This window comes from Citrobacter sp. Ca225 (assembly GCF_030337175.1).
GTDB lineage: Bacteria > Pseudomonadota > Gammaproteobacteria > Enterobacterales > Enterobacteriaceae > Citrobacter_A > Citrobacter_A amalonaticus.
In genome coordinates, this window is the sequence record NZ_JAOWCD010000068.1 from 57,672 (window position 1) to 115,061 (window position 57,390).

The 57,390-nt window shown below is 54.3% G+C and carries 54 protein-coding genes, 1 other RNA gene and 1 other annotated feature (2 of these 56 running past the window's edge); of the genes, 29 read left to right on the plus strand and 26 right to left on the minus strand.

Features of this window, described 5'->3' with window-relative positions:
• The 3 genes from OGW13_RS10225 to ybbA form a co-directional block, all read right to left on the minus strand.
• A protein-coding gene (locus OGW13_RS10225; protein WP_043001523.1) for a porin crosses the window boundary here: on the minus strand, window positions 1–605 show its 5' portion. It extends 529 nt beyond the left edge of the window; 605 of the gene's 1,134 nt are visible here — the first part of the coding sequence; the start codon lies at window positions 603–605; its stop codon lies beyond the left edge, outside the window.
• A 177-nt stretch (window positions 606–782) separates the two neighbouring features.
• Window positions 783–3,197, minus strand: a complete 2,415-nt coding sequence (gene ybbP / locus OGW13_RS10230) for a putative ABC transporter permease subunit YbbP (RefSeq protein WP_044258907.1) — start codon at window positions 3,195–3,197, stop codon at window positions 783–785.
• Window positions 3,194–3,880, minus strand: a complete 687-nt coding sequence (ybbA, locus tag OGW13_RS10235) for a putative ABC transporter ATP-binding protein YbbA (RefSeq protein ID WP_044259018.1) — start codon at window positions 3,878–3,880, stop codon at window positions 3,194–3,196. The genes ybbP and ybbA overlap by 4 nt, the downstream gene beginning before the upstream one ends.
• On the opposite strand from ybbA, the gene tesA reads away from it, so the two are divergent.
• The 3 genes from tesA to OGW13_RS10250 are packed head-to-tail and all read left to right on the plus strand — an operon-like array spanning window position 3,851 to window position 6,187.
• Entirely contained in the window at window positions 3,851–4,474 is a 624-nt protein-coding gene (tesA, locus tag OGW13_RS10240; protein ID WP_042324847.1) for a multifunctional acyl-CoA thioesterase I/protease I/lysophospholipase L1, read from the plus strand. The two genes, ybbA and tesA, sit on opposite strands and share 30 nt — an antisense overlap.
• Window positions 4,475–4,502: 28 nt before the next feature.
• Complete coding sequence (ybbO, locus tag OGW13_RS10245; protein WP_043001525.1) at window positions 4,503–5,273, plus strand: NADP(+)-dependent aldehyde reductase; 771 nt, start codon at window positions 4,503–4,505, stop codon at window positions 5,271–5,273.
• 59 nt (window positions 5,274–5,332) lie between these two features.
• A complete protein-coding gene (locus OGW13_RS10250; RefSeq protein ID WP_043001526.1) occupies window positions 5,333–6,187 on the plus strand; it encodes a co-chaperone YbbN in 855 nt (284 codons plus the stop codon).
• A gap of 50 nt (window positions 6,188–6,237) precedes the next feature.
• Here the strand turns inward: OGW13_RS10250 and fetB are convergent, their stop codons facing one another.
• Entirely contained in the window at window positions 6,238–7,017 is a 780-nt protein-coding gene (gene fetB / locus OGW13_RS10255) for an iron efflux ABC transporter permease subunit FetB (RefSeq protein ID WP_043001527.1), read from the minus strand.
• A complete protein-coding gene (gene fetA, locus OGW13_RS10260; protein WP_192502827.1) occupies window positions 7,010–7,681 on the minus strand; it encodes an iron efflux ABC transporter ATP-binding subunit FetA in 672 nt (223 codons plus the stop codon). Before fetA ends, fetB begins: the two co-directional genes overlap by 8 nt.
• Before the next feature lie 145 nt (window positions 7,682–7,826).
• Between fetA and OGW13_RS10265 the strand changes: the two genes are divergently transcribed.
• From OGW13_RS10265 to OGW13_RS10280, 4 genes are read left to right on the plus strand one after another with little or no spacing between them, the layout of a single operon-like run.
• Window positions 7,827–8,741: an SPFH domain-containing protein gene (locus OGW13_RS10265; RefSeq protein ID WP_043001529.1), complete on the plus strand. Its 915-nt coding sequence runs from the start codon at window positions 7,827–7,829 to the stop codon at window positions 8,739–8,741.
• Window positions 8,741–9,199, plus strand: a complete 459-nt coding sequence (locus tag OGW13_RS10270; protein ID WP_104446110.1) for an NfeD family protein — start codon at window positions 8,741–8,743, stop codon at window positions 9,197–9,199. The genes OGW13_RS10265 and OGW13_RS10270 overlap by 1 nt, the downstream gene beginning before the upstream one ends.
• Window positions 9,200–9,221: 22 nt before the next feature.
• Window positions 9,222–11,369, plus strand: a complete 2,148-nt coding sequence (locus OGW13_RS10275; RefSeq protein WP_104446109.1) for a PA5441 family protein — start codon at window positions 9,222–9,224, stop codon at window positions 11,367–11,369.
• Window positions 11,339–12,055 carry a DUF3142 domain-containing protein gene (locus tag OGW13_RS10280; RefSeq protein WP_044265281.1) on the plus strand — a complete coding sequence of 239 codons (717 nt, stop codon included), beginning with the start codon at window positions 11,339–11,341 and terminating at the stop codon, window positions 12,053–12,055. The genes OGW13_RS10275 and OGW13_RS10280 overlap by 31 nt, the downstream gene beginning before the upstream one ends.
• On the opposite strand, the gene cueR is transcribed toward OGW13_RS10280, so the two are convergent.
• Window positions 12,052–12,462 carry a Cu(I)-responsive transcriptional regulator gene (cueR, locus tag OGW13_RS10285; protein ID WP_287116051.1) on the minus strand — a complete coding sequence of 137 codons (411 nt, stop codon included), beginning with the start codon at window positions 12,460–12,462 and terminating at the stop codon, window positions 12,052–12,054. The two genes, OGW13_RS10280 and cueR, sit on opposite strands and share 4 nt — an antisense overlap.
• Window positions 12,463–12,836: 374 nt before the next feature.
• On the opposite strand from cueR, the gene OGW13_RS10290 reads away from it, so the two are divergent.
• From OGW13_RS10290 to ybaK, 7 genes are all read left to right on the plus strand, one after another.
• Complete coding sequence (locus tag OGW13_RS10290) at window positions 12,837–14,231, plus strand: MFS transporter (protein ID WP_054176090.1); 1,395 nt, start codon at window positions 12,837–12,839, stop codon at window positions 14,229–14,231.
• A gap of 104 nt (window positions 14,232–14,335) precedes the next feature.
• Window positions 14,336–15,367, plus strand: a complete 1,032-nt coding sequence (locus tag OGW13_RS10295; protein ID WP_043001534.1) for a LacI family DNA-binding transcriptional regulator — start codon at window positions 14,336–14,338, stop codon at window positions 15,365–15,367.
• A 10-nt stretch (window positions 15,368–15,377) separates the two neighbouring features.
• On the plus strand, window positions 15,378–16,361 hold the full coding sequence (locus OGW13_RS10300) for a nucleoside hydrolase (protein WP_044265276.1): 984 nt from the start codon (window positions 15,378–15,380) through the stop codon (window positions 16,359–16,361).
• Window positions 16,362–16,422: 61 nt separating this feature from the next.
• Window positions 16,423–17,136: an MgtC/SapB family protein gene (locus OGW13_RS10305; protein ID WP_046401497.1), complete on the plus strand. Its 714-nt coding sequence runs from the start codon at window positions 16,423–16,425 to the stop codon at window positions 17,134–17,136.
• Window positions 17,137–17,232: 96 nt separating this feature from the next.
• Window positions 17,233–19,734 (plus strand): copper-exporting P-type ATPase CopA, encoded by a 2,502-nt coding sequence (copA, locus tag OGW13_RS10310; protein ID WP_043001538.1) that lies wholly within the window; start codon window positions 17,233–17,235, stop codon window positions 19,732–19,734.
• A 98-nt stretch (window positions 19,735–19,832) separates the two neighbouring features.
• Window positions 19,833–20,627: a TraB/GumN family protein gene (locus OGW13_RS10315; RefSeq protein WP_043001539.1), complete on the plus strand. Its 795-nt coding sequence runs from the start codon at window positions 19,833–19,835 to the stop codon at window positions 20,625–20,627.
• A 202-nt stretch (window positions 20,628–20,829) separates the two neighbouring features.
• Entirely contained in the window at window positions 20,830–21,309 is a 480-nt protein-coding gene (gene ybaK, locus OGW13_RS10320; RefSeq protein WP_287116053.1) for a Cys-tRNA(Pro)/Cys-tRNA(Cys) deacylase YbaK, read from the plus strand.
• A gap of 108 nt (window positions 21,310–21,417) precedes the next feature.
• Here ybaK and ushA read toward each other — a convergent pair whose 3' ends face one another.
• On the minus strand, window positions 21,418–23,070 hold the full coding sequence (ushA, locus tag OGW13_RS10325; protein WP_200119685.1) for a bifunctional UDP-sugar hydrolase/5'-nucleotidase UshA: 1,653 nt from the start codon (window positions 23,068–23,070) through the stop codon (window positions 21,418–21,420).
• 225 nt (window positions 23,071–23,295) lie between these two features.
• On the opposite strand from ushA, the gene fsr reads away from it, so the two are divergent.
• Window positions 23,296–24,516: a fosmidomycin MFS transporter gene (fsr, locus tag OGW13_RS10330; RefSeq protein WP_043001542.1), complete on the plus strand. Its 1,221-nt coding sequence runs from the start codon at window positions 23,296–23,298 to the stop codon at window positions 24,514–24,516.
• Between the two features lie 213 nt (window positions 24,517–24,729).
• Entirely contained in the window at window positions 24,730–26,406 is a 1,677-nt protein-coding gene (ybaL, locus tag OGW13_RS10335; RefSeq protein ID WP_043001543.1) for a YbaL family putative K(+) efflux transporter, read from the plus strand.
• 119 nt (window positions 26,407–26,525) lie between these two features.
• Here ybaL and gsk read toward each other — a convergent pair whose 3' ends face one another.
• Window positions 26,526–27,830: an inosine/guanosine kinase gene (gene gsk / locus OGW13_RS10340; protein WP_044259024.1), complete on the minus strand. Its 1,305-nt coding sequence runs from the start codon at window positions 27,828–27,830 to the stop codon at window positions 26,526–26,528.
• A 141-nt stretch (window positions 27,831–27,971) separates the two neighbouring features.
• Here gsk and aes point away from each other — a divergent pair, with 141 nt between their 5' ends.
• Window positions 27,972–28,943: an acetyl esterase gene (aes, locus tag OGW13_RS10345; RefSeq protein ID WP_054176087.1), complete on the plus strand. Its 972-nt coding sequence runs from the start codon at window positions 27,972–27,974 to the stop codon at window positions 28,941–28,943.
• Here aes and hemH read toward each other — a convergent pair.
• From hemH to OGW13_RS10385, 8 genes are all read right to left on the minus strand, one after another.
• Window positions 28,940–29,902 (minus strand): ferrochelatase, encoded by a 963-nt coding sequence (gene hemH, locus OGW13_RS10350; protein WP_043001546.1) that lies wholly within the window; start codon window positions 29,900–29,902, stop codon window positions 28,940–28,942. The genes aes and hemH overlap by 4 nt on opposite strands.
• Before the next feature lie 163 nt (window positions 29,903–30,065).
• Window positions 30,066–30,710, minus strand: coding sequence for an adenylate kinase (gene adk / locus OGW13_RS10355; RefSeq protein ID WP_043001547.1), 645 nt, complete (start codon window positions 30,708–30,710; stop codon window positions 30,066–30,068).
• Window positions 30,711–30,895: 185 nt separating this feature from the next.
• Window positions 30,896–32,770, minus strand: coding sequence for a molecular chaperone HtpG (gene htpG, locus OGW13_RS10360; RefSeq protein WP_044258926.1), 1,875 nt, complete (start codon window positions 32,768–32,770; stop codon window positions 30,896–30,898).
• A gap of 110 nt (window positions 32,771–32,880) precedes the next feature.
• Window positions 32,881–33,486: a recombination mediator RecR gene (recR, locus tag OGW13_RS10365; RefSeq protein ID WP_043001549.1), complete on the minus strand. Its 606-nt coding sequence runs from the start codon at window positions 33,484–33,486 to the stop codon at window positions 32,881–32,883.
• Window positions 33,486–33,815 (minus strand): YbaB/EbfC family nucleoid-associated protein, encoded by a 330-nt coding sequence (locus tag OGW13_RS10370; protein ID WP_001515903.1) that lies wholly within the window; start codon window positions 33,813–33,815, stop codon window positions 33,486–33,488. Before OGW13_RS10370 ends, recR begins: the two co-directional genes overlap by 1 nt.
• Window positions 33,816–33,868: 53 nt before the next feature.
• A complete protein-coding gene (dnaX, locus tag OGW13_RS10375) occupies window positions 33,869–35,797 on the minus strand; it encodes a DNA polymerase III subunit gamma/tau (protein WP_044258928.1) in 1,929 nt (642 codons plus the stop codon).
• Window positions 34,472–34,536 (minus strand) — a sequence feature (DnaX frameshifting element). It overlaps the preceding gene by 65 nt.
• A 112-nt stretch (window positions 35,798–35,909) precedes the next feature.
• A complete protein-coding gene (gene apt, locus OGW13_RS10380; RefSeq protein ID WP_043001551.1) occupies window positions 35,910–36,461 on the minus strand; it encodes an adenine phosphoribosyltransferase in 552 nt (183 codons plus the stop codon).
• 164 nt (window positions 36,462–36,625) lie between these two features.
• The gene (locus tag OGW13_RS10385; protein WP_043001552.1) at window positions 36,626–37,003 is read right to left on the minus strand and encodes a DUF454 family protein; all 378 of its coding nucleotides are present in this window, start codon (window positions 37,001–37,003) and stop codon (window positions 36,626–36,628) included.
• A 69-nt stretch (window positions 37,004–37,072) separates the two neighbouring features.
• Here OGW13_RS10385 and priC point away from each other — a divergent pair, with 69 nt between their 5' ends.
• On the plus strand, window positions 37,073–37,600 hold the full coding sequence (gene priC / locus OGW13_RS10390) for a primosomal replication protein N'' (protein ID WP_043001553.1): 528 nt from the start codon (window positions 37,073–37,075) through the stop codon (window positions 37,598–37,600).
• A gap of 14 nt (window positions 37,601–37,614) precedes the next feature.
• Window positions 37,615–37,776 carry a pleiotropic regulatory protein RsmS gene (rsmS, locus tag OGW13_RS10395; protein WP_043001554.1) on the plus strand — a complete coding sequence of 54 codons (162 nt, stop codon included), beginning with the start codon at window positions 37,615–37,617 and terminating at the stop codon, window positions 37,774–37,776.
• Between the two features lie 119 nt (window positions 37,777–37,895).
• On the opposite strand, the gene mscK is transcribed toward rsmS, so the two are convergent.
• Both mscK and acrR read right to left on the minus strand, forming a co-directional pair.
• Complete coding sequence (gene mscK / locus OGW13_RS10400) at window positions 37,896–41,255, minus strand: mechanosensitive channel MscK (protein WP_044258930.1); 3,360 nt, start codon at window positions 41,253–41,255, stop codon at window positions 37,896–37,898.
• A gap of 119 nt (window positions 41,256–41,374) precedes the next feature.
• The gene (acrR, locus tag OGW13_RS10405; protein WP_044258933.1) at window positions 41,375–42,028 is read right to left on the minus strand and encodes a multidrug efflux transporter transcriptional repressor AcrR; all 654 of its coding nucleotides are present in this window, start codon (window positions 42,026–42,028) and stop codon (window positions 41,375–41,377) included.
• A gap of 141 nt (window positions 42,029–42,169) precedes the next feature.
• On the opposite strand from acrR, the gene acrA reads away from it, so the two are divergent.
• The 6 genes from acrA to OGW13_RS10435 all read left to right on the plus strand — a co-directional run bounded on the left by acrA (window position 42,170) and on the right by OGW13_RS10435 (window position 48,979).
• Window positions 42,170–43,363: a multidrug efflux RND transporter periplasmic adaptor subunit AcrA gene (gene acrA, locus OGW13_RS10410; RefSeq protein WP_043001556.1), complete on the plus strand. Its 1,194-nt coding sequence runs from the start codon at window positions 42,170–42,172 to the stop codon at window positions 43,361–43,363.
• Window positions 43,364–43,385: 22 nt separating this feature from the next.
• Window positions 43,386–46,535 (plus strand): efflux RND transporter permease AcrB, encoded by a 3,150-nt coding sequence (gene acrB, locus OGW13_RS10415; protein WP_043001557.1) that lies wholly within the window; start codon window positions 43,386–43,388, stop codon window positions 46,533–46,535.
• A gap of 511 nt (window positions 46,536–47,046) precedes the next feature.
• On the plus strand, window positions 47,047–47,421 hold the full coding sequence (tomB, locus tag OGW13_RS10420) for an Hha toxicity modulator TomB (protein WP_042324455.1): 375 nt from the start codon (window positions 47,047–47,049) through the stop codon (window positions 47,419–47,421).
• Between the two features lie 27 nt (window positions 47,422–47,448).
• Complete coding sequence (hha, locus tag OGW13_RS10425; protein WP_001280991.1) at window positions 47,449–47,667, plus strand: hemolysin expression-modulating protein Hha; 219 nt, start codon at window positions 47,449–47,451, stop codon at window positions 47,665–47,667.
• A 176-nt stretch (window positions 47,668–47,843) separates the two neighbouring features.
• A complete protein-coding gene (maa, locus tag OGW13_RS10430) occupies window positions 47,844–48,395 on the plus strand; it encodes a maltose O-acetyltransferase (protein ID WP_044327283.1) in 552 nt (183 codons plus the stop codon).
• A 113-nt stretch (window positions 48,396–48,508) separates the two neighbouring features.
• Window positions 48,509–48,979 (plus strand): YlaC family protein, encoded by a 471-nt coding sequence (locus tag OGW13_RS10435; protein ID WP_043001559.1) that lies wholly within the window; start codon window positions 48,509–48,511, stop codon window positions 48,977–48,979.
• A gap of 49 nt (window positions 48,980–49,028) precedes the next feature.
• Here the strand turns inward: OGW13_RS10435 and ykgO are convergent, their stop codons facing one another.
• The gene (gene ykgO / locus OGW13_RS10440) at window positions 49,029–49,169 is read right to left on the minus strand and encodes a type B 50S ribosomal protein L36 (RefSeq protein WP_003859006.1); all 141 of its coding nucleotides are present in this window, start codon (window positions 49,167–49,169) and stop codon (window positions 49,029–49,031) included.
• Between the two features lie 222 nt (window positions 49,170–49,391).
• Between ykgO and pdeB the strand changes: the two genes are divergently transcribed.
• The gene (pdeB, locus tag OGW13_RS10445) at window positions 49,392–50,942 is read left to right on the plus strand and encodes a cyclic di-3',5'-guanosine monophosphate phosphodiesterase PdeB (protein ID WP_181825318.1); all 1,551 of its coding nucleotides are present in this window, start codon (window positions 49,392–49,394) and stop codon (window positions 50,940–50,942) included.
• 39 nt (window positions 50,943–50,981) lie between these two features.
• Here the strand turns inward: pdeB and OGW13_RS10450 are convergent, their stop codons facing one another.
• Window positions 50,982–51,335 (minus strand): DUF1428 domain-containing protein, encoded by a 354-nt coding sequence (locus OGW13_RS10450; RefSeq protein WP_043001561.1) that lies wholly within the window; start codon window positions 51,333–51,335, stop codon window positions 50,982–50,984.
• Window positions 51,336–51,417: 82 nt separating this feature from the next.
• On the minus strand, window positions 51,418–52,014 hold the full coding sequence (yczE, locus tag OGW13_RS10455) for a membrane protein YczE (protein WP_104446100.1): 597 nt from the start codon (window positions 52,012–52,014) through the stop codon (window positions 51,418–51,420).
• An 84-nt stretch (window positions 52,015–52,098) separates the two neighbouring features.
• Between yczE and yczR the strand changes: the two genes are divergently transcribed.
• Window positions 52,099–53,526, plus strand: coding sequence for a MocR-like transcription factor YczR (gene yczR, locus OGW13_RS10460; RefSeq protein ID WP_104446099.1), 1,428 nt, complete (start codon window positions 52,099–52,101; stop codon window positions 53,524–53,526).
• Here yczR and OGW13_RS10465 read toward each other — a convergent pair.
• The 3 genes from OGW13_RS10465 to ffs form a co-directional block, all read right to left on the minus strand.
• Window positions 53,523–53,741, minus strand: a complete 219-nt coding sequence (locus tag OGW13_RS10465; protein ID WP_043001564.1) for a hypothetical protein — start codon at window positions 53,739–53,741, stop codon at window positions 53,523–53,525. The two genes, yczR and OGW13_RS10465, sit on opposite strands and share 4 nt — an antisense overlap.
• A complete protein-coding gene (locus OGW13_RS10470; protein ID WP_287116057.1) occupies window positions 53,738–53,989 on the minus strand; it encodes a hypothetical protein in 252 nt (83 codons plus the stop codon). Before OGW13_RS10470 ends, OGW13_RS10465 begins: the two co-directional genes overlap by 4 nt.
• Window positions 53,990–54,188: 199 nt before the next feature.
• An RNA gene (gene ffs, locus OGW13_RS10475) (signal recognition particle sRNA small type) lies at window positions 54,189–54,285 on the minus strand.
• Window positions 54,286–54,447: 162 nt separating this feature from the next.
• On the opposite strand from ffs, the gene OGW13_RS10480 reads away from it, so the two are divergent.
• On the plus strand, window positions 54,448–54,759 hold the full coding sequence (locus OGW13_RS10480) for an MGMT family protein (RefSeq protein ID WP_044327287.1): 312 nt from the start codon (window positions 54,448–54,450) through the stop codon (window positions 54,757–54,759).
• 31 nt (window positions 54,760–54,790) lie between these two features.
• Here the strand turns inward: OGW13_RS10480 and OGW13_RS10485 are convergent, their stop codons facing one another.
• Window positions 54,791–55,360, minus strand: a complete 570-nt coding sequence (locus tag OGW13_RS10485) for a YbaY family lipoprotein (protein WP_044267638.1) — start codon at window positions 55,358–55,360, stop codon at window positions 54,791–54,793.
• Between the two features lie 212 nt (window positions 55,361–55,572).
• Between OGW13_RS10485 and tesB the strand changes: the two genes are divergently transcribed.
• Window positions 55,573–56,436, plus strand: a complete 864-nt coding sequence (gene tesB / locus OGW13_RS10490) for an acyl-CoA thioesterase II (protein WP_043001567.1) — start codon at window positions 55,573–55,575, stop codon at window positions 56,434–56,436.
• A 73-nt stretch (window positions 56,437–56,509) separates the two neighbouring features.
• Here tesB and amtB read toward each other — a convergent pair whose 3' ends face one another.
• Window positions 56,510–57,390 carry the 3' portion of an ammonium transporter AmtB gene (amtB, locus tag OGW13_RS10495; RefSeq protein ID WP_156594811.1) on the minus strand. 406 nt of this gene lie beyond the right edge of the window, so only the last 881 of its 1,287 coding nucleotides appear in the window; the start codon falls outside the window, past its right edge — the gene reads right to left on this strand; its stop codon occupies window positions 56,510–56,512.

The window sequence follows — 57,390 nt, forward strand, 5'->3', positions numbered from 1 at the left end:
TCGCTGAACAGATAAGATGCGTAGAGATCAACATCACCAACCGTTTTCTTATATTTCAGCATTTTGCGGGAACGGTAAGAACCATCATAGTCGCCGTTAATCCCGTTACCCGGTGCCTGACCAATCATGTCGTAGTCCCAGATATCGGTTTTCGCACCGACCACATCGTAGTAGATGCTGTTCTGTTGACCGAAGGTCAGCGTACCCCAGGTATCGCTCTTCAGACCGGTGTAAAGCATACGACGCGTGGTGTCATGCGCGCCGTCAGCATAGTGATTGTCCCAGTTGAACTGCGCCGGAATGTTAACGCCCAGCTCGTAGAAGCTGATCCAACTGATGTCATCAAACAGATAGTAATCTGCCGCGAAGCGGAAACGGGTACCGCCGTCGAAGCCATTACGTTTATAGCCATTTGCGCCGTCATCGCCCGTCATGTTCTGGAACTGAGGACGAATACTCCCGCCAACGGTAAAGTTGAGACGGCTCAGCGGATTGCCCGCCTGCGGATCTTGTTTCAGAACGGTGATTTCCGCCTGAGAGGCGAAAGACGTTAATGCCACTGCTGCGCCGATCGATGCCGCCAGCGCTGTTGTTTTTATAGTCATTATTTTTCCTTGATAGATTTCCTGCTAATTATTCAGCGCTTGAATATTAACTGGTATTAACACTGACGTGTTGGCGGGTTTTTAATGATTTGTGCCGTTAAATAGCGAGGGGTTATCAATTTATGCTACTAAGAAAGTACGCGCCAGCATAAAAACCGGCGCGTCATTATCACGGGATTAAACAGTAAACTGACGGAACAACGCTTTCCCTTTCAGCAGACGGACACCGAGCCAGCCCCCGCAAAGAGAAAGTAAAAGCGCGCCGCAAAGAGGCAGGACAATCCACAAGCGCCAGTCAGGTTCCCACGGGAAGTCAAACACCTGCGTTTGCAGCACCGCCAGCGCGGTTTCCGCGCCGATGGACGCCACCAGCCCGGAGACCAGCCCCAGCATGGCAAATTCACACCACAGCGTGGTGCGCAGGAGTTTTTTGCCCGCGCCTAACGTACGCCAGACTACCAGTTCCTGATGGCGCTGGCGCATGCCGACCTGCACCTGCGCCAGTAGCAACAGCATGCCGCAGGCGGTTACCAGCACAACCATGACCTCCAGCGCCCGGCTAACCTGCTCCAGCACCTGCCCTACCTGCTTAAGGATCGCGCCGATGTCTAACAGGCTAATCGTCGGGAACTCACGATTAAGTTGCGTCAGCATGCCGTTGCCGTTTTCCCAGCGGAAGCTGGTCAGCCAGCTTTGCGGCTGACCATCCAGCGCGCCGGACGGAAAGATAAAGAAAAAGTTAGGGCGCAGGCTTTCCCAGTCGACCCGGCGCAAACTGGTCACCTTCGCACTGAACGCCTGAGTGTCACCCATAAAAGTGACGCTGTCGCCGAGTGAAACGTTCAACCGTTTTGCCAGCCCCTCTTCCATCGATACCTCGCCTTTTCCTGGCGGCCAGTTACCGGCGGTGATGGGGTTGTGATCCGGACGGGTATCCTGCCAGGTCAGATTCAGCTCACGATTCAGAGACTCATCTTGTCCCCCTTCTGTCGGCGTGTTGTTTATCGCCGTCAACCGCGCCCGCACGATCGGGTAGAACGCTTCCGGGATCACCTGATGCTCGGAGAGAAATGCCTTCACCTGCGGCACCTGCTCCGGGGCAATGTTGATCAGAAAATAATTGGGACTTTCCGGCGGAAGCTGCTGCTGCCAGCGATCCAGCAGATCACCGCGTAAAACCAGCAGCAGTGCCAGTAGCATAAACGACAGCGAAAACGCTGACAGCTGGCTCAGCGTCGACCACGGCTGACGTAACAGACGACTGACCGCGAGGCGCAGCGGCAACGACGACAGCGTCATCCCACGCAGAACGTTCAGCAGCATCCAGCCCAACACGCCGCACAGCAGCGCCAGCACGACCGCCCCCGCCAGCACCGCCCACAGCAACGGACTGCCGCCCATTAACCCGGCCAGTAACACCACCACCACCACGGTCACGATCGGCAAATAGAATTTCAGCGGCCAGACGTTGGCCACCACGTCACGACGCAAGACGCGCAGCGGCTGGGTAGCTAATAACAAGCGATAGGGACGCAAACCGACCAGCAGCGAGATCACCGTCATGGTGCCCAACGCCCAGATCCACGGCCAGAAACTGGCAGGCGGCAGCGCGGCGGGCAGCACCGGTTTAAGCAGTACCATTAGCATCTTTTCGAATAACAGGCCGATCGCCCCGCCCGTCACGGCGGAAAGCGCCAGTACCATCAGCCACTGCCCGACAATCAGTTTTCGCAGTTGTGCCCTGCCCGCACCGAGCGTTTTCAGAATCGCCACCAGATCATAACGACTGCGACAGTAGTGATTCATCGCCACCGCCACGGCAGCGACGGCCAGTAGCAGTGTTAACAGTGCCGAAAGAAGAAGAAATTGTTGCGAACGCTCCAGGGATTTGCCCAGCGCGCCGTCGTCTTGTTCAAGTCCGTACCAGCGATGTTCCGGCTTCAGCTGCGGTAGTAGCCACTTTTCATAGCCGTCAAGCTGTTGCGGCGTGCCACCAAATTTATAGCGCCACGTGACGCGACTGCCGGGCTGCACGGCACCGGTTTTCGCAACATCCGCTGTATTCATTAACAGACGCGGCGCCATCTGGAAGGGGTTAAAGCCGGAGTCTGGCTCCTGCACCACTTCCCCAGCAATGCGCAGCGTGGCGTCGCCGACATCAATAGTGTCGCCGATTTTCAGGTTCAGCAACGCCATCAGTCGCGGCGCCAACAGTACCGTTCCCTGCTGTGGCTTGAGCCCCGGCGGATTGGTTTCCAGCTCGCCGTACATCGGATAGATGTCATCGACCGCTTTGACGTTCGCCAGCTGTGGCGTATCGCCAGCAAAGGTCATGGTGGCAAAGGTCAGTTGTTCTCCGACCTTCAGACCGCGCTGACGCGCATCGTCAATCCACGCCTGCGGCACCTCGCGTGAGCTGCGCAGTGCCCGGTCCCCCGCCATGAACTCGCGGCTTTGCTGACTTAACCCTTTTTCCATCCGGTCGCTGATGTTGCCCAGCGCCAACACGCAGGCCACCGCCAGACTCAGCGCCAGCCAGACAATCAACAGCGACGGCGAGCGCCATTCGCGCCAGAACCAGCGTGCGATCATGCCTCCTCCTGCAACTGTCCATTCACCAGGCGCAGTCGTCGGTTGCAGCGCGCCGCCAGTTGCGGATCGTGAGTCACCAGAATCAGCGTGGTGCCGTGTTCGCGGTTAAGCGAAAAGAGCAGATCGGCAATTTTTTCACCGGTCTGCCGGTCGAGGTTCCCCGTTGGTTCATCGGCAAACAGGACGTCCGGGCGACCATTAAAAGCGCGCGCCAACGCCACGCGCTGCTGCTCACCACCGGAAAGCTGCGCCGGAAGATGGTCCAGACGCTTGCCCAGACCCAGTTGTTCCAGCAGGGCTTTCGCTCCCGCTTTACTTTGTCCGCTGTTTTCGCCGCGCAGTAGTGCGGGAAGTTCGACGTTTTCCAGTGCATTCAGCGTGGGAATCAACATAAATGACTGAAAGACAAAACCGACATGCTGTGCACGCAGTTGAGCCCGGGCCTCTTCATCCATCTGATGCAACGGTTTCCCCACCAAATTGACGGCGCCGTCGGTGCCATCGTCCAGTCCGGCGAGGATCGCCAGTAGCGTAGATTTCCCTGAACCCGACTCGCCAATCAGCGCAATGGTCTCGGCGCGTTTGACAACCAGGTCAACTCCGGTAAGGATGGAAAGCTCGTGCTCCCCCTGACCGACGGACTTCTTAAGATGATGAACTTCAACAATGTTTTCCGCTGGCATTTGCCTTTCCTGTTCCTGATCCTGTTTACCTGTCGGGCCGCTGCGGCTGACACGTTGTTAATCCTCGGCGACAGCCTGAGCGCCGGGTACCGAATGTCCGCCAGTGCCGCCTGGCCTGCACTGCTCAACGACAAATGGCAGAGCAAAACCACCGTGGTGAACGCCAGCATCAGCGGCGACACCTCCCAGCAAGCGCTGGCGCGCCTGCCTGCGCTACTCAAACAGCATCAACCGCGCTGGGTGCTGGTTGAGCTGGGCGGCAACGACGGGCTACGCGGCTTTGCGCCGCAACAGACCGAACAAACGCTGCGTACCATCGTGCAGGACGTGAAGGCGGCGAACGCCGAGCCGTTGCTGATGCAAATTCGCCTGCCCGCAAACTATGGCCGTCGGTATAATGAAACCTTTAGCGCGCTCTATCCAAAGCTCGCCAAAGAATTTGATATTCCTCTGTTACCCTTTTTTATGGAAGAGGTCTATCTAAAACCGCAGTGGATGCAGGATGATGGTATTCACCCTAACCGCGATGCCCAGCCGTTTATCGCTGACTGGATGGCGAAGCAGCTGAGTCCTTTAGTAAAACACGAGTCTTAATTCAACGGAGATCCTGACAGGTAAAGTTATGCAAAAATCGGTCTTAATAACAGGATGTTCCAGCGGTATCGGCCTGGAAAGCGCGCTTGAGCTGAAGCGTCAGGGTTTTCAGGTTCTCGCCGGCTGCCGCAAACCCGACGATGTCACGCGCATGAATAATATGGGATTCACCGGCGTATTGATCGACCTCGACTCGCCTGAGAGCGTGGATCGCGCCGCTGACGAGGTGATCGCCCTGACCGATAACTGCTTATACGGGATCTTTAACAATGCCGGGTACGGCGTCTACGGTCCGCTGCCCACCATCAGCCGCGCGCAGATGGAGCAGCAATTCTCCGCCAATTTCTTTGGCGCTCATCAGCTCACGATGCGTCTGTTACCGGCCATGCTGCCGCATGGCGAAGGTCGGATCGTGATGACCTCCTCGGTGATGGGGCTTATCTCCACACCCGGACGCGGCGCCTACGCGGCCAGTAAATACGCGCTGGAAGCCTGGTCAGATGCGTTACGCATGGAGCTACGTCACAGCGGAATTAAGGTCAGCCTGATTGAACCCGGCCCTATTCGCACGCGCTTTACGGAAAACGTTAACCAGACCCAGAACGACAAACCGGTGGAAAACCCCGGTATTGCCGCACGTTTTACGCTCGATCCTGAAGCCGTCGTCGCCAAAGTGCGCCATGCTTTTATCAGCGATAAACCCAAACTCCGCTATCCCGTCACGCTGGTAACCTGGGCCGTCATGCTGCTCAAACGTCTGCTGCCGGGACGCCTGATGGACAAAATTTTGCACGGATGAGTTGAAGCGCACGCGTCAGCCCCCATGTAAAAAAGAAATCGACACAAGAGAGTGACTCCATGTCCACACAGAATATTGTCAACATTAACGAAGCGAACCTGCAGCAGACCTTAGAACTGTCGATGACCACGCCGGTCCTGTTCTACTTCTGGTCTGAACGCAGCCAGCACTGCCTGCAACTGACGCCGGTGCTGGAAAGCCTTGCCGCACAGTACAACGGTCAGTTCATTCTGGCGAAGCTCGACTGCGATGCCGAGCAGATGATTGCCTCTCAGTTCGGTCTGCGCGCTATTCCAACCGTCTATTTGTTCCAGAACGGTCAGCCGGTTGACGGCTTCCAGGGACCGCAGCCTGAAGAGGTGATTCGCGCCCTGCTCGACAAAGTGCTGCCGCGTGAAGAAGAGCTAAAAGCGCAACAGGCCATGCAGCTGATGCAGGAAGACAACTACATTGAAGCGCTGCCGCTGTTGAAAGACGCCTGGCAGCTATCTAACCAGAGCAGTGAAATCGGCCTGCTACTGGCGGAAACGCAGATTGCCCTCAACCGCTCTGAAGATGCAGAAGCCGTGCTGAAAACCATTCCGCTTCAGGATCAGGACACCCGTTATCAGGGGCTGGTCGCGCAAATTGAACTGTTGAAACAGGCGGCGGATACGCCAGAGATTCAGCTACTGCAACAACAGGTGGCGGAAAATCCGCAGGACGCCGGACTGGCCGCACAGCTGGCGCTGCAACTGCATCAGGTGGGACGCAACGAAGAAGCACTGGAACTGCTGTTCAGTCATCTGAAAAAAGATCTTGCCGCCGCAGACGGTCAGGCACGTAAAACGTTCCAGGAAATTCTTGCCGCGCTGGGTACTGGCGACGCGCTGGCGTCGAAATATCGTCGTCAGCTCTACGCGCTGTTGTACTGATTTACGTTGCCCGATGGCGCTACGCTTATCGGGCCTACGCAAGTCGCTGGTTACGATTTCTTCAAACGCGTCACCACCAGTTGGTGGCGCGAGTTGTAAAACTTCCGATAGGTTAAATAGCAAGCAATGATGGTCGACAGGCTCGCCGTTGAGAGCAACATAAAGGTCACCATAATCTGATATTTAATCGCTTTGACCGGATCGATACCGGCAAAGATCAGCCCTGACATCATCCCCGGCAAACTCACCAGTCCGACCGTTTTCGCGGAGTCGATCGTTGGGATCAGCGAGGCGCGAATACTGTCGCGGATCAAGCCCGCAGACGCCATTTTCGGCGTGGCGCCGAGACTGAGTTTTTCCTGAATCTGCTGTTGTTCGCTGCTGAAACGCTGACCGAGATTGTTGTAGCACAATCCGACGGCCACCATCGCATTACCAGCGATCATCCCGGAAATGGGGATCACCTGCATCGGGATAAATTCAATCGACCCCGACAGCACCAGCACCGCCAGCGTTAACCCTGCCCCCGTCGTGATGGCAATAAACGAGGAAACAAACGCTTTATCAATATATTTACTGCGCTTCTGCGCGTTATACGCGGCGTTAAAACAGATGAATAACACCATCACTAACGTCAGGACAGCATGATTGACCGCGAAGATATATTTCAGGACATAGCCGACGATAATAAGTTGAACCACGGCGCGAGCGACGCTCCAGAGAATATCTTTCTCCAGCGCCAGTTTCTCTTTATGGCTTATCAGCATCGCCACCACCACCAGCATCATCGCTAATGCCAGTGACTCGTTAGTAATATTATGTTCATTCATTACGCGCTTCCTGCATTTCTCCGGCATGCGGCATCAGAGTGATTATTTCATCCGCATGATTAATTTCGTCTTTATCGTGAGTCACCCACAACACCCCTATCTGCTTATCGCGAGCATAGTGATGAATAATCTCATTCACATTGCGCTTATTGCTTTCATCCAGTGCGCTGGTGATTTCATCAAGCAGTAAAACCTGCGGCAAAAACTGTAAATTGCGGATCAGGGAAATGCGCTGTTTCTCTCCGCCGGAGAGCGCATTGATATTTTTCGCCAGAATCGACTCCGGCAGTTGAAAGCGGGCCAGGTCCGCCAGAAAAGCCCCAGGATCTGGACGCTGGTTACGGATTTGCCAGGGGAAGATCAGATTATCGTAGACCGTATCACCAAACAGCGCGGGCGTCTGGGCGCAATACGAAACCTGTTGACGATAATGCTCCGGGTTGAGAGTGGCAATATCCTCCCCGCCAAAGCGGATCTCACCGCTATTCGGACTGAGCAACGACGCAATAATCTTCAGTAAGGTACTTTTTCCACAGCCAGAAGGGCCGGTGATTAATTTAAATTCACCAGGATGTAAGTCAAAACTGATGTTATTCAGAATTTTGGTGGTCCCGACCTGGTAACCCACATTGTTTATCTGCAACAACCTGCTATTTTCACGCATTATCTATCCTGTTTTCGCGTTTTATCACAAAATAGTGTATCCCTCTAATTAACAGGAGGGGAACTCTCTTTAATGAATCAGGTATAATTTCAAGAGTAACATCGCCAATCTCGACATCATGGACAGTTCAACAGGAGGTTTTTCAATGCTTATTGTTATTCCTATTCTCATTTTTGTCGCGCTGGTCATCGTCGGCGCCGGCGTGAAAATTGTTCCCCAGGGGTATCAGTGGACGGTAGAGCGATTTGGCCGCTATACCAAAACGCTGCAACCGGGCTTAAGCATCGTTGTGCCGTTCATGGACCGGATTGGACGCAAAATCAATATGATGGAGCAGGTGCTGGATATTCCCTCGCAGGAAGTGATCTCGAAAGATAACGCCAACGTCACCATTGATGCCGTCTGCTTTATTCAGGTGATTGACGCGCCGCGTGCGGCCTATGAGGTCAGCAATCTGGAACTGGCGATCATCAACCTCACCATGACCAACATCCGTACCGTTCTGGGGTCGATGGAGCTTGATGAAATGCTCTCCCAGCGTGACAGCATCAATACCCGACTGCTGCATATCGTCGATGAGGCCACCAATCCCTGGGGCATTAAAGTCACGCGTATCGAGATTCGCGATGTCCGCCCACCGGCTGAACTGATCTCCTCCATGAACGCCCAGATGAAAGCGGAACGTACTAAACGTGCGTATATTCTGGAAGCCGAAGGGGTGCGCCAGGCAGAAATCCTTAAGGCCGAAGGGGAAAAACAGTCGCAGATCCTGAAAGCTGAAGGGGAACGTCAATCCGCCTTCTTACAGGCAGAAGCCCGCGAACGTTCCGCTGAAGCGGAAGCCCGCGCGACCAAAATGGTGTCTGAAGCGATCGCCTCCGGTGATATTCAGGCGGTGAATTACTTTGTGGCGCAGAAATATACCGAAGCGCTACAGCAAATCGGCTCGTCCAGTAACAGTAAAGTGGTGATGATGCCACTGGATGCCAGCAGCCTGATGGGTTCCATTGCCGGGATCACTGAACTGATCAAGGACAGCGCCAGCGAACGGAATAAATAATGATCGAGATGATTGTGGGGCATCCCCATATTTTCTGGCTCAGCCTTGGCGGTCTGCTTCTGGCCGCTGAGATGTTGGGCGGCAACGGTTATCTGTTGTGGAGCGGCGTCGCGGCGGTCATTACCGGCATTCTGGTCTGGCTGTTGCCCGTCGACTGGGAATGGCAGGGTGTTATCTTTGCCGTCTTAACGCTGCTTGCCGCCTGGTTCTGGTGGAAGTGGATGGCGAAACGCGTTCGTGAACAAAAACCGGCAGACAGTCAGCTCAACCAGCGCGGCCAGCAACTGGTCGGCCGTCGGTTTGTCCTGGAGTCGTCTCTGGTCAATGGTCGTGGACACATGCGTGTTGGCGACAGTTCATGGCCGGTCAACGCCAGCGAAGATCTGCCCGCCGGCACGCACGTTGAAGTGATTGCCGTTGAAGGCATCACGCTCTATATCAGACCCCTTACCCGATAAAACCGATGACAGGAATCGCATGATGGTCAGGAAGACGCCTCTGGCATTTAGCTTTTGTGCATTACTGGCGAGCGCCGCCCCTCAGGCATTCGCCTCGTTTGATATCGCAGACTGCACCTGGAGCGACGCGCGCTGTCTGCTAAAAGGCGCCCCTATTCTGACGCCCGATAATGATTCACGCGATAACCTGTTGCGTCTGCTGAGTGAGGCAAAGTCGTTTGCTGTGCCCGTTCAGTCGATGCCTGCGGATATCACCCGCTCACGCGATTTCTATTTTGCTTATCACCCGCAGTGGGATGACGATGATGTCCGCACGGACTCGCCTGCACAAACGCAGAATGCACCCAATACACTCGCCCAGCAGATGGCAACGCTGCAGGTAGCGGCGGTTGAATTCAACCACGACGGTGAGCAGGAAAACCGTTTTGTCTCCAATAATGCCGACAGCGTCAGTCAGTTTTTTGCCGCGCTACTGAGCGATGCTACGCTGACAGCAGAACAAAAGCAGGCGCTGGCGCAGGCACGTCTGGGACTCTATTCCGGGGCCAGCGCAGAGCAAATCACGGCCTCTCTCACTACGCTCCCGGCGGACTCACCTGCCCTGGCGTATAAAACCTATCTGATCGCCGCAGCCCATTTTTACGCGGGTGAATACGAAAGCGCGGCGCAGGCCTTCACGTCGCTGCTTAAGAGCGATCGCCCGTGGCTGGCGGAAACCGCGCAATATATGCTGATGCGCACAGCGCTGAACAAAAGCAGCCAGAACAGCGTCGGCGAATATGGCGATTTTGATATCGCGCGAATAAACCGTGAAGACGCCTTACTCGCGCAAAAAGAGGCGCAAACCTATCTCCAGCGCTGGCCTGAAGGCCGCTATGCCGATTCCGCACACGGCATGCTGCGTCGTATCCACTGGTATTTGCAGGACTGGGCGTCGCTTGCAGGATTGTATGAGCAGGCATTCCGGCAGGCCGCCGATGCGCAGACGCTGCGAAACCGGGTGATTGAATACGATAATGTCTATGGCAGGCAGTTTTACGATAAATCGGTACAGGAGGCGTTCGCCGACGCCCCTCTCGTCAGCTATACCGAGATGCTACGCGCCCTTCGTCTGAACAGCGACCAGAAGCCAACCCTGACGCAGGCTAACCTGGATGCCAGCAAACCGGTTTTTGAAAAAAGCGGAAAACTGCCGCTGTGGCGCGATCTGCAACTCAACCTGTGGCTGGCGACAGAAAACAATGCTGCGATTCTTCAGGCGGTTACCCCGGCGAAACAACTTCCGGCTCACGATATCCTCGCTTTCAGCGAACAGGTTCTCTACGGTAACGCGCTGATGGGTCAAAAGCAGTGGTCAGAAGCGCGTGATTTCTGGTCGACATTGCTGAAGCTGAGCCAGGATAACGAACAGCAGCAGTATGTGCAGGCAAAACTGGCGGCCACGCTGGTGTACAGTGGCGATACGGAGGCGGTTTTTGCCCCGGACAGCGCGGTCACCAACCTGCGTTATCGTTCCCGGGTACTGAAAACCGTGGCGACGCCTGAACAGTTGCGTCAGCAGGTCAGCCAGGGACCGAATAACGAAGAACGCACTATCGCGCTGCATACGCTGCTGGTGCGCGATCTCACAGAAAACCGCTTTAGCGACTGGCTGCAGGACCGCAAACTCGCCAGCGCCATCACACAGCCGGTGATCGGCGAAGCATTCGACGACGTCAATCTGAGCACGTTTGACTGGAACGGTGACGCCGCTGAAGTCGGTTACGTGTGCCGCAGCCTCAATGAGACCGTCGGCACGCTGAGCAAAAATCCCGATGATGCCCATGCGCTGAACTGTCTGGGTGAGTTCTTCCGCACGTCACAAACCCATGTCGATTTGTGGAAAGACAGCGCAGGGAATGGCGTGCTGGAGACCGCTATCGACCGCAAGCGTCCGGTTGGGCAGTATGATCGCCAGAGTTACTACCAGCAGGTCATCACCTCGCCAAAAGCCGAGCACGAAGACAGAAGTTACGCACTGTATCGCGCCATCATGTGTTACGCCCCGTCCGGCACGAATGAGTGTGGCGGAGAAGAGGTGGACAAACAGCAGCGCAAAGGCTGGTTCACGCAGTTGAAAACCCAGTATCCGGGCAGTCCGTGGGCGCAAAAACTCAAATACTACTGGTAATCGCGCTACTGGCGGGACAGGCGCAGGCGGATGAGACGGTTATCGCCCGCGAACATCCCGCCTTCTGGCTCTGGTCAGGGGTGAAAGCCAGCGATGAACTGAGAGGCGCCCAAACGGTCTATCTGCATCAGGGGGAAGTATTGATGCGGGCAAAGGGCGCGGAGTTTCAGCGTCTGGGGCTTCCCGTCAGCCGCCTGACGTTTCCGTCCATCTGGCTTACCGTGCGCTTTACCACGCTCGACGTTCCGGACGCGATTCCGGCACGCATCGTGCGGCTGATGCAGCGCTGGCAGGGGGCGGGAAATCAGGTGGTAGGGCTACAGGTCGATTTTGACGCCGCGACGCATCAACTCGCCGACTACGCCCGCTTTCTGCGGGTATTGCGCCAACAACTGCCACCCGATTTTGCTCTTGGGGTAACCGGATTGCTGGACTGGGCGAAAACCGGTGACATTGCAACGCTGAACGCGCTGCCAATCGATGAACTGGTAGTGCAGAGCTATCAGGGACGGCACACGGTGACGAATTATCAGGACTACCTGCCCGCCCTCTCCCGCTTGCGAATTCCCTTTAAGCTTGGTCTGGTACAGCACGGTAAGCGGGACAGCCAGGCGGAAGCGCAGTTACGCACATCCCCGTGGTATCGCGGCACGGTGGTCTTTATGCTTAATCCCGACGCGCGTTAAGCCTGCGCCTTGTGGTGGCAACAGCCAGAAAGGTTATCAATAATAGGGCATTCCGCGCTGTCATCGCCCGGACACGACTTCGCCAGCGCCAGCAACTGTACGCGCATTGACTGTAATTCGCTGATATGGCGCTCAATTTCAGCCACTTTCTCCAGCGTCCGCTTTTTGACATCCGCGCTGTGACGCCCCGGATCGTTGAACAGATTCACCAGTTCACCGCACTCTTCAAGGTTGAATCCGACCTGGCGCGCCTGGCGCAGCAGCGTCAGTTCATTGAGATGCTGTTGCCCGTAGGTGCGATAACCGTTTTCACCACGCAGCGGCGGCGTGACCAGCCCTTTTTCTTCATAAAAGCGGATCGCTTTACTGGTTAAACCGGTTTTTTTTGCTACATCGCTGATATTCACACGTCCTCCGCACCTTAAGCTGTGGCATGGTGTCATTATAACGTACTTGTGGCTGACACCACACACCCATCCAATAGATGCCAGTAACCTCCTGTCACTTCACAGGTCGCGGGCGTTACCACTGCCACTTTCACATTTCCGGAACCGTCGAACGTTCGTACTTCATAAACAGTGAAGAACATCGAAGCAGGCGTACCTTTTTCTGTAACAATTGCCTGTTATAAGTGATCGCTTTCGCAATTTTAACTCTTTTACTTGATCATTCTACGCGGGTAGATTTATTAATCTCCGGTAAAAATATAATATCTACGCGAGTAGAACGTGAAGAGCACAAGCCTGCGACGTATGTCGACAGATAACTTCAAGGAGTTCTTATGAACACGCATTCATCCTCTGTTCCCCTGACGGATAACCAACAAGCCGCTCAGGAGCGGCTGGAAACCCCCGAAGGACGCCGCGAATTTTGGCGAGCGACATTTTCCTGCTGGTTAGGCACCACGATGGAGTATGCCGATTTTGCCCTGTACGGTCTTGCCGCAGGCATTATCTTTGGCGATGTCTTTTTTCCGGAAGCGACACCTGTCATGGCGTTACTTTCCAGCTTTGCCGCCTATTCCGTTGGGTTTATTGCTCGCCCCATCGGTGCGCTTCTGTTTGGCTGGATAGGCGATAAACATGGTCGGAAGATTGTCATGGTTATCACGATTGGATTGATGGGCATGTCGACCATGTTAATAGGTTTGATCCCCAGCTACGCCCAGATTGGCGTCTGGGCGCCGGTATGCCTGGTTATCCTTCGATTTTCTCAGGGCCTGGGGGCCGGAGCGGAACTTTCAGGGGGTACCGTGATGCTCGGTGAATATGCTCCCGTTAAACGCCGTGGGCTGGTTTCCTCGATTATCGCGCTGGGCTCAAACAGCGGAACATTACTGGCTTCGTTGGTTTGGCTCATCGTCCTGCAAATGGACAAAGATGACTTATTAAGCTGGGGATGGCGTATTCCTTTTCTTTGCAGCATTCTTATCGCCGCTGCTGCGCTATTCATTCGTCGCCATATGCGTGAAACGCCCGTTTTTGAACGTCAAAAGGCCCTCCTGCAGGCCGAGCGAGAAAAAGTTCTTCGCGAGGGAAAAGCGCAGCAACAGCATGATACACGTAGCTTCTGGAAACGGACCCGTGCGTTCTGGACCATGGTCGGCTTACGCATTGGCGAGAATGGCCCCTCCTACCTGGCACAGGGATTTATCATTGGCTATGTCGCTAAAGTGCTGATGGTGGATAAATCAGTGCCGACCGTGGCGGTGTTTATCGCATCGGTTCTGGGATTTGCCATTATTCCTCTGGCGGGCTGGCTTTCCGATCGATTCGGCAGACGGATCGTCTATCGTTGGTTCTGCTTGTTACTGATCCTGTATGCTTTTCCGGCATTCATGCTGCTGGATTCTCGTGAGCCATGGATTGTCATCCCAACGATCATTACCGGGATGGGAATCGCGTCACTGGGTATTTTTGGTGTTCAGGCTGCATGGGGCGTTGAGCTTTTCGGTGTCAAGAATCGTTATACCAAAATGGCATTTGCAAAAGAGCTCGGTTCGATTATGTCTGGCGGGACAGCGCCACTTATCGCCTCGGCATTGCTCTCGTTTTATGGGCACTGGTGGCCAATCGCTCTCTATTTCGCTCTGATGGCCACAATTGGACTGGTAACCACGTTCTTTGCACCAGAAACCCGTGGACGGGATCTTAACTTACCCGAGGATGCAATTTGAGGCCAGAGAACGTGAGATGCGCGTTCTTTACCAAAGATTTTTGGGTCATAACGCCTTATGCTGTCTGGAAAAAATCACTCTGAACGCAATCAGGTAGGTGCCTCGTGACTCAATCACATTCGCAACGCGTAACACGTTCTGACGTGGCAAAAGAAGCGGGAACGTCCGTCGCTGTCGTTAGTTACGTTATTAATAATGGTCCACGTCCCGTTGCCGAAGCGACCCGGCAACGTGTACTACAGGCCATTAAGAAAACCGGCTATCGACCCAATGGCATCGCGCGTGCGCTGGCTTCAGGGAGTACACAAACTTATGGGCTTGTCGCACCGGATATCTCGAACCCGTTTATCGCCTCTATGGCTCATGCTCTGCAACACGAAGCATTTGCTGATGGCAAAGTACTCCTGCTGGGTGATGCGGGCGACAGCAGCTGCCGTGAACGTGAACTGATTAATAATATGTTGCACCGCCAGGTTGACGGGCTGATCTACACCAGTGTGGATCGCCATCCTTATATCAATTTGATTCAGGAGAGCGGTACGCCCTGCGTTATGCTCGATCGCGTGGATCCTGGACTTAACGTCAGCGTTATCCAGGTTGATGAACAACAGGCGGCGATGCAGGTAACCCAACATCTGATTGATCACGGATATCGCGACATCGGCATCATCTGTGGCCCGCGTGAAATGCTGAATACTCAGGATCGTATCCGGGGCTGGCAGCAGGCGCTGGAAGCCTCATCGCTAATGGTCAATCCTTCATGGATTTTTTCGACCAACTATACCCGCGCCGGAGGTTACGAGGCGACAAAACGTATGCTGCAACGCCAGCCACCGCGCGCGTTGTTCGCGACGAATGAACAGCAGGCACTGGGTTGCTTACGCGCCCTGGCGGAACATGGGCTGCGCGTCCCTGAAGATGTTGCACTGGTCTGTTTTAACGCAACACATGAATCGGCTTACAACGTCCCTTCTTTGACCGCCGTTCTGCAACCGGTCGATAAGATGGCCCGTGCGGCAATTGACATGCTGAAAAATTGGGATGGAGAGGTTCGCCGCGTTGAATTTGAGTTTTATTTACGAACAGGAGAATCGTGTGGCTGCCAGGGACATGAAGTACAACCCGAGACAACGTGAAAATACATCGATGCGTATCATAATTGACTGCGATCCAGGCAATGGCATTCCCGGCGCGAATATTGATGACGGCCTGGCGCTAGCGCTGGCGATTGCCGCTCCGCAAATCACTCTGGAGATGATCACTACTGTCGCAGGAAATACGCCAGCAGATGTGGGATATGCCGTCGCTAAAGATCTCATTGCGCAATTGGCTATTCCCGTTTCTGTTTACCGTGGAGCCTCGCGTGCGCTCCGGGAAGATCCGCTTCCCTGGCGTGAAAAACTGGATCAGGGTGTCGATCAGTTTGGCTTACGGCAACTCTGGTCGGAAGTTCCTGCCCCGGCATTGTGCCAGCAGGTGCCCCCCCATGCACCCGAGGCGATAGGTGAACTCATCTGTAATAACCCTGGTGAAATCACGTTGGTTGCTACCGGTCCACTCACCAATGTGGCCATTGCCCTGCAGCTTTACCCGCAGATTGTTCACGCGGTCAAAAATATCGTTGTTATGGGCGGCGTATTCAATGTGCCGGGCTACCTGAAAGATACCAATTTTGGTCTGGATCCTGAGGCGGCTCATGCGGTGCTTACCAGCGGCGCGCCCGTCACGCTGGTCCCGATGGATGTGACAACGAAAACTCAAATGCTTCACGCCGATTTGGATCGTCTGGCAAAAACAGAAAACGGGCTTAGCCGTTATCTGGCGCAAACCATTCGTCCGTGGATCACCTACTCTATGCAAACCCGCCATCTGCCCGGATGTTGGATCCATGATGCGTTAACCGTTGCCTGGTTACTGGATCCCTCTCTGGCAACAATGGAGGAAGATTACCTGGATGTCTCACTGGAAGGCATCACGCGCGGTATGACCTGTCGCTATGGACGTGACACGTTGCGTCTCAATGTAGGGATCCCTGAACCAAAAGGTGCGCGGGTAAAAATTCTGCAGAGCATCGATAACCGGCGTCTTCTTTCGCTGATTGAGCACTATATCCATACCTACCGCGCCTAGCGTTACGGGTCAGAAAAGGAGACCTTTTTACGCTGTTTGAGGTGAGTTTTCCGGAGGAAATATGAATACGTTATCCTTCCTCTTATTCGGTGAAGGAGAATCTCTGTTAATTACGCTGGGCAAAATTTGCGTCGCTTTTATCCTCGGCGGGATCATCGGTCTTGAAAGAGAATCGAAAGGAAAGCCTGTAGGATTTAAAACGTGCGTCATTATTTCCGTCGCCAGCTGCGTTCTGACCATCGTCTCTATTCAGTCAGCAGAGTATTACGCGGAAATCTCGATGAATATACGTAGCGATCCGATGCGCCTGGCCGCACAAATTATCAGCGGCGTAGGTTTTCTCGGTGCAGGTGTTATCCTTCATCGCCATGACGACGCCATCTCCGGGCTGACAACCGCAGCCATTGTATGGGCTTCTGCGGGAGTGGGAATTACCAGTGGCGCCGGTTTTTATATGCATGCGCTTCTTGCCACAGGCTTGTTCCTGCTGGCCATAAAGCTCAGCTATTTTGTCATCTTTTTACAAACTAAAAATCAATTGCCCGGTAAAGTTAAGATTCGCATTATTCTTGACGAAAAATCAGGACTACAAACGCTGGTGGAAAGTATTAATCAGCAAAAAAACATTATTGAAGCTATCACCATCCGCGATATCAAAAAGGGGAAAATAGAGGTTAATCTAAAAGTCGTGATTAGAAAAAAAATGACCTTACCGGAACTTTACAACAACCTTTCCACCCTCGAACATGTCTGCGCCATCGCACTGGAACATTAAAAAAACAGGGTGAAAACAAATCCCTTGACCTTCCCCTTGCTGGAAGGTTTAACCTTTATCACAGTCAATTAATCCCTGTAATAAAGGAGTGAAGTGATGTCTCACACTATCAACCTGACCCTGGACGGCCTGTCCTGCGGTCACTGCGTCAAACGCGTAAAAGAGAGTCTTGAACAACGCCCGGATGTTGAACAGGCTGAGGTTACCGTGACTGAAGCGCACGTCACCGGTACCGCCAGCGCCGAAGCGCTTATCGACACCATCAAACAAGCCGGTTACGGCGCAGAGTTAAGCCACCCAAAGGCTAAACCGCTGGCGGAGTCATCAATCCCGTCGGAAGCACTGGCAGCGGTCCCTCCTGAGCTTCCGGCAGCGACGGCTGAAGATGAGAGCCAACAGCTGCTGTTAAGCGGCATGAGCTGCGCCAGCTGTGTTTCCCGGGTACAAAATGCGCTGCAAAGCGTTCCCGGGGTCACGCAGGCACGGGTAAACCTCGCGGAACGTACTGCGCTGGTGATGGGCAGTGCGTCCGCCGCCGATTTAGTCCAGGCGGTGGAAAAAGCCGGCTATGGCGCGGAGGCGATTGAAGACGATCTCAAACGCCGTGAGCGCCAGCAGGAAACCGCCGTCGCGACAATGAAACGCTTCCGTTGGCAGGCGATTGTCGCCCTGCTGGTGGGTGTGCCGGTGATGGTCTGGGGGATGATGGGCGATAACATGATGGTGACCGCCGACAACCGCAGCCTGTGGCTGGCGATAGGTCTGGCGACGCTCGCCGTGATGGTTTTTGCAGGCGGCCATTTTTATCGCAGCGCGTGGAAGAGCCTGATGAACGGCACCGCCACGATGGACACCCTGGTGGCGCTGGGCACCGGCGTAGCCTGGTTGTACTCGATGAGCGTCAACCTGTGGCCGCAGTGGTTCCCGATGGAAGCGCGTCATCTTTATTATGAAGCCAGCGCGATGATCATTGGTCTGATTAACCTCGGACACATGCTGGAAGCCCGCGCGCGTCAGCGCTCGTCTAAGGCGCTGGAAAAATTACTCGATCTCACGCCGCCAACGGCGCGAGTGGTGACAGAAGACGGTGAAAAGAGCGTACCGCTAGCAGAGGTTCAACCGGGAATGCTGTTGCGTCTGACCACCGGCGACCGCGTACCGGTTGACGGTGAAATCACCCAGGGCGAAGCCTGGCTGGATGAGGCGATGCTTACCGGCGAACCTATCCCACAGCAAAAAGGGGAAGGCGACAGTGTGCATGCCGGTACCGTTGTGCAGGATGGCAGCGTGTTGTTCCGCGCCAGCGCAGTCGGCAGCCATACTACGCTGTCGCGCATTATCCGTATGGTGCGCCAGGCCCAGAGCAGTAAGCCGGAAATCGGTCAGATGGCCGATAAGATTTCCGCCGTGTTTGTTCCGGTTGTGGTCGTGATTGCGCTGGTCAGCGCGGGTATCTGGTACTTCTTTGGCCCGGCGCCGCAAATTGTCTACACCCTGGTGATTGCAACCACAGTACTGATTATTGCCTGTCCGTGTGCGCTGGGTCTGGCAACGCCAATGTCTATTATTTCCGGCGTGGGTCGTGCGGCTGAGTTTGGCGTACTGGTGCGTGATGCCGATGCGCTGCAGCGCGCCAGCACTCTGGATACCGTGGTCTTCGACAAAACCGGGACACTGACAGAAGGCAAACCCCAGGTGGTGGCGATTAAAACTGTAGGCGAGACTGATGAGGCGCAGGTGCTGCGTCTGGCGGCGGCGCTTGAGCAAGGCTCCAGCCACCCGCTGGCACGAGCGATTCTCGACAAAGCCGGTGATGGTGCACTGCCGCAGGTCAACGGTTTCCGCACCCTGCGTGGATTAGGCGTTAGCGGTGAAGCCGAAGGGCATACGCTGTTGTTGGGCAACCAGGCCCTGCTGAACGAGCAGCAGGTTGACACTCGCGAACTGGAAACCGAGATATCGGCCCAGGCTTCTCAGGGTGCTACGCCGGTGCTGCTGGCGATTGATGGTAAAGCGGCAGCGCTGCTGGCCGTGCGCGATCCGTTGCGTAGCGACAGCGTGGCCGCCCTTCAGCGACTGCACCGCGCCGGCTATCGTCTGGTGATGTTAACCGGCGATAACCCGACGACGGCTAACGCCATCGCCAAAGAGGCGGGAATTGATGAGGTGATTGCCGGCGTTCTGCCGGACGGTAAAGCCGATGCCATTAAACGTCTGCAAAGCCAGGGGCGTCAGGTGGCGATGGTCGGTGACGGCATCAATGATGCACCGGCGCTGGCGCAAGCCGATGTCGGGATCGCAATGGGCGGCGGCAGCGATGTGGCTATCGAAACCGCTGCAATTACCCTGATGCGTCATAGCCTGATGGGCGTGGCAGATGCACTGTCTATCTCCCGCGCAACGCTTCGAAACATGAAGCAAAACCTGCTTGGCGCATTCATCTACAACAGCATCGGTATTCCTGTTGCAGCCGGTATTCTGTGGCCGTTTACCGGTACGTTGCTGAACCCGGTGGTTGCCGGTGCGGCGATGGCGCTCTCGTCCATTACCGTGGTGAGCAACGCGAACCGACTGCTGCGCTTTAAACCGAAAGAGTAAGCGATGCCGGATGGCGTTTTAGCGCCGCCATCCGGCAATTCACACATTGCACACCCCTGGGCCACGCGTTAGCATGGGCTTCTGATTAGGGAGGTCGCATGGATCTGTTTTACCGGGTAAAAACATTCTTCGCTACGCTATCCGGCAATCGCTATACCTGGCCCGCCATTGATGTTTCGTTGCCCGGCAACCGCCATTTCCACCTGATTGGCAGTATTCATATGGGCAGTCGCGATATGTCCCCTCTCCCTGCCAGACTGCTCAAAAAGCTTAACAGCGCCGATGCACTAATTGTTGAGGCCGACGTCTCCGGCAATGACAGCCCTTTTGCCGATCTACCCGAATTTGCCGCACTGGAAGAGCGCATCAGCGAGGAGCAGTTGCGCAATCTGCATCGCGCGACCGATGAATTGGGGATCTCTCCGACGCTGTTTTCCACACAACCGCTGTGGCAAATCGCGATGGTGTTGCAGGCCACCCAGGCGCAACAGTTGGGATTACGCCCGGAATACGGTATTGATTATCAGCTGTTGCAGGCCGCGAAAAAGGCAGAAAAACCGGTGATTGAACTGGAAGGTGCCGCCAGCCAGATTGCACTGTTGTGTGAACTGCCAGACAACGGCCTGGCGCTGCTGGAGGACACACTAACGCACTGGCACACCAACGCCCGGCTACTGCAACAGATGATGAGCTGGTGGCTTGACTCCCCGCCGCAGGACAATCACCTGACGCTTCCCAACACCTTCAGTCAGTCGCTGTACTATGTGCTGATGCATCAACGCAATATCGCCTGGCGGGATCGTCTGGCGGCACTGCCTGCGGGTCGCTATGTGGTGGCCGTCGGCGCGCTGCACCTTTATGGAGAGGGAAATCTGCCGGAGCTGATGCGATAAAAAAAGTGGCCAATATTTCTATTGGCCCGTCAAAGAGGAATTTCATCATTATTATTATGCCGCCGCTTAATGCGACGGTGTATGTCGATTGTCGCTCAAACTCTGCATCCTGCCAACATAATTGCGCAAGATGGTACTATATTTCGAACATTCGTTAGAGATATGCTTGACTCGTCATTTGGTTTAGCCAGGAAAAATAGCTATGACACCCGCCGTTAAATTACTCGAAAAAAACAAAATTACGTTCAGGATCCATACCTACGACCACGATCCCGCCGTGACCAACTTCGGCGATGAGGTGGTGCGCAAGTTAGGGCTGAATGCCGATCAGGTGTACAAAACGCTGCTGGTGGCGGTGAATGGCGATATGAAACATCTGGCGGTTGCAGTCACGCCCGTGGCCGGACAACTGGATCTGAAAAAAGTCGCCAAAGCGCTCGGCGCGAAAAAAGTCGATATGGCCGATCCGCTGGTTGCGCAACGCACGACCGGGTATCTGGTCGGCGGCATTAGCCCACTGGGACAAAAAAAACGTCTACCGACGCTGATTGATGCGCCAGCCCGGACGTTTGACACCATTTTTGTCTCTGGCGGCAAACGCGGGCTGGATATTGAACTGGCGGCGGTTGATTTAGCCGCGATTCTGGAGGCTGAATTCGCCGATATCGCCCGCCGGGATTAAGTGATTATAGAATGATGGCCTGATAGCGCGACGCTTATCAGGCCAGGAAACCGCACTAACCTGTAGGCCGGATAAGGTGCCCGCACCGCCATCCGGCACTCCGCCCTGTTACTGCCAGCTAACTTCCCCCTTCGGCTCATACGCACTGGCATCCAGCGGTGAGTTTTTCTGAATGTATTCCTTCAGCACTTCCGCATCAATAAACCCGGTGTTGACGTACCCCGGTTTGTTATCAATACGCGGATAGCCGTCGCCGCCGGTCGCGTTAAAGCTGAGCGTCGCCATACGGTAGGTTTTTGCCGGGTCAACCGGCTCGCCGTTGATTTTCAAATCGTTGAGTTTGCCCTCTTTTGCCACAAAGCTAACCCTGGCAAACTGCGGATAGGCGCCGGAGTCAGGTTTCATTTGCGCCACGGCCGTCAGATAATCCGTCACATCCTTACCGTTCATGTCGGCATATACGACAACGTTGCCGAATGGCTGAACCTTCAGCACGCTTTTATAGGTGATATCCCCGCCGTCAATCGAGTCACGAATGCCGCCGCCGCTCATGACGCCAAAATCGGCACCGGTGCGCGCCATTTGCGCAGCCAGAATCAAATGCCCCATGTTGGTTTGTACAAAACGGACCTTGCTGCGATCGCCTTCCAGTCGGTCATTCACCGCACCAATTTTCACATCCAGTTGCGCTTTTCCTTTATTCTGGAACGGTGACAACAGCGAGAGCATCTGCGCATTCTCCGCGATTTCCGGGGTGTAAAGTACGTGCTCACTTTTCCCGTCTTCCCAGGTCACTTTCTTCTTCAGGTTCACCGGAATCAGCTGATAGTTGACCATTTTCATCTCGCCGTTACGGAACTCAAAGTCCGCGCGACCCACGTATTTCCCCCACTCATGAGCCTGCACGATCCAGATACCATTCTGTTTGTCCGGTGCACACGGCGTACCGGGAACGTAATCCACCTGTTTCTTATTTTCCGCCGCCATGCACACCGGGTCCTGTGAGTGACCACCCACAATCATCGCCAGCGCGCCCTCTGGCAGACTGCGCGCCATTTCAACGTCGCCCGGTGCGTTCGATCCGTGGTTGCCGTTGTCGTAATGCCCCATATGAGTGGTGGCAATCATGACGTCCGGCTTTTCATTCATCTGCAATTCCTGAATCACCACCTTTGCCTCTTCCGCTGGTTTGCGAAATTCAATATCGGTGAAGAACTCAGGGTTACCGATTTTCGCCGTGTCGTCGGTGGTCAAACCGATCACCGCGATTTTCAAATCCTGGCGTTTAAAAATGGCCCAGGGTTTAAACAGGCGCTCGCCGGTACTTTTCTGGTAAATATTGGCTGAGAGAAACGGGAACTTCGCCCACTTCTCCTGCTGACGCAGGACAGTGAGCGGATTATCAAATTCGTGGTTACCGACCGCCATCGCGTCATAACCAATCAGGTTCATCCCGCGAAAGTCGGGCTCAGCATCCTGTAGATCCGATTCGGGTACGCCAGTGTTGATGTCACCGCCGGACAGCAGCAGGACGCTGCCCCCTTCGGCAGCCACCTCGCGACGAATCCCGTCCACCAGCGTTTTTTGCGCTGAGAGACCGTACTCGCCGTATTCGCTGCGCCAGAAATGGCCATGGTGATCGTTGGTATGCAGAATGGTGATTTTATAGGTTTTATCTTTTTCATAAGCCTGAGCAGACTGACTTGCCAGCGTGAATGCGGCGAACAGTGCCAGCGCCACACCCCGTTTCAAAAATTTCATGTTTCTCTCCCTGATTCCTTCACTCGGCTGAAATTACAATTATCTGAAATAATAGTCGAATAAGTTTTCAGAATTGAGACTTCCTTCAAACCTCGTCCGCAGGTATGTTAGTCAGGTAATAATCACAATGACGATATTCCCCTGTGCGCAACATCATTCACGTTGCATCCGGGTAGCGTGAAGGATAAAGCGCATACATCGCAAATCAGACAGAAGTGACTTTCTATGGCAATGAGTGAACAAACCCAGCCAGCACCTGGTGCGTCCGCGCCAGTCGCTAAGGCACGCACGTCGTTCGGCATTTTAGGCGCGATCAGCCTTTCACATCTGCTTAACGATATGATTCAGTCGTTAATTCTGGCGATCTATCCGCTATTACAGTCCGAATTTTCACTGACCTTTATGCAGATAGGGATGATCACCCTGACCTTCCAGTTGGCCTCTTCGCTACTACAACCGGTGGTTGGCTACTGGACCGATAAGTACCCGATGCCGTGGTCGCTGCCGATTGGCATGTGCTTTACGCTAAGCGGTCTGGTGCTGTTGGCAATGGCCGGCAGTTTTGGCACCGTGCTGTTGGCTGCCGCGCTGGTCGGCACCGGTTCTTCGGTATTCCACCCGGAATCGTCCCGTGTGGCGCGTATGGCCTCAGGCGGACGCCACGGTCTTGCCCAGTCCATCTTCCAGGTGGGCGGTAACTTTGGTAGCTCCCTCGGTCCGTTGTTGGCGGCAGTGATTATCGCCCCTTACGGCAAAGGTAATGTGGCCTGGTTCGTTCTTGCGGCGCTGCTGGCCATTGTTGTGCTGGCGCAAATTAGCCGCTGGTATGCCGCGCAGCATCGAATGAGCAAGGGGAAACCAAAAGCAACGATTATCAATCCACTGCCGCGCAATAAGGTGGTGCTTGCGGTCAGCGTCCTGCTGATCCTGATTTTCTCGAAATACTTCTATATGGCGAGCATCAGCAGCTATTACACCTTTTATCTGATGCAAAAATTCGGATTATCGGTACAAAACGCGCAATTTCACCTCTTTGCTTTCCTGTTTGCGGTTGCTGCAGGAACGGTAATTGGCGGGCCTTTAGGCGATAAGATTGGCAGAAAATATGTCATTTGGGGCTCTATCCTCGGCGTCGCGCCGTTTACGTTGATTTTACCTTATGCCACCCTGCACTGGACCGGCATTTTAACGGTGATCATTGGTTTTATTCTCGCCTCGGCGTTTTCCGCCATTCTGGTGTATGCCCAGGAGCTACTGCCGGGTCGTATCGGCATGGTTTCTGGTCTGTTTTTTGGTTTTGCCTTTGGGATGGGTGGCCTGGGAGCCGCGGTGTTAGGTCTGCTCGCTGACCATACCAGCATCGAGTTAGTCTATAAAATCTGTGCTTTCCTGCCACTTCTGGGGATCTTGACCATATTCCTACCTGATAACCGGCATAAAGCCTGAGTTTTTGCGGCTAAAGCTAAACTTTAGCCGCCCTCTCAGCCTGCTGCCATAAGCCTTTGCTCTGTCTACAACCCATTCGTTTTCCGATCCGTGCTTTTTTCAGCTCAAATTGCAGTTTTCTTCAAAATTCAATAATTATTCATAAACATAATAGTCAAAATTGTCATAAACTATTACCTGGAATTTTGGAAATCAGCTACCAAAGGAGACGGAATGCATCACGCCACCCCGCTTATCACCACCATTGTTGGCGGCCTTGTGCTCGCTTTTATACTCGGCATGCTTGCCAATAAACTGCGTATTTCTCCTCTGGTGGGATATCTGTTAGCGGGCGTTCTGGCCGGTCCTTTTACGCCAGGCTTTGTGGCTGATACCAAACTTGCGCCGGAGCTCGCTGAGCTTGGCGTTATTCTGCTGATGTTCGGCGTCGGTTTGCACTTTTCACTGAAGGATTTGATGGCGGTAAAGTCGATAGCCATTCCCGGCGCGATCGCCCAGATAGCCGTGGCGACGCTGTTGGGTATGGCCCTTTCCGCCATGCTGGGTTGGTCGCTGATGACCGGTATCGTCTTTGGTTTATGTCTTTCAACCGCCAGTACCGTGGTGCTGCTGCGCGCGCTTGAAGAACGACAACTGGTCGACAGTCAGCGAGGGCAGATCGCCATCGGCTGGCTGATTGTTGAAGATTTGGTAATGGTACTGACGCTGGTTCTGCTGCCAGCCGTCGCCGGTATGGTGGAAAAAGGTAACGTTGGCTTCGCCTCGCTGGCCGTCGACATGGGCATTACCATCGGTAAAGTTATCGCCTTTATCGCCATTATGATGCTGGTTGGCCGCCGTCTGGTACCGTGGATTATGGCGCGCAGCGCGGCAACCGGCTCCCGCGAACTGTTTACCCTTTCCGTACTGGCGCTGGCATTAGGTATCGCTTTCGGCGCGGTGGAACTGTTTGATGTCTCCTTCGCGCTGGGCGCGTTCTTTGCCGGGATGGTACTGAATGAATCGGAACTGAGCCACCGCGCGGCCCACGATACCCTGCCGCTGCGCGACGCGTTTGCCGTCCTGTTCTTTGTCTCCGTCGGTATGCTGTTTGATCCGCTGATTCTGATCCAACAACCGCTGGCCGTGCTGGCAACGCTTGCCATCATTATCTTTGGTAAGTCGGTCGCCGCCTTTTTCCTGGTGCGTCTGTTTGGCCACTCGCCGCGCACCGCACTGACCATCGCCGCCAGCCTGGCGCAGATTGGTGAATTCGCCTTTATTCTCGCCGGTCTGGGGATGGCGCTGAACCTGCTGCCGCAGGAAGGGCAAAATCTGGTGCTGGCAGGGGCGATTCTGTCGATTATGCTCAACCCGGTGCTGTTTGCTCTGCTGGAAAAATATCTGGCAAAAACCGAGACGCTGGAAGAACAAACGCTGGAAGAGGCTATCGAGGAAGAGAAACAAATTCCGGTGGATATCTGCAACCACGCGCTGCTGGTCGGTTTTGGCCGTGTCGGCAGTCTGCTCGGTGAAAAACTGATGGCGGCCGGGATGCCGTTAGTGGTTATCGAAACGTCGCGGACACGAGTGGATGAACTACGCGAGCGCGGGATCCGCGCGGTGCTGGGGAATGCCGCCAATGAAGAGATTATGAATCTGGCGCATCTGGACTGCGCCCGCTGGCTGATCCTCACCATCCCGAACGGCTATGAGGCCGGTGAAATTGTTGCGTCTGCCCGCGAGAAATGCCCGAATATTGAGATTATTGCTCGTGCGCATTATGACGATGAGGTCGAGTACATTACCGAACGCGGCGCTAATCAGGTCGTGATGGGCGAGCGTGAAATCGCCCGTACGATGCTGGAATTGCTGGAAACACCCCCTGCGGGTGAAATCGTGACCGGGTGATCGTCGTGGCATCGGCTCGTTTGCCTGATGGCGCTTCGCTTATCAGGCCTACGTGATGACACAGATAATGGTTACGCCAGGCCGGATAGGACGTTTACGTCGCCATCCGGCATAATGACTTAACGATCCCAGTACGACTCTTCGAGGCTATCCTCACGCTCCGGCAGTCCACGCGTCAGACGCGGAGAGTGCTGGTTCAGTACCTGATAACTCACACGATTGGCATATTTACACACCTGAGCTAATGACGAATAGGTCAGCCAGGTGAACTTGTGCTTACTGGAATTCGGCACGTTCGAACGGTGATAGCTGTTGGCGGTAATATCGTGCAGCAGCGCCGCCAGCGCGCCGTCACCTGCGCCATTGGTGTTCATGATCTTTTCCGGACCGCCCATATACGGCGCGATATGGGAATAGACGCGCAGCGGATTGCGACAGTCTTTATGGCGCATCGCGCGGCTGAACTCATATTGGTTAAATTCGGCAATCGCCCCAGGCAACAACGGGTGTTGAGTTTTGCGTTTGGCTTCCTCTTCGGTAAAGCCCGCCATGTACAGCCCTACCGGTCCGGCGGTACACAACACCAGATCGACCCAGTCCAGCGCTTTATCAGATGCCAGCAGCGGATCGTTTTCACCGGTCAGCGCTTCGGCCTCTTCTTCATTCATTGCCAGGATTGAGACGTTCTCTTTCAGGAAACCCTGCCACCACTGTGGGTTATCGGCGATCACGAATTTGGTCCCAAGCGTCAGCACCACGGGCACATTGTGCTTTTTAGCGTACTCAATGGCCTTCATGGTGGCTTCCGGCATCGGCTCGCCCGGCTTGCAGCGTACCAGATAGGAGGTCAGCACCAGCGCCGATGCCCCGGCAATCACCGTTTCCGGAATGCTTTCCGCACGCAGCTGGTTCATGTGCCCTGGGCTGATGGCGAAGGTACGCTCACCGGATTCGCCTATCAGGGTAAAGCAGCGGCCAATCGGCCCGTCAACGCCCTGCAGATAGTTGAGGTCGGTCCGACTGGAGGTGTTGCACAAATAGCGGTAGGCGTAGCTGCCAATTTCGATGTTGCTGCACATCACGCCCAGCAACACCGAACGGTCATCGGCCAGCACGGAGTAGTTGTGCATGGTGTTACCAATCGTGCCACCGGCAAACTGATGGGTGATCAGATTGTCACGCACCAGTTCCTGATACAGCGCTTCGGCCACATCGTCTTCAATCACCAGTGAATGCCCGGCACTCAGTCCATAACGTTGTACAAACGCGTCATCCACTTTCGCTTCAATATCGACCAGCGTTTGATCGATCCCCACCACCCATGCGGCGCTGGTTTCATTTTCAGGCTGGATTTGTTGCAGCAGTGGATCGCGTGCGTTGACAGGGAAATAGTGTTTGGATTTGCGTTTACCGGGAAATTTCATAGCTGTTTTTACAGGTGGATAACTGAGCGGTGCATGGTAGCACATTCCCCTCTGGACGACAGAGTTTCAATAACAGACGAACGGATCGCAGTTTCCACGACGGAAGCTTTTACAATGGGTCGATTTCACAAGGAGCGTTTTATGAAACCAGAGAATAAACTTCCCGTACTGGCCAGCATTTCAGACGAGATGCGCGCGGTGCTGAATGTCCGGCAGGACGATTTGCCTCCCTGGCCTGCCGCCGATGATGTGCCAGCGATGCGCCAACACTACATTCTTGAACGGCGCTTCTGGAATGCGGATGCACCGCAAATGCCAACGCGGGAATATGCCCTCCCCACGCCCTGGGGAGAGGTGACAACGCGCCTGTACAGCCCAACGCCAGACAGTCAGGCCACGCTGTTTTACCTGCACGGTGGCGGTTGTATTCTCGGGAATCTGGATACCCATGACCGAATCATGCGTCTGCTGGCAAGCTATACCCAGTGCACGGTAATCGGCGTCGACTATTCACTCTCACCTGAGGCGCGCTTTCCGCAGGCCATTGAAGAGACCATTGCCGCCTGTCAGTTCTTTTATCAGCAGGCGGACGACTATCAGTTGAATATGACGCACATTGGCTTTGCCGGTGATTCCGCTGGCGCGATGCTGTCGCTCGCCAGCGCGCTGTGGCTGCGCGATAAGCACATATTTTGTGGAAAGGTGGCAGGCGTGCTGTTGTGGTACGGCCTGTATGGCTTGCAGGACTCGGTAAGTCGTCGGCTGATGGGCGGTGAGTGGGACGGCCTCAGCCGCCAGGATTTGGAGATGTACGAAAGAATGTATCTGCGTGATGCCGACGATCGCGAGTCGCCGTACTATTGCCTGTTCAACAACGACCTGACGCGCGACGTGCCGCCCTGCTTTATCGCCGGTGCGGAGTTTGACCCGCTGATCGACGACAGCCGTCTGCTCTTCGAGACGCTTCAGGCGCACCAACAGCCCTGCGAATACAAAATGTATCCCGGCACGCTACACGCCTTTCTGCACTACTCACGCATGATGAAATCTGCCGATGACGCCTTACGCGATGGTGCGCGTTTCTTCACTCAGCAGATTAACGCTGCACGTTAGCGGTACGGGGCTGTCAGTTTCAGCATCATATCGATATGTTCCGGCGCGGCATTTAGCGCCGGAATATATTCATACTTTTTACCGCCCGCTTCGAGGAAGATCTCTTTATTCTGCACCGCAATTTCTTCCAGCGTCTCCAGACAATCCGCCGCGAAGCCCGGACACATCACCTGAATATGGCCCGTTCCCTTCTCGCCTAACATCTTCAGCGTTTCATCAGTGTAGGGCGTCAGCCACGGTTCACGACCAAAACGCGACTGGAAGGTCATCATTACTTTTTCTGGTGGCAGACCGAGCGCTGAGACCAGCTCACGGGTGGTATCACGACAGCGCTGCGGATAGTCGTCGCCTTCATCAGCAAAGCGCTGCGGAATGCCGTGGTAGGACAACAGCAGCAAATCCGGTTCGCCGTGTTCGGCGAACGAAGCCCGCGCACTGTTCGCCAGCGCGTCAATATAAGCGCGATCGTCGGCGTAATCGCGAATAAACGAAATGCCGGGAATACGACGTTTACGCGCCAGAATGCGCGCCAGCTCATCCCAGACCGCAGCAACCGTTGAGCAGGAATATTGCGGGTACAGCGGCAGCACGACGATATGATCCACGTGGTTCGCCAGCAGCTCGTCCACCGCGCTTTCCAGTGACGGCGAGCCATAGCTCATGCCCAGCGCGACGGGCGTGTCCGCCAGGCGCGCAGCAAGCGCCTGCTGCTGTTGACGGCTGTAGACCATTAACGGAGAGCCGCCTTCCATCCAGACAGACTGATAAAGCTTTGCCACACGCGGGGCGCGAAGCGGCAAAATCACGCCGCGCAGCAGCGGCCACCACAACACGCGGGGCGTATCGACAACGCGTGTATCGCTTAAGAATTGCCGGAGATAGCGTGTTACTGCCGCCGGAGTGGGGGCATCGGGAGTGCCAAGATTTGCCAGCAGGATACCGGTTTTCGTCTGACGCATTACCGCCTCTTATCGATTCAAATTGTTGATAATTGTAGCGGAAAAGTGAGTAAGAAGAACTAATTGCTGTGAGAGGTAAAACGAGAATTTGCCTGATGGCGCTACGCTTATCAGGCCTACGCGATAATGGCAGGCCTGATAAAAGGTTCACTACGCGAAAAACTTAACCGAGGATTTTTTCCAGCGCGGCGCGCACGTCAGCAACGGCCTGAGTCCCGTCAACTTTCGCGTATTGCGTGTTACCTGCTGCCGCTTCTTTCTGGTAGTAACCAATCAGCGGTGCCGTCATCTGATGGTATTCCACCAGACGCTTACGCACGGTCTCTTCCTGGTCGTCTTTACGGGTGGTCAGCTCTTCGCCGGTCACATCGTCTTTACCTTCAACCTTAGGCGGGTTGAATTTGATGTGGTAAACGCGGCCAGACGCAGCGTGTACGCGACGACCAACGATACGGTCAACGATCAGCTCATCCGGTACGTCGAATTCGAGAACATAATCTACCACGATACCGGCTTCTTTCATGGCGTCAGCCTGCGGAATCGTGCGCGGGAAACCATCTAACAGAAAACCGTTACGGCAATCTTCCTGCGCGATACGCTCTTTTACCAGCGCGATCACCAGCTCATCCGTCACCAGCTTACCGGCGTCCATGATGTCTTTCGCTTGTTTGCCCAGCTCGGAGCCAGATTTCACGGCGGCACGCAGCATATCACCGGTGGAGATTTGCGGAATACCATACTTCTCCATGATGAACTGAGCCTGAGTTCCTTTACCCGCGCCCGGAGCGCCAAGCAGAATGATACGCATTACGAAAATCCCCTTAAAGGTTGTCGATATTTTTAAAAAAGCGCTAAACGATACCACCATCACGCATTTGTCTCAAGGAAGGTGCCAGCGCTGAAACGGTTAATGAGGGAAAATTTAGAAAAGAGAGGCGATTAAAAGAAATGCCGGATTGCAATCACGCTTATCCGGCATTCACATCGCAGTTATCAGGAAACCAGCAGTTGGTTCATGCGGCGGATGAACTGGTTTGGATCTTCGAGCGTGCCGCGCTCAGCAAACAACGCCTGATCCAGCAGCAGTTCAACCCACTCGTTGAATTGCGCTTCATCCTGGGTATCCGCCGTGCGTTTCACCAGCACGTGGTCCGGATTGAGTTCAAAGATGTATTTCACTTCCGGTACGTTCTGACCCGCTGCGGCAAACAGTTTCGCCATCTGGGTGCTCATTTCGTCCGCGTCGGTGGTGACAATCGCCGGCGTATCCGTCAGACGGTGCGTCAGACGTACGTCTTTCACCCGGTCGCCCAGCAGATTTTTCACGCGCTCAACAAACGGTGTCAGCGCTTTTTCCGCTTCTTTCGCGCTTTCATCAACCTCATCGGCCAGCTTGTCGATAGACTCGTCCGCTTTGGCGACGGACTGGAACGCCTTACCGTCAAACTCGGTGAGGTAGTTCATCATCCACTCGTCAATGCGATCGGAGAGCAACAGCACTTCGATGCCTTTCTTACGCAGCAGTTCCAGGTGCGGGCTGCTCTTCGCTGCCGCATAGCTGTCAGCGGTAATGTAGTAAATCTTCTCCTGCCCTTCTTTCATGCGAGAGACGTAGTCTTCCAGAGAGACGGTCTGCGCAGAAGAGTCGGTATGCGTCGACGCGAAACGCATCAGTTTGGCGATGGTTTCCTGGTTAGCATGATCTTCCGCCGGCCCTTCTTTCATCACCAGACCAAACTGCTGCCAGAACGTCTGGTATTTTTCCACATCCTCTTTCGCCAGTTTTTCCAGCATCTGCAGAACACGCTTAGTCAGTGCGCTACGCAGGTTGCGGGTGACGGTGCTGTCCTGCAGGATCTCACGAGAAACGTTCAGCGGCAGATCGTTGGAATCAATAAGCCCTCGCACGAAGCGCAAATAGTTCGGCATGAACTGCTCGGCGTCGTCCATGATAAAGACGCGCTGGACGTACAGCTTCAGGCCATGTTTGTGATCGCGGTTCCACATGTCCCACGGTGCCCGCGACGGGATGTACAGCAGACTGGTGTACTCCTGCTTCCCTTCTACGCGGTTGTGGCTCCAGGTCAGTGGATCGGTAAAATCGTGCGCGATATGCTTGTAAAACTCGTTGTACTCGTCATCTTTGATTTCCGACTTGTTACGGGTCCACAGCGCCTGCGCCTTGTTGATTTTCTCCCAGGTAACGACGGTTTCGCCGTCTTTCTCTTCCTGTTTTTCTATCTCAACCGGCAGGGCGATATGGTCGGAATATTTGCTGATGATGGAACGTACGCGCCAGTCATCGAGGAACTCGTCTTCGCCTTCACGCAGATGCAGCGTGATTTCCGTTCCGCGATCGTCTTTGGTGATATCGGCAACGGTGTATTCACCTTCGCCCGCTGATTCCCAGAACACGCCGTTCTCCGGCTTGTCGCCTGCGGCACGAGTGCGGACCGTGACTTTATCCGCGACAATAAAGGCCGAATAGAAGCCTACGCCAAACTGACCAATCAGTTGGCTGTCTTTCGCCTGATCGGAGCCCATGGATTCAAGGAAGGATTTGGTCCCGGACTTCGCGATGGTCCCCAGATGATCGATCACGTCATCACGGTTCATCCCCACGCCGTTATCGGCGATGGTCAACGTACGCTTATCTTTATCGAAGGAGACGCGTACACGCAGTTCACCGTCGCCTTCATAGAGGTCCGGGTTCGACAGCGCGCGAAAACGCAGCTTGTCTGCCGCATCGGAGGCGTTAGAGATAAGCTCACGCAGGAAGATTTCTTTATTGGAATACAGAGAATGGATCATCAGATGCAGAAGCTGTTTTACTTCTGACTGAAAACCACGAGTTTCTTGTCCTTTCATGTAGATCTACCTCAACAATGCCATTTTCAATGGTAAAAACACGTTGAGGGTGAAATGGGGACAACCGGGGGGGATTTCAAGCGGAGGCCGCGAGCACAGCCTCCGTTTGTTCAGAATTTAATCTTGTGGCGTCCTGCCAGAGAATGCGACAGCGTGGTACCGTCCACCATCTCCAGTTCACCGCCGACCGGCACGCCGTGTGCGATACGGCTGGCGTCAACGCCATATTGCGCGCAGAGTTCAGCAATGTAGTTCGCCGTGGCTTCTCCTTCGACCGTCGGGTTGGTCGCGAGGATCACTTCACTGAGTTGCTCGCAGGACAGGCGCTGCTCAAGTCTGTCGAGACCGATATCATCTGGCCCGATGCCGTCGAGCGGCGACAAATGCCCCATCAGCACGAAGTAGCGCCCGGAAAACTGCCCGGTCTGTTCAATCGCATAGATATCCGCAGGACTCTCGACCACGCAAATCTGGCCATTTTCCTGACGACGCGGATTTGAACAGATATTGCAAACCTCTTGCTCGGTGAAGGTGCGGCAATCGGCGCAGTGACCGATTTCCGACATCGCCCGGGTGAGCGCTTGCGCCAGACGCATCCCGCCGCTGCGGTCACGCTGAAGCAGCGTAAACGCCATGCGCTGCGCCGACTTCGGGCCAACGCCCGGCAGGCAGCGCAGTGCTTCCATAAGCTGAGTTAACAGCGGGCTGGTTTGCATCAGAACGGCATCTTAAAGCCTGGCGGCAGTTGCATACCGGAGGAGACAGAGGCCATTTTTTCTTTCTGGGTCTCTTCAATGCGACGGGCAGCATCGTTAAACGCAGCAGCAACCAGATCTTCCAGCATCTCTTTGTCATCTTCGAGCAGGCTTGGGTCGATCTCCACGCGACGGCAGTTATGCGCGCCGTTGATGGTCACTTTCACCAGACCCGCACCGGATTCACCGGTCACTTCCAGCTTCGCGATTTCTTCCTGCATCTGCTGCATTTTTTCCTGCATCTGCTGGGCCTGCTTCATCAGGTTACCCAGACCGCCTTTACCAAACATAGGCTTCTCTCTCAATCACGTTAAGGGATGACAATCATAAGCGTCGCTTACGATCAAATGGGGCGGATACTCTCTTCATCCAGATCCGCATCGAAGAACCGACGCAGGGTCTGGATGTTGTTATCCGCAACTATCGACTCACGCGCCTGCGCAAGTTTCTCTTCATAAATCGCCTGACGCCACTCCAGCGGCGTTCGCACCGCCGGATTATCATCTTCTACGATGGTCAGTTCAACCGTTGATCCCGCAAGCTGACTCAGTGCTTCCGCCAGCTTTTGCTGCGCACCGCTGGAATTCAGGTGACGCTGGCTGGAACGCAAATGCAGACAGACCGCATTATCGTTCTCTTCTTTCCAGGCGTTGAGAGCGACCTGCTCAACCAGTTTTGGCAGCGAAAGCTGGCTGACCTGTGCCGCCCACGGATCGCGTTCAATCGCTTCTGCGGCAAGCTTAGCTGCCAGTTCCGGTGTTTTCTCATGCTCCAGCGCTTTTTTCAGCGCCTTTGGTGTCGCCACAACCTCTTTCACTTCAGCAACCGGCGTGGTCGCCTTCCAGCGATAGGCCTCTTTCTTCGCCGGCGCCTGCTCGAGCGCAGACGGTGCAGGACGAGCCTGTACGCGTTCTGATACCGAAGCCAGTCTTTCCAGCGCAGCGTTATTCACCGGCCGCGCGCGGGGTGCGGCTGCCGGTTCACTCTTTTTTGCTTTGGTTGCTCCCTGCGCACGTTGCAGTTGGTTGCGCGCCGCCAGCACCTGACTGGTGGATTCCGGTAGCGGTGCTGCCGGGGCCGGTTGCGCGGGTGCAGACTGCTGCGGCACCTGGGTCGGCGTCATTACCGCCGTTGGCGCGACAGGGGCAAATGATTGTCGCGGAACCTCGGGTTCTGGTAGCGGCATACGCGGATGAAACGCCAGCGCCCGCAGTAAGGTCATTTCAACGCCCATGCGTCTGTCTGGCGCGTACGGCAGTTCTTTACGGCCAATCAACAACGTCTGGTAATAAAGCTGAACGTCCGCCGGCGGCACGGTGCGCGCCAGTTCACGCATGCGCACTTCGATCGTCGCCATGTCGCCGCCGAGTGCGGCAGGAGACAACTGGACCAACGCAATACGGTGCAGCAGACCAAGCATTTCGACCAGCAGTGCTTCCCATTCGATTCCTCGCGCTGCGGCCTCGTTGACCAGCGTCATCACCCGTTCACCGTCGGCAGCGATTACCGCCTCCACCAGCGACAGCGCCTGATCGTCATCCAGCGTGCCGAGCATCGCGCTCACCGCCTGGGTGGAAACCTGGCCATCACCGCTGGCTATCGCCTGATCGGTCAGACTCAGCGCGTCACGCAGACTGCCATCGGCCGCACGGGAAAGCAGTTGCAGTGCGCGCGGCTCGTGGGCTATCTGCTCTTCGTTAAGAATGTGTTCAAGCTGATGGCGGATCTGGTCGACATCCAGCGCCTTAAGATGGAACTGCAAGCAGCGGGACAGAATGGTCACCGGCAGCTTCTGCGGATCGGTTGTCGCCAGCAGGAATTTGACGTGCGACGGCGGCTCTTCAAGCGTTTTGAGCAGCGCGTTAAAACTGTGGCGAGACAGCATATGCACTTCGTCGATCAGATAAACTTTGAATCGACCGCGCGCCGGGGCGTACTGGACGTTATCCAGCAGATCCCGGGTGTCTTCGACTTTAGTGCGCGAGGCAGCATCGATCTCAATCAGATCGACAAATCGCCCCTGTTCGATTTCACGGCAGTTATCACACACGCCGCACGGCGTGGCGGTAATGCCGGTTTCGCAATTCAGTCCCTTTGCCAGCAGACGGGCAATGGAGGTTTTACCGACACCCCGGGTACCGGAAAAAAGATATGCATGGTGAATACGCCCTAACGACAAGCCGTTCGCCAGTGCGGTCAGCACATGTTCCTGGCCGACGACGTCGGCAAAGGTTTGTGGGCGCCATTTTCGGGCTAAAACCTGATAACTCATTGGCTGGCTCTGAAACGCTGGAAGGTGGATTCATAGGGGGGAATGCTAACACAACCTCACTAATTCAGCGAGGTCATGTCTTCAGGTAATACGTCAGGTGCTGTTGAGCCGATTAGTGCCCCGGGAAAGGAACCAGGCTATAACAGTTGATGCCCTGCTGCGCCAGACGCTGTTCGCCGCCGAGGTCAAACAGGTTGATGATGAATGCCGCATCGGTCACTTCGCCGCCCAGACGACGGATCAGTTTCACGGTCGCTTCAATCGTACCGCCGGTTGCCAGCAGATCGTCAACCACCAGCACTTTATCACCGGCGTGGATCGCATCAAGGTGGATTTCCAGTTGATCGGTGCCGTATTCCAGTTCGTAGCTTTCAGCGATCGTTTCACGCGGCAGCTTGCGCGGTTTACGCACCGGCACAAAGCCAACGCCCAGACCCAACGCTACCGGCGCGCCAAACAGAAAGCCGCGAGCTTCGGTACCGACAACTTTGGTGATGCCTGCATTTTTGTAACGCTCAACCAGCAATTCGATGCTGAGTGCGTAAGCTTTCGGATCTTCCAGTAAGCTGGTGACATCACGGAAAAGAATGCCCGGTTTCGGGTAGTCCTGAATGCTTTTAATGCTATTTTTGAGAAACTCAAGCTGCTGTGCAGTTGCGGTCATAAGTTTGTGCCTGATTAATACGGTGTTACTTCACGGCGCACTATACACTTCATCCTTCAAGCGGCCTCTTTGTTGGCTGCATTAATTTGACCCAGTGCGCCTGTGCTCGAAAACGGTCGAATTTACTGGCTACCGCTCGCAATTGCAACCGCGATTATTATGCTTCAGTGCTTTTGTTGCTTTTCGTCAATCACAGGTATTCGCCACATAAATACCAGCAGGCAAGCCAGGATCACCAGCAGCAGGATCCGCACCCACCACATCGGGGTCAACCACAGCGATACGGCGAAGGTGATGAGGATCATTACGATCGCGCGGGGCTTAACGCCCGGCGGCATAGCCTTATATTTCTGCCAGAATCGCAAATAGCTGCCAAACCACGAGCGGTAGAGTAACCAGTTATGGAAACGCGGCGATGAGCGGGCAAAGCACCAGGCAGCCAGCAGGATAAACGGTGTCGTCGGCAATACAGGCAACACGACGCCCAGCGTCCCCAATACAACCGCCAGCCAACCCGTGATGATTAAAAGGATTCGTTGCATAATAAAGGCATATCGCAAACCAGAACGCTACTTTAGCATAACAGTTATCATTTTCATCGGAGTGTTACAGTGAAAACCGCCATGCTGCTGCAAAAGCTGGAAGATCAGCTCGCCCTCCTGCGCCAACGCTGTGCGCCGGTGGCGCAGCATGCCACGATCAGCGCCCGTTTCGATCGCCATCTTTTTCAGACGCGTAGCACCCTGCTCCAGGCCTGTCTGGATGAAGCTGAAGGCCACCTTCAGGCGCTACGTCAGGCGGTTGAACAGCAGCAACTGCCGCAAGTGGCCTGGCTGGCGGAACATCTGGCGTCGCAACTGGAAGCAATCTCCCGCGAAACCGCCAGCTGGTCGCTGCGGGAGTGGGACAGCGCCTCGCCGGGTCTGGCACACTGGCAACGCAGACGCATCCAGCATCAGGAATTTGAGCGACGTTTGCAGGAAATGACCGCGCAGCGCAAAGCGCGGCTGGCTCAGGTCACCCGTCTGGACGAACAACAAACGCTGCAACGCGAAGTGGAAATCTATGAAGGTCGTCTGGCGCGCTGTCGTAAGGCGCTGGACAATATTGAACGTGTCCTGGCGCGTTTAACTCGCTAATCCCTGGAGACGCTATGTCACTTGAAAACGCCCCGGATGAGGTCAAACTGGCCGTCGATTTGATTGTATTGCTGGAAGAAAACCATGTCGCCCCGGATACCGTCTTGAAAGCGCTGGAAATGGTTAAACGGGACTATGAAAAAAAAGTGGCTCAAACTGCTGACAAACTTGATTGATTTTTGCCGGATGGCGCTGCGCTTATCAGGCCTACATTTCTGAGCGGGTATTGGAATTTACCCTGCGTTGTAGGCCGGATTAAGACGCAAGTGACGCCATCAGGCATGCGATCGTTTGATTAAACCGCAGGCGTCGGATCGTCGCCTTTGATCTCGCGTTTCACCTCTGTGACCTCGTCGCCCTTCTCGTTGCGCAGATGCACTTCAAGCTGGTTAAAGGCGATATCAATGTTGTTTTCACGGCACAGACGATCGATTGATCGGTTCAGTTCATCAACCGTGTGGCTACGATCGCGAAGTTCACGCACGTACAGACGCAGTTCATGATCCAGGGTACTGGCGCCGAAGGTAGTGAAGAACACCGCCGGCTCAGGATCGTGCATCACCTTCGGATGCTCCATCGCGGCCTGAAGCAGGACTTTCTTCACTTTATCCAGATCCGAACCGTACGCCACGCCAATGCGGATCACCAGACGGGTGGTGGTATCAGACAACGACCAGTTGATCAGGCGCTCGGTTACAAACGCCTTGTTCGGGATGATCACCTCTTTGCGATCGAAATCGGTAATGGTGGTTGCGCGGATACGGATCTTGCTGACGGTACCAGAGAATGTGCCGATCGTCACCGTATCGCCAATCCGCACCGGACGTTCGAACAAAATGATCAAACCCGAGACAAAGTTACCGAAAATCTCCTGCAAGCCGAAACCGAGACCGACCGATAAGGCCGCCGCCAGCCATTGCAGTTTATCCCACGACACGCCGAGCGAACCGAAGACCGTCATCGCCCCGACGGCAATGATGATGTAGTTCAGGATCGTGGTGATGGCGTACGAGGCGCCCTGGCGCATTTTAAGACGCGACAGCACCAGCACTTCCAGCAGACCCGGCAGGTTACGGATCAACGCCCAGGCGACCATCGACGCGATAATGGCAAACAGCAGGCTGCCCATCGTCACGCTTTTCACTACCGCTGCGCCCGCTTCGGTGCCGTTGTAGTGCCAGAGCGTAATGCTGTCGAGATAGCTGAACACGGTGATCAGATCGGACCAAATCGCCCAGAACACCACCGCAAACAGTGAAATCATCAGCAGCATCGTAATGCGTAACGTTTGCTGGTTCACCTGCTCCAGCGCGATGGTGGGTTCTTCCTGTGGTTCCGCTCCTTCGGCCCCCTCTTTCACCAGATTCTGCCGACGCGCCAGTGCACGACGCCAGGCGATACGCCGCGCCGCGACGCTTAAACCGCGCAGCACCGTCTGATAGAGCAGGTTCCAGATGATGACCAGATAAACGGTTTCAATCCAGCGGCCCGACAGGCGCAGCGTGGTGTAAAAGTAGCCAGTTGCCGTCAGCACCATCAGCGCAATCGGGATGATAGACAGGATGGTGATCGTCACCAGGCGCAGGCCATGTGACTCTTTATCACGCCAGCTTTCGCGGCACATCGGCCAGACCAGAAACGCGATCAGCAGCAGGTTGAGGAAAATCATCGCCTGCCCCAGCACATCGTCCATCAGATGCAAGGGAGAAAGCTCTGCCACGACTGACCAGAAATGCAGCGGCAGTAGCGCCAGGCTGATGCGCACAATCTGGCGACGCCAGTGGCTGGTCAGTTGCGCAGGCATACCAAAATGGCGAATCGCCACCCCGTCTTTTTCGAGCACTTTCCAGCACAGTCCGAAAACCAGCCAGAAGATTGCCAGTTTTTTACTGAATGCCCACAGCAGATCGCTGATGTTTAACTGCATGGTCAGCAAAATCAGGCCGACCGCCAGAATCAGCAGACATACTGGCAGCGCGCGAATCAGATCGATCAGAATCGCTTTCGGTGTGTTTAGCTGACTGTCATTGCGCAGCGATCCCACCGCGGCGGCGAGTTGCTGCTGCCAGGCTTTCAGCCACTTCAGACGCCAGCGAATCAACCCGGCAATGAGCAGTAGCGGCAACCCGGCCAGGAAGGCGATAAACACCGCTGGCCACGCTTTTTCCCAGTTCACCGTGATTTTCATCGACTTGAACTGATCTTTCAGCGACTGCGGGAAGGCTTTGATCCAGTCCCAGTCCATTGGCCGGTTGCTGTTTACCCAGAAGATTTGCTGGGTCAGGATCTCTTTCAGGCTTTTCGAGACGCTCATTAACTGCTGCTGATTAATTTGCAGATTAATGGCCATCATGAGCTGATTACCCAGTTGCTTGTTCAATTGGTCCAGCAGTTCACGGCGCATATCGACAACCTGCAGCAGCGCATCGTGGACTTCGTCATTCACTTCGTTGCTGTGGCCTTCTTCCAGCTTAGCCACGAACGCATCGTTCTGGAACAACGCGTCACGCTGCTGGTTAATTTCGAACTGCTCCAGACGCAGGTCCGCAATGCGGTTGGTCATGTCAGAGAGTTCATCCGCCGACGGCAGCGTTTGCTGCTGTTGATAGAGAATACGCGACAGCAGCAGACTGCCCTTCAGCACCGCGATTTGTTCTTTGATATTGCGTTCAGATTGCAGCGCGCGGTCCAGCCAGTTTTTGACCCTAATGTTTTGCTGCATCAGCGAGTTGCCATTTTCCGTCGCGGTGATCAGGCGCTGGCTGAGCTGATGGTTGATTTCCAGCTCCTGTTTCACCAGTGGGTTGGCCTGGATCCGCGCGGTTTCATCCGGGGAAATGGCCTCCTGCGCCGTTTTTTCCGTTAAGGTCAGACGCTTGCTGTTGACCGCTTCCTGCAGTAACTGTAACTGGTGCTCGAGCCGGTTGCTGTTTGCCGTAATATAGTCACGCTGTTTTTGCAGGGTGTCCTGCAACACCGTATTGCCTTCCAGGCTTTTACGTTGTTGATCGATCTGGGCGTTCAGTAACGTCTGCTGGGCCTGTAAAAGCACCTGCTGAGTCGGTCGTAACGCCGCTTCGCCCACGCTGGTGCCGTCCAGTCGGTTGCGAATCTGCTGAAGCTGCTGAGAAGCCGTATACATCGCATTTTGTACACGCTCGGGCTGTGTTTGCAGGGAAACGAGCTGGCTGTTATAGGTGGCGAGATCGTTTTGCGCGTTCTGCAAATCATCCAGAACCTGCGCCACGCGCAGTTCTAACTGGCGTAATGAAAGCGTACTGAGCGTCTTACGCGTTTCATCATCATTATCCACATCGCTGAGCGCACTCAGCGCCTCTGTCGCCTGACGCATTTTTTCTGGTGCCTGCGCCACGCGCTGACGGAGCTGGGTCGTCTCGTCTTTCACCCGCTCGATTTTCTCAAGCGTTGCAATGGTCTCGACGAGATCCTGCTGAACCAGTTTATCCTGCGCGGAGAGGTCTTTTTGCTTATTGAGCGTATCCAGTTGGCTTTGCACATCCGCCTTCGAGGGCAGATCGCTGTTTGACGATGCGCGAGCAAGCGCCAGAGACTGGCAGGACAGCATTAAGATGAAAACAGCCACCGTGATAAAAACTCGGTGCTGAGCACGTTTATAGAGCGGCAACATAGTCATGTGAATGAAGGTTTCTGAACCGAAAAGACGACCGAAAATAGTCAACGCGCAAGAATATCACGGCTCTGTCAGACAGAATAGCGGCAGCGAAACCGACCAGGATTATTCCTGGAGTAGCGTCAGGATACGGCGTCAGGCCCCGTCGACTGTAAGGTGGGACAAAATGTTAACATTTCCAGCAAAACGGCGACGTAATCCCGCGCTTCTTTTTTGAGATCAAACGATTGGGGGGCAAAAAGCCAGTTTTCCATCAGACCTGAAATCATGGCGCGCATCATCACCGCCGCCCGCCGCGTAATCAAATTTGCAGGCAACATTTTTGAATGAATACAATGATCTAAAGTTTGTTCAATCCGATCATAGCTTTCGAGACAGATGTTTCTTTGCGCCTGCTGAACTATAGTCATTTCTCCCACAAATTCACATTTGTGGAATATAATCTCCATCAATAAACGTCGCCGTTCTTCTGTCACGGTAGATTCAAGGAGATGAACGAGTATTTCTCTTAACACTGATAGTGGATCGTCGGGGAATTTTGCCTGATACTCAGTCTCAAGCTCACCAATACTGGATTCTGATAGTTCCCAGATTTCACTAAATAAATCCGACTTGTTTTTGAAATGCCAATAGATTGCACCGCGAGTTACGCCAGCGGCTTTTGCAATCTCCGCCAGCGAGGTGGAAGATACCCCTTGTTGCGAGAACAACCGTAGCGCTACATCCAGGATGTGTTGTCGTGTTTCCTGCGCTTGTTGTTTGGTTTTTCGTGCCATATGTCGGTGAATTTACAGGTGTTAGATTTACATACATTTATGGATGTATGTACCATAGCACGACGATAATATAAACGCAGCAATGGGTTTGTGGACTTTTGACCATTGATCAATTTGAAATCGGACACTCGAGGTTTACATATGAACAAAAACAGAGGGTTTACGCCTCTGGCGGTCGTTCTGATGCTCTCAGGCAGCTTAGCGCTTACAGGATGTGACGACAAACAGGCCCAACAAGGGGGCCAGCAGATGCCAGAAGTTGGGGTTGTGACGCTCAAAACCGAACCTCTACAGATCACAACTGAACTGCCGGGTCGCACCAGTGCTTTCCGTATTGCGGAAGTTCGTCCTCAGGTAAGCGGGATTATCCTGAAGCGTAATTTCGAGGAAGGTAGTGATATCGAAGCAGGAGTGTCTCTCTATCAGATTGATCCTGCGACGTATCAAGCCACTTATGAAAGCGCGAAAGGCGATCTGGCGAAAGCCCAGGCCGCTGCCAGCATCGCTCAGGTAACGGTTAACCGTTATAAAAAGCTGCTCGGCACGCAGTACATCAGCCAACAAGATTACGATCAGGCGCTGGCCGATGCGCAACAGGCGAATGCCGCTGTCGTTGCCGCGAAAGCCGCCGTTGAAACCGCGCGCATTAACCTGGCGTACACCAAAGTGACCTCTCCGATTAGCGGCCGTATTGGTAAATCTGCCGTGACGGAAGGCGCGCTGGTGCAAAACGGTCAGGCGACAGCGCTGGCAACCGTGCAGCAGCTCGATCCTATCTATGTTGACGTGACGCAGTCGAGCAACGACTTCCTGCGTCTGAAACAAGAACTGGCTAATGGAACGTTGAAGCAGGAAAACGGCAAGGCGAAAGTCGAGCTGGTGACCAGCGACGGCATCAAATTCCCGCAGACCGGTACGCTTGAGTTTTCAGACGTGACCGTCGATCAGACCACCGGTTCTATCACCATCCGCGCCGTCTTCCCTAACCCGGATCACACCTTATTGCCGGGAATGTTTGTTCGCGCGCGTCTGGAAGAAGGAACCAACCCTACTGCGTTACTGGTGCCGCAACAAGGCGTGACCCGTACGCCGCGCGGCGATGCTACCGTGCTGGTTGTGGGTGCGGATGACAAAGTGGAAAACCGTCAAATCGTGGCCAGTCAGGCGATTGGCAACAAATGGCTGGTGACCAGTGGTCTGAAAGCAGGCGAACGCGTCATTATCAGTGGGCTGCAGAAAGTGCGTCCTGGTGCGCAGGTGAAAGCACAAGAGATTACCGCAGAGAACAACCAGCAAGCCGCTAGCGGTAGCCAGCCTGAGCAGTCTAAGTCTTAACTTAAACAGGAGCCGTTAAGACATGCCTAATTTCTTTATCGATCGCCCCATATTTGCATGGGTGATCGCCATCATCATCATGTTGGCAGGGGGGCTTGCGATCCTCAAGCTGCCGGTCGCGCAATATCCGACGATTGCGCCGCCCGCAGTGACGATCTCCGCAACCTACCCTGGCGCTGATGCCAAAACCGTGCAGGATACGGTCACGCAGGTTATCGAACAGAATATGAACGGTATCGATAACCTGATGTACATGTCCTCAAACAGTGACTCCACGGGTACCGTGCAGATCACCCTGACGTTTGAATCCGGTACGGATGCAGATATCGCGCAGGTTCAGGTGCAGAACAAACTGCAGTTGGCGATGCCGTTGCTGCCGCAGGAAGTACAACAACAGGGTGTGAGCGTTGAGAAGTCGTCCAGTAGCTTCCTGATGGTTGTCGGGGTTATCAATACCGACGGCACTATGACGCAGGAAGATATTTCGGATTACGTCGCCGCCAACATGAAAGACACCATCAGCCGTACTTCCGGCGTGGGTGACGTTCAGCTGTTTGGTTCGCAGTATGCGATGCGTATCTGGATGGACCCGACCGAACTCAACAAGTATCAGTTGACCCCGGTCGATGTCATTGCGGCTATCAAAGCGCAGAACGCCCAGGTAGCTGCCGGTCAGTTAGGCGGTACGCCGCCGGTGAAAGGCCAGCAGCTTAACGCATCGATTATTGCCCAGACCCGTCTGACGTCAACCGACGAGTTCGGCAAAATCCTGCTGAAAGTGAACCAGGACGGCTCTCAGGTTCGCCTGCGTGACGTCGCGAAAATTGAACTGGGCGGCGAGAACTACGACATCATCGCGAAGTTCAACGGTAAACCGGCCTCCGGTCTGGGGATCAAACTGGCGACCGGCGCGAACGCGCTGGATACCGCCGCGGCGATCCGTGCCGAACTGGTGAAGATGGAACCTTTCTTCCCGTCAGGCCTGAAAATCGTTTACCCGTATGACACCACCCCGTTCGTGAAAATCTCTATTCACGAAGTGGTGAAAACGCTGGCGGAAGCGATCATCCTCGTGTTCCTCGTGATGTATCTGTTCCTGCAGAACTTCCGCGCGACGCTGATCCCGACTATTGCAGTACCGGTCGTTCTGTTGGGGACCTTTGCGGTGCTTGCCGCTTTTGGCTTCTCGATAAACACCCTGACGATGTTCGGGATGGTGCTCGCCATCGGCCTGTTGGTGGATGACGCCATCGTGGTGGTCGAGAACGTCGAACGTGTCATGTCCGAAGAGGGGTTACCGCCGAAAGAAGCCACGCGTAAATCCATGGGCCAGATTCAGGGCGCACTGGTGGGTATCGCGATGGTGCTGTCCGCGGTATTTATCCCGATGGCTTTCTTTGGCGGATCTACCGGTGCGATTTATCGTCAGTTCTCCATCACCATTGTGTCCGCAATGGCGCTGTCCGTACTGGTTGCGTTGATCCTGACGCCGGCGCTGTGCGCCACCATGCTTAAACCGGTTGCCAAAGGCGACCACGGTGAAGGCAAGAAAGGTTTCTTTGGCTGGTTTAACCGCATGTTCGATAAGAGCACGCACCATTACACCGACAGCGTGGGTAATATTCTGCGCAGCACCGGTCGTTATCTGCTGCTGTATCTGATCATCGTCGTCGGCATGGCGTTCCTGTTCGTCCGTCTGCCAAGCTCCTTCCTGCCGGACGAAGACCAGGGCGTATTCCTGAGCATGGCCCAGTTGCCTGCAGGGGCGACTCAGGAACGGACGCAGAAAGTGCTTGATGAGATGACCGACTACTTCCTTACCAAAGAGAAGAACAACGTTGAATCGGTGTTTGCAGTTAACGGCTTCGGCTTTGCCGGTCGTGGTCAGAACACCGGTATCGCGTTCGTCTCATTGAAAGACTGGGCTGACCGTCCGGGTGAAGAGAACAAGGTTGAAGCCATTACCCAACGCGCTTCTGCCGCCTTCTCGCAGATTAAAGACGCCATGGTATTCGCCTTTAACCTGCCCGCGATTGTGGAACTGGGAACCGCGACTGGTTTTGACTTCCAGTTGATTGACCAGGCGGGACTCGGTCACGAAAAACTGACCCAGGCGCGTAACCAGTTGTTCGGCGAAGTGGCAAAACATCCGGATCTGCTGGTCGGCGTTCGTCCGAACGGTCTGGAAGATACGCCGCAGTTCAAGATTGATATCGACCAGGAAAAAGCACAGGCGCTGGGTGTTTCCATTAGCGACATTAATACCACGCTGGGTGCCGCATGGGGCGGAAGCTATGTGAACGACTTTATCGACCGCGGTCGTGTGAAGAAAGTTTACGTCATGTCCGAAGCCAAATACCGTATGTTGCCGGAAGATATCGGTAACTGGTATGTGCGCGGCAGCGATGGTCAAATGGTGCCATTCTCAGCCTTCTCGTCTTCACGCTGGGAATACGGTTCACCGCGTCTGGAACGCTATAACGGTCTGCCTTCTATGGAGATCTTAGGTCAGGCGGCACCGGGTAAGAGTACCGGTGAAGCGATGGCAATGATGGAGCAGTTGGCCAGTAAGCTGCCATCCGGTATCGGCTACGACTGGACGGGGATGTCCTACCAGGAACGTCTGTCCGGTAACCAGGCCCCTGCCCTGTATGCCATCTCACTGATTGTCGTCTTCCTGTGTCTGGCGGCGTTGTATGAGAGCTGGTCGATTCCGTTCTCCGTTATGCTGGTGGTTCCGCTGGGGGTAATTGGTGCGCTGTTAGCGGCCACTTTCCGCGGTCTGACCAACGACGTTTACTTCCAGGTGGGCCTGCTCACAACCATTGGGTTGTCGGCGAAGAACGCGATACTGATCGTCGAATTCGCCAAAGATCTGATGGATAAAGAGGGCAAAGGCCTGATTGAAGCGACGCTGGATGCGGTTCGTATGCGTTTACGTCCGATCCTGATGACCTCTCTGGCGTTCATTCTGGGCGTTATGCCACTGGTTATCAGCTCCGGTGCCGGTTCCGGCGCGCAGAACGCCGTAGGTACCGGCGTTATGGGCGGGATGGTCACCGCAACGGTTCTGGCTATCTTCTTCGTCCCGGTCTTCTTTGTGGTGGTACGCCGCCGCTTCAGCCGGAAAAGTGAAGATATTGAACACAGCCATTCCGTAGAACATCGCTGATGCTCATCTGATAAAAGGCCGCGCAAGCGGCCTTTTTTTCGAATGAAATCAGCAAAAGGGCTTATTGATACCTTGTTGACTTTTGGTTGTAGATAATAAAGGTTATAATCCACAAGAGGATGAAGGCTATTTCTGGCCATTTGGCTTATGGCTTATTCCCTGCTTAACCACTCATTATTAAGACAATTCCTGGGGGGCATCCGTTTCTGGTTTCGTGCCGGAGGTAAGCGACGAGGATGGAAAGAGAGGATAATCTGATGAATTTCAAAATAATCACGTAATTATCTCATTTCGGTATGGGTTGGCGACATGCTATAATGAGAAAAATCCACAAACCTTCACTTTCTCTCATATTACATTAATTGTAATTTTTCGTAATATAACGATGAAATCTTTTTTAGAGTAGATTATAGTTAAATCATCAAGCGTAGAAGGCAAGTACCAGGTCAGTTAGTTGTACCCATCCCGAAAGGTGTTCGGTTAGTTCAAGCCACTAAGAAGGGGATGCGTTATGGATGAATACTCACCCAAAAGACATGATATAGCGCAGCTTAAATTTCTTTGTGAAACGCTTTATCACGACTGTCTTGCAAACCTTGAAGAAAGCAATCATGGCTGGGTAAACGACCCAACCTCGGCGATCAACCTTCAACTCAACGAACTGATAGAGCATATTGCAACCTTCGCACTTAATTATAAAATTAAGTATAATGAGGACAATAAGCTGATTGAGCAGATTGATGAATATCTGGACGACACATTTATGTTGTTCAGCAGTTATGGCATTAATGCGCAGGATCTGCAGAAATGGCGGAAATCAGGTAATCGCTTGTTCCGCTGCTTTGTGAATGCCACCAGAGCTAACCCTGTTAGTTTGTCTTGTTAAAAATTATTACAATCATAGGTAAGATTTATGTCCGATAAACCATTAACTAAAACTGATTATTTGATGCGCTTGCGACGCTGTCAGACAATTGACACGCTTGAACGCGTGATTGAGAAAAATAAATATGAATTATCTGACAATGAATTGGCTGTATTTTACTCAGCCGCCGATCACCGTCTTGCAGAATTGACGATGAATAAACTTTACGACAAGATCCCCTCCTCCGTTTGGAAATTCATTCGTTAATTTGATTACTGAATATCAGGAAATACGGATGTTTTCCTGGGGAACATTTATCTTATTTGCAATAACAATAGCATGGCTATTGTGACTTCTGTCACGGTATAGTTCAGGGATCGTTCCCTGATTAACGCAGACCCTCTACTGTATTGCCTCACCAGTGAACAGGCAGAGAGCGCAGAATGAGTGAAGAGAAGCGTAAAATGATAGCGGGTGAACGGTATCACCCGGCAGATGAGACTCTGCGCCATGACCGATTGCAGGCGCGTCGGTTCGTTCACCGCTACAATCACACCGCCCCGGATGAAAAGGCCGAACGCCTGGCTATTCTCCACGCCCTGTTAGGTCAGTGCGACCGTCCCTACATCGAGCCGTCATTTCGCTGTGACTACGGTTACAATATCTTCCTGGGTAAAGACTTTTACGCCAACTTCGACTGCGTCATGCTCGACGTCTGTCCCATTATTATTGGTGATAACTGCATGCTGGCTCCCGGCGTTCATATCTATACCGCCACGCATCCGCTGGATGCGACAGAACGCAATAGCGGACTGGAGTTCGGCAAACCCGTCACGATTGGCAATAATGTCTGGATTGGTGGGCGTGCGGTCATTAATCCCGGCGTCAGCATTGGTGACAATGTGGTGGTTGCCTCCGGCGCCGTAGTGACCAAAAGCGTACCCGCCAACGTCGTGGTGGGAGGTAATCCAGCACGGATTATTAAAACACTGTAAATAGAATTGTAACTGTTATGCTAAATTGTGGTTAATCTGTTACTTTTTTCAGGCTAATCGCCCACTTAAAATAGGGCGTTCCCCTGTAAGTTGCGAAATCACGAAGGCAAAAAATGACAGAAATACAACGCCTGCTCACTGAAACCATCGACGATCTGAATGTTCGTGAGAAGCGCGATAATAAGCCCCGCTTTAGCATCAGCTTTATTCGTAAACATCCAGGCCTGTTTATCGGGATGTATGTTGCGTGGTTTGCCACGCTGGCGGTCATGCTGCAATCAGAAACGCTGGTTGACTCTGTCTGGCTGCTGGTGGTGCTGTTTGTCATCCTCAACGGTTTTTTCTTTTTTGATGTCGCCCCGCGCTATCGCTATGAAGATATCGACGTACTGGATTTCAGGGTGTGTTACAACGGCGAGTGGTACAACACCCGGTTTGTGCCCCCTACACTGATTAGCACCATCCTTCACTCCCCGGACGTTGACGATGAACGCAAAGCGCAATTACAGAAGATGCTGACGCGTAAAGGCGAACTGTCGTTTTACGATATCTTCACTCTTGCCCGCGCAGAAGCCACACCATAGCCAATTGGTATTGCCGGATAGACTTTTCCTCTATCCGGCCCTCTTCTCTCTAACGTCGTTTTTTCCTTCCCTGTACCGCTTTGAAACGCGGGTTGCTCTTACAAATCACATATAAACGCCCTTTCCGCTTTACGATCTGACAGTCGGGATGGCGCTGCTTTGCGCTACGTAATGAATTCAAGACCTGCATGATATCCTCATAATCGTTGATATTATGTTACAATATAACATTACTTTATCGCTGAACGCATGACAGTTCAATCCTTTCCGCATTAACGCGCGTTCTTTTGCATTGAAGACGGCGAAAAGTCGGACTCCCCACAAAAAATTCTGCAGATTAACGACATCATTTACAGGGCTTTTTTCCCGATCGGATATACTTTCTCTACAATGCGTTATTAAGGATATTTGCGTGAGAACACGACATCTGGTCAGTCTGGTAACAGGAGTGCTTATCCTCGCCGTATTGGTTCCGGTCGGTTTGAGTGTCTGGCTCGCTCATCGCCAGGTCGAAAAGAAATTCATCGAGGAGCTGGATACCTACTCATCGCGCGTCTCTGAACGTACTGAACGCGTGGTGGCCCAGGCAAAACAGGCATTACAGCAGATTAACGCCGTGAACAGCGCACCGTGCTCGCGTGAACACTTACTGGCGATGCGGAGACTTTCCTTCAGCTATCGCTATGTCCAGGAAGTACTGTATCTGCGAAACAACATACCACGCTGTTCCTCTCTGGAGCAGGAAAGTTATACCTCGGCCTTCCCGCCGCCCATGAAAATCACTAACGATGGCTACCGCGCCTGGTTTACCGCGCATAACGATCTGGGGATCGAGCGTTACATGGCAGCACTGGGCTATGGCGACTATATCGTGATGATTGATCCCGCCTCTTTTATCGACGTGGTTCCTTTTGGCGCCTGGCAGATCGATGTCGCGATTATTGGCGTAAAACGCAATACCGTCATTGCCAGCAGCAGCGCGCTCGCACCGAATATTCTGCAATTTACTCAGGAAACCACGCCTCGCCACATGGAAAGTCATGGCATTATTTATGAGATTCGCCCTTTCCCGGAGATGGGCATTACCATTGTCAGTTGGGCGTCGACCCTCCCACTACAAAAAATCTGGTACCGACAGGCGCTGATCTGGGTTCCCGCCGGCACTCTGATCGGTCTGCTGGCCGCCGCCTTTATTTTGCGCATTCTGCGCCGTCTCCAGTCACCTCATCACCGATTGCAGGATGCCATCAATAACCGCGATATTAAGGTCCATTATCAGCCTATTGTGTCACTCAGCACCGGCAAAATCGTAGGGGCGGAAGCGCTGGCGCGCTGGCCGCAAACTGACGGCAGCGACCTGTCGCCCGACATTTTCATCACTCTGGCCGAAGAGACTGGTCTTACCGAACCCCTCACCCGCTTAATTATCGAAACGGTATTTGAGGATATGGGGAAATGGCTGAAGCAGCATCCCGAACAGCATATTTCCATTAATATTGAAGCGGCGGATCTCGCCTCTGAAAAGCTCCCGACGTTGCTCAGTAAACAGCTTAACCGGTATCAGCTTGCCCCCTCACAGATTGCGCTGGAACTGACGGAACGGGGATTTGCCGATCCGAAAACCAGTTCACCCATTGTCGCCCGCTATCGTAAGGCGGGGCATGCTATCTATATTGATGATTTTGGCACCGGCTATTCCAGTCTTAGTTATTTGCAGAATCTGGACGTAGATATCCTGAAAATCGACAAATCGTTTGTCGATGCGCTCGAATATAAAAACGTGACGCCGCATATCATCGAAATGGCCAAAACGCTGAAGCTGAAAATGGTGGCGGAAGGAATTGAAACGGCTAATCAGGAAGACTGGTTGCGCCAGCACGGCGTCCATTATGGGCAGGGCTGGCTTTACAGCAAAGCGCTGCCCAAAGAAGCATTTATTCTGTGGGCTGAAAAACGCTTATAACGCAAAGATGGCTGGCGGCACGCCGCACAGCCAGTCACGCTAGTCGTCGATAATGGGGGAGAATCCGCCGTAAATCATGCGTTTACCATCAAACGGCATCGACTCACTGAACGCTTTCATGCGCGGATCGTTCATCATCTTCTGATTCGCCGCATCCCGCACTTCTTTCGACGGGTATTCAATCCAACTGAATACCACTTCTTCGTGCTCCTCGGCTTTCACCGCCATACGAAAATCGGTGAGTTTGCCATCGGGCACATCCTCGGCCCAGCATTCCACAATGCGGAGCGCGCCAAATTCCTTGAACAGCGGTGCTGCTTTTGCCGCCATCGCCTTATAAGCCTCCTTGTTTTCGGCAGGTACGGCAAGGACAAATCCATCCACGTACTTCATGAGAAAAACCTCCGAAGTCCACCGCGCGGCAAGCCTATTCCAGCCACGTCAGTCGTGAATAAGTTTAGTCGCCCTCTCCTGTCTACGCCGTCTGAATCCGCGCCCTGGGTTTGTAGCGAAACCACGGCAGGCAGATCTGGATCAGCGGCCCAATCGCCAGCGCATACAGCACGGTTCCGACGCCAAGCGTACCGCCGAGCAGCCAACCGCTCAGTAAAACAGAAACTTCAATCGCCGTTCGGATCGTACGCACCGACCATCCCGTGCGGGTGTGAATACCGGTCATCAGACCGTCTCTCGGCCCGGCGCCAAACCCCGCGCCAATGTACATCCCCGTCGCCAGGGCGTTCACTACCACGGCCGCCACCAGCATAAGGCTACGCACCGCGAGAGAGGAAAACGTTGGTATCATCGCCAGCGCGGCATCGGCGGCAAGCCCGATCACAATCACGTTACTGAGCGTCCCCAATCCTGGGCGCTGACGCAGGGGGATCCACAGCAGGAGTACCAGCGCGCCGACAATAATCATCACCACGCCAATCTTCATCGACAACAGATTCGCCAGCCCCAGATGGAACACGTTCCACGGATCGGCACCTAAATCCGCGCGCACAAACATCGCGGTTGATACCCCATACAGAGCCAGCCCAAAATAAAGTTGAACCAGACGACGTCCCATTTTCACCCTCCCCGTTCAGATAGTCTTCATCATCGCTGTAATTGGCACTATGATTAATGACCAGTTTTGAAAAAGTGGACTGCAATGTCATCACGTCGTTATGGAAGTCAATCTCTCCAGCGCCTGATTGGGCACTGGCAGGACAGCGCCGCAAGAACTCCGCTCTGGCGGCAACTGGCAGAAGCGTTGCGTCTGCTGATCCTCGACGGGCGTCTGGCACTCGACAGCCGTTTGCCCGGAGAACGCGAACTGGCTGCGGTACTCGACATCAGCCGGACCACCGTGGCCAGCGCGCTGGCGCAATTGCGGGAAGAGGGATATCTGGAGAGTCGGCACGGCAGTGGGTCGCGTGTGGTTCTGCCAGGTCATATCCGCGAAGTGCCGACGCGAACCGGTACCACGATGGCATTGGATCTCTCCACCGCCGCCCTCAGTGCGGGGCCTGAAATCCATCAGGCTTATCAACAGGCGCTGGTTGCGATGCCACCGCATTTGCTGACGTCGGGCTATCAACCGCAGGGATTACTCTGCTTGCGTGAATCGCTCGCCCGTCATTACTGTGCGCGAGGCCTGCCGACAACGGCGGATGAAATCATGGTGGTCAACGGCGCGGTCAGTGGTCTGGCGCTGATCCTGCGCTTATTGACTGGCCCCGGCGATCGGGTAGTGGTCGATCATCCGACGTACCCGCTGGCAATTGCGGCCATTCAGGGCGCCTCCTGTCGACCGGTGGGCGTGTCATTACCCGAACAGGGTTGGGATACGGATGGACTGGCCGCAACCATCGCCCAGACCTCACCGAGAATGGCCTATCTGATGCCGGATTTCCATAATCCCACCGGGCGGTGTATGGATGATGGGACGCGGCACGTCATCGCGGATATTGCTGCCCGTACGCGTACAACGCTAGTGATTGACGAAACGATGGTGAACCTCTGGTACGACGCCCCACCGCCCCCGCCACTGGCGGCGTATCACCGCGACGCCCCGGTAATTATGCTGGGTTCAGCGGGCAAGAGTTTCTGGGGAGGACTGCGTCTGGGCTGGGTGCGTGCGCCATCACGTACCATCGCCGCGCTGGTGCAAACACGGGATACGGTCGATTTGGGCTCGCCGGTCATCGAACAACTTGCCACCACGTGGCTCCTTGATAATGCTGATTCATTTTTGCCGCAGCGCAGACAACAGCTCGCCGCGCGGCGCGAACTCTGCGACACCCTGATGCGCAAACACTTTCCCGAGTGGCGCTATCAGCAACCACAGGGCGGATTATCCTTCTGGGTAGAACTGCCGGATACGCTGGCAACGCTTTTCGCCACGCGGGCGGAAAGCGTCGGGATCCAACTCGGAACAGGCACCCGTTTTGGGCTCGCGGGCGCGTTTGATCGTTTCTTACGTATGCCGTTTGCCTTACCGGAAGAGCCTCTGCGCGCGGCGTTTAACACCCTGGAACCGATCTGGGAAACACTGCGTCTGCAGTCCGGCAACGCTAAGGTGCGTAAGATTATTTAATGCTGGCGAGGAACCGGAAAACCCTTGAGGGAAATCACAAAATTATCGCCCTCTTTCTTTATTTTGGCACCGGCATCGCACCAGTCAGAGGCTATACGGAAAAATTCATCACTACCAACGTTCCAGCTCAGGCAAACATGCTTAACATAACCCGAGCGGAGCAGTTCACAGGCTTCGCCATAGTTACTGGCGATGGAGAGCGTTTGCTGTTTCATTTTTTCTTCTTCAGTAGTCTGCGCAATGCTTTGACTTCTTTAGGAGTCAGTGGCTCAACAAACGACTCTTCCGTGTGTTGGCTATCGATATCGCCAGCCGAGACCCCCGCCTCTGCCGCAACGTCGAAGGCAATCAGCAGCAGTTTTTCTGTCGTGACGCTTAAATTCTCATTATTCAGTTCAGCGAAATGACGAAGTTTTTCTTTTAACGTCTCATCAATTTTGACATTCAGTACTGCAGTAGCCATCGTAAGAATCCTTGTGGACAGGCAAAAGCACGGTTCCGGCGACGACAGGATCGCCATGGCGTGATAAGCGAATTGAGCGCCAGGATTTAACATCCCAAAAACACTTTGCCAGCATTTGATGACAAAAAAATGACAAAACTATGACAACAACAAGAAGAAAAACGAAGATGTGATGCCAGATGGCACAAATGGGTGGGGGCCCTGCCAGCTACATCCCGGCACACACGTCATCTGCCTTGGCTGCTTCCTTCCGGACCTGACCTGGTAAACAGAGTAGCGTTGCGGGAGAACCAACAGAGCCCCCATTGAGAGCGTTGTTAACCAACGCGCAGGCGCATTATCACTGCTGCCCCCTGTAATTGCAAGCCATCGGCAGTCAGATGCTGGTTTCTTGCGCAATGGAACTTCCCGCGCCCGCCATTCCAGATTATGCTGAAGGATTACCGCAGGAAGAGACCATGGACAGACAAGACACTTTCCCTCAGCGCGTCTGGCAAATTGTTGCCTCCATTCCCGAAGGCTGTGTCACCACTTATGGCGACGTCGCGTTGCTCGCAGGTTCTCCGCGCGCGGCCAGACAGGTCGGCGGCGTACTCAAACGTTTACCCGAAGGCAGCACTCTGCCCTGGCATCGGGTGGTGAATCGGCACGGCGCGATTTCACTCACCGGTCCCGATCTACAGCGACAACGGCAGGCATTACTGGCGGAAGGTATTGTGGTATCAGGGAGCGGGCTGATTGATTTGCAACGGTATCGCTGGAATTATTGACCCTCTCCGGGTGGAGAGGGTCAGACAGGCCTTAGTACTGTGTCGGAGCAGGCACCGCTGAAGACGGGTTGACCTGCGTTGGCGAAGTTGAAGGCACCGTTGTCGCTGCCCCACCGCTTGCCTGCACAGGCACTTCCGTTTGCTGCACCGGCACCAGAGTCAGATCGGCTTTCGTACCGCCCTGGTTGATGACCGGCTGAACGGTATCGGTAATAAACACCAGTTTGTCATTCACCGTAATTGCCGCACTCAGCAGAATGCGGGCATTGGGCTGCACGTCAGCCGGGTTAAACGGCAGAACGAAGCTAAATGGCGCCTGTTTCCCTTCGGTACGAACCGCTTTCTGGGACAACACTTTCGACGGGGCGTCGGCGAGCGACGCATCCGACAGGGTCACGGTAAGCACGGCGTCAGGCGGCAATGCCACTTTCTGACGGATCCATACGGTACCCGAGACATTAGGTTGCTGAATAGCAGGCTGTGTGGCCGTTGCTGAAGTGTTTGGGTTTGGCGCTGGCGTCTGGATATCCGCGCTTTTATCTGCGCAGGCGGCCAGAGCAACCGCAACCGCTAAACCACTTACCATGTGCATGAGCTTCATTAAATTCTCCTTATCATCTCTGCACCAGCGGGTTTTCCTCCCGCCGGAAGAGTGGTTAACAAAAACGTAACGTAGCTAAGTGTGGCACATATCACTTATTTTTGCCTGGAATTGGCCAGTTTTTCAGACTATTGCACCCATCGGACCACTTCTAAAATTGCGTTATACTCTGCCTATCTCGCTTCGGCGTCGTTGTTACCTGGAGAGCATGTATGAGTCAGGCACTGAACAATTTGCTGACATTGTTGAATCTGGAAAAAATTGAGGAAGGACTCTTTCGGGGCCAAAGTGAAGACTTAGGGCTGCGCCAGGTATTTGGTGGACAGGTCGTCGGTCAGGCGCTGTATGCAGCGAAAGAAACGGTACCAGAAGAACGCCTGGTTCACTCGTTTCATAGCTATTTTTTACGCCCTGGTGATAGCCAGCGACCGATTATTTATGACGTGGAAGTTCTGCGCGACGGCAACAGCTTCAGCGCCCGCCGCGTTGCCGCTATTCAGAACGGAAAGCCTATTTTTTATATGACCGCTTCATTCCAGGCGCCAGAGCCCGGTTTCGAACATCAAAAAACCATGCCGCACGCCCCCGCGCCGGAAGGATTGACATCAGAGACCGACATTGCCCGGTCAGTCGCGCATCAGTTGCCGCCGATTTTAAAAGATAAATTTCTCTGCGATCGCCCGCTGGAAGTGCGTCCCGTTGAGTTTCATAACCCGTTAAAAGGCCATGTGGCAGAACCCACGCGCCAGGTGTGGATCCGCGCGAACGGTACGTTACCCAACGACATTCGCGTCCATCAGTATCTGTTGGGCTACGCCTCCGATCTCAATTTCCTGCCGGTTGCCCTGCAACCTCACGGCATTGGTTTCCTGGAAAAAGGGATTCAGATTGCCACGATCGACCATTCCATGTGGTTCCACCGTCCGTTTGATTTGAATGAATGGCTGCTGTACAGCGTGGAAAGCACGTCGGCCTCCAGCGCGCGCGGATTTGTTCGCGGCGAGTTCTACACGCAGGATGGCAAACTGGTGGCCTCGACCGTGCAGGAAGGGGTAATGCGTAATCACAACGAATAAAAAACCGGATGGCATTGCTGCGCATCCGGCGATATCCCGTGTTGCCCGGTTAAGTTCACCGGGCATTTTTCTGTTATGCGTTGTAGGCATTCTCGCCGTGACTGTTCACATCCAGCCCTTCGCGCTCTTGCTCTTCCGGGACGCGCAGACCAACGGTCATATCCGCCAGCTTGTAGCCGATGAAGGCCACGACGCCAGACCAGACGATCGTGATGGCGATGCTCTCAAGCTGAACCAGCAGCTGATGCCCCATCGTCACCCCTTCAGCAAAGCCCACACCGCCCAGTGCGCTTGAGGCAAAGACCCCGGTAAGAATACAACCGACAATCCCGCAGACACCGTGAACGCCAAACACATCACACGGGTCATCAACGCGCAGCAGACGTTTGAGCATTGTCACGCCCCACAGCCCGGCCACGCCAGCCACCACGCCAATGATTAACGCGCCACCGACACCGATGTAACCACAGGCAGGCGTCACGCCAACCAGACCGGCAATCGCCCCTGAGCATGCACCCAGCAGAGACGGTTTACCGCGCAACGCCCACTCGCCGAAGATCCAGCCGAGGATCGCGGCGGCCGTGGCAACAACGGTGTTCACAAAGGCCAGCGCAGCAATTTCGTTCGCCGTCCCTGCGGAACCGGCGTTAAAGCCGAACCAACCGATATAGAGGATCGCCGTACCAGTAAAGACCATCGGCAGGTTATGCGGTTTGAACGCCTCTTTGCCGAAGCCCACACGTTTGCCAATCAGGTAGGCCCCCACCAGGCCAGCGATGGCGGCGTTGATATGCACGACGGTACCGCCGGCAAAGTCCAGCGCACCGTGCGATCCCAACAGGCCGCCGCCCCACACCATATGGGCAATCGGAATGTAGGAGAGGGTCAGCCAGACCACCACGAAGATCAGGACGGCCGAGAAACGGATGCGTTCCGCCAGCGAACCGACGATCA

What these genes read in the sequence shown, in the direction of transcription:
- OGW13_RS10300 (WP_044265276.1), top strand. Translation starts at nt 15,378, where the DNA reads ATGCGTATCATAATTGACTGCGATCCAGGCAATGGCATTCCCGGCGCG.
- yczE (WP_104446100.1), bottom strand. Translation starts at nt 52,014, where the DNA reads ATGGGACGTCGTCTGGTTCAACTTTATTTTGGGCTGGCTCTGTATGGG.
- OGW13_RS10315 (WP_043001539.1), top strand. Translation starts at nt 19,833, where the DNA reads ATGGATCTGTTTTACCGGGTAAAAACATTCTTCGCTACGCTATCCGGC.
- htpG (WP_044258926.1), bottom strand. Translation starts at nt 32,770, where the DNA reads ATGAAAGGACAAGAAACTCGTGGTTTTCAGTCAGAAGTAAAACAGCTT.
- tomB (WP_042324455.1), top strand. Translation starts at nt 47,047, where the DNA reads ATGGATGAATACTCACCCAAAAGACATGATATAGCGCAGCTTAAATTT.
- tesB (WP_043001567.1), top strand. Translation starts at nt 55,573, where the DNA reads ATGAGTCAGGCACTGAACAATTTGCTGACATTGTTGAATCTGGAAAAA.
- fsr (WP_043001542.1), top strand. Translation starts at nt 23,296, where the DNA reads ATGGCAATGAGTGAACAAACCCAGCCAGCACCTGGTGCGTCCGCGCCA.
- ybbP (WP_044258907.1), bottom strand. Translation starts at nt 3,197, where the DNA reads ATGATCGCACGCTGGTTCTGGCGCGAATGGCGCTCGCCGTCGCTGTTG.
- gsk (WP_044259024.1), bottom strand. Translation starts at nt 27,830, where the DNA reads ATGAAATTTCCCGGTAAACGCAAATCCAAACACTATTTCCCTGTCAAC.
- acrA (WP_043001556.1), top strand. Translation starts at nt 42,170, where the DNA reads ATGAACAAAAACAGAGGGTTTACGCCTCTGGCGGTCGTTCTGATGCTC.
- ybaK (WP_287116053.1), top strand. Translation starts at nt 20,830, where the DNA reads ATGACACCCGCCGTTAAATTACTCGAAAAAAACAAAATTACGTTCAGG.
- recR (WP_043001549.1), bottom strand. Translation starts at nt 33,486, where the DNA reads ATGCAAACCAGCCCGCTGTTAACTCAGCTTATGGAAGCACTGCGCTGC.
- OGW13_RS10480 (WP_044327287.1), top strand. Translation starts at nt 54,448, where the DNA reads ATGGACAGACAAGACACTTTCCCTCAGCGCGTCTGGCAAATTGTTGCC.
- apt (WP_043001551.1), bottom strand. Translation starts at nt 36,461, where the DNA reads ATGACCGCAACTGCACAGCAGCTTGAGTTTCTCAAAAATAGCATTAAA.
- OGW13_RS10450 (WP_043001561.1), bottom strand. Translation starts at nt 51,335, where the DNA reads ATGAAGTACGTGGATGGATTTGTCCTTGCCGTACCTGCCGAAAACAAG.
- OGW13_RS10305 (WP_046401497.1), top strand. Translation starts at nt 16,423, where the DNA reads ATGAATACGTTATCCTTCCTCTTATTCGGTGAAGGAGAATCTCTGTTA.
- OGW13_RS10250 (WP_043001526.1), top strand. Translation starts at nt 5,333, where the DNA reads ATGTCCACACAGAATATTGTCAACATTAACGAAGCGAACCTGCAGCAG.
- mscK (WP_044258930.1), bottom strand. Translation starts at nt 41,255, where the DNA reads ATGACTATGTTGCCGCTCTATAAACGTGCTCAGCACCGAGTTTTTATC.
- OGW13_RS10385 (WP_043001552.1), bottom strand. Translation starts at nt 37,003, where the DNA reads ATGCAACGAATCCTTTTAATCATCACGGGTTGGCTGGCGGTTGTATTG.
- aes (WP_054176087.1), top strand. Translation starts at nt 27,972, where the DNA reads ATGAAACCAGAGAATAAACTTCCCGTACTGGCCAGCATTTCAGACGAG.
- OGW13_RS10465 (WP_043001564.1), bottom strand. Translation starts at nt 53,741, where the DNA reads ATGAAACAGCAAACGCTCTCCATCGCCAGTAACTATGGCGAAGCCTGT.
- ushA (WP_200119685.1), bottom strand. Translation starts at nt 23,070, where the DNA reads ATGAAATTTTTGAAACGGGGTGTGGCGCTGGCACTGTTCGCCGCATTC.
- copA (WP_043001538.1), top strand. Translation starts at nt 17,233, where the DNA reads ATGTCTCACACTATCAACCTGACCCTGGACGGCCTGTCCTGCGGTCAC.
- OGW13_RS10275 (WP_104446109.1), top strand. Translation starts at nt 9,222, where the DNA reads ATGGTCAGGAAGACGCCTCTGGCATTTAGCTTTTGTGCATTACTGGCG.
- tesA (WP_042324847.1), top strand. Translation starts at nt 3,851, where the DNA reads ATGAACTTCAACAATGTTTTCCGCTGGCATTTGCCTTTCCTGTTCCTG.
- OGW13_RS10470 (WP_287116057.1), bottom strand. Translation starts at nt 53,989, where the DNA reads ATGGCTACTGCAGTACTGAATGTCAAAATTGATGAGACGTTAAAAGAA.
- yczR (WP_104446099.1), top strand. Translation starts at nt 52,099, where the DNA reads ATGTCATCACGTCGTTATGGAAGTCAATCTCTCCAGCGCCTGATTGGG.
- dnaX (WP_044258928.1), bottom strand. Translation starts at nt 35,797, where the DNA reads ATGAGTTATCAGGTTTTAGCCCGAAAATGGCGCCCACAAACCTTTGCC.
- fetB (WP_043001527.1), bottom strand. Translation starts at nt 7,017, where the DNA reads ATGAATGAACATAATATTACTAACGAGTCACTGGCATTAGCGATGATG.
- OGW13_RS10290 (WP_054176090.1), top strand. Translation starts at nt 12,837, where the DNA reads ATGAACACGCATTCATCCTCTGTTCCCCTGACGGATAACCAACAAGCC.
- hha (WP_001280991.1), top strand. Translation starts at nt 47,449, where the DNA reads ATGTCCGATAAACCATTAACTAAAACTGATTATTTGATGCGCTTGCGA.
- adk (WP_043001547.1), bottom strand. Translation starts at nt 30,710, where the DNA reads ATGCGTATCATTCTGCTTGGCGCTCCGGGCGCGGGTAAAGGAACTCAG.
- ybaL (WP_043001543.1), top strand. Translation starts at nt 24,730, where the DNA reads ATGCATCACGCCACCCCGCTTATCACCACCATTGTTGGCGGCCTTGTG.
- maa (WP_044327283.1), top strand. Translation starts at nt 47,844, where the DNA reads ATGAGTGAAGAGAAGCGTAAAATGATAGCGGGTGAACGGTATCACCCG.
- OGW13_RS10270 (WP_104446110.1), top strand. Translation starts at nt 8,741, where the DNA reads ATGATCGAGATGATTGTGGGGCATCCCCATATTTTCTGGCTCAGCCTT.
- ybbO (WP_043001525.1), top strand. Translation starts at nt 4,503, where the DNA reads ATGCAAAAATCGGTCTTAATAACAGGATGTTCCAGCGGTATCGGCCTG.
- OGW13_RS10485 (WP_044267638.1), bottom strand. Translation starts at nt 55,360, where the DNA reads ATGAAGCTCATGCACATGGTAAGTGGTTTAGCGGTTGCGGTTGCTCTG.
- rsmS (WP_043001554.1), top strand. Translation starts at nt 37,615, where the DNA reads ATGTCACTTGAAAACGCCCCGGATGAGGTCAAACTGGCCGTCGATTTG.
- ykgO (WP_003859006.1), bottom strand. Translation starts at nt 49,169, where the DNA reads ATGCAGGTCTTGAATTCATTACGTAGCGCAAAGCAGCGCCATCCCGAC.
- hemH (WP_043001546.1), bottom strand. Translation starts at nt 29,902, where the DNA reads ATGCGTCAGACGAAAACCGGTATCCTGCTGGCAAATCTTGGCACTCCC.
- acrB (WP_043001557.1), top strand. Translation starts at nt 43,386, where the DNA reads ATGCCTAATTTCTTTATCGATCGCCCCATATTTGCATGGGTGATCGCC.
- ybbA (WP_044259018.1), bottom strand. Translation starts at nt 3,880, where the DNA reads ATGCCAGCGGAAAACATTGTTGAAGTTCATCATCTTAAGAAGTCCGTC.
- OGW13_RS10265 (WP_043001529.1), top strand. Translation starts at nt 7,827, where the DNA reads ATGCTTATTGTTATTCCTATTCTCATTTTTGTCGCGCTGGTCATCGTC.
- acrR (WP_044258933.1), bottom strand. Translation starts at nt 42,028, where the DNA reads ATGGCACGAAAAACCAAACAACAAGCGCAGGAAACACGACAACACATC.
- fetA (WP_192502827.1), bottom strand. Translation starts at nt 7,681, where the DNA reads ATGCGTGAAAATAGCAGGTTGTTGCAGATAAACAATGTGGGTTACCAG.
- OGW13_RS10370 (WP_001515903.1), bottom strand. Translation starts at nt 33,815, where the DNA reads ATGTTTGGTAAAGGCGGTCTGGGTAACCTGATGAAGCAGGCCCAGCAG.
- OGW13_RS10435 (WP_043001559.1), top strand. Translation starts at nt 48,509, where the DNA reads ATGACAGAAATACAACGCCTGCTCACTGAAACCATCGACGATCTGAAT.